Origin of the sequence: Vreelandella nanhaiensis (genome assembly GCF_003990185.1) — a bacterium.
Taxonomy (GTDB): Bacteria; Pseudomonadota; Gammaproteobacteria; order Pseudomonadales; family Halomonadaceae; genus Vreelandella; species Vreelandella nanhaiensis.
Genome location: NZ_RZHF01000015.1, coordinates 171518 through 229188, shown reverse-complemented (window position 1 = coordinate 229188; position 57671 = coordinate 171518). Strand labels below are relative to the sequence as shown.

At 55.9% G+C, this 57671-nt stretch carries 49 protein-coding genes and 1 pseudogene (2 of these 50 running past the window's edge); 24 read left to right on the top strand and 26 right to left on the bottom strand.

Annotation, left to right across the window (positions count from 1 at the left end; translation table 11 throughout):
• The 4 genes from dgcA to etfB all read left to right on the top strand — a co-directional run.
• On the top strand, positions 1-1778 hold the 3' portion of the coding sequence (dgcA, locus tag ELY38_RS11360) for a dimethylglycine demethylation protein DgcA (RefSeq protein ID WP_127062319.1). Its footprint begins 295 nt before the window's first position; the window shows 1778 of its 2073 coding nt (coding positions 296-2073); its start codon lies beyond the left edge, outside the window; its stop codon occupies positions 1776-1778.
• Between the two features lie 82 nt (positions 1779-1860).
• Entirely contained in the window at positions 1861-3882 is a 2022-nt protein-coding gene (locus ELY38_RS11355; protein WP_127062318.1) for a (Fe-S)-binding protein, read from the top strand.
• On the top strand, positions 3879-5156 hold the full coding sequence (etfA, locus tag ELY38_RS11350) for an electron transfer flavoprotein subunit alpha (RefSeq protein ID WP_127062316.1): 1278 nt from the start codon (positions 3879-3881) through the stop codon (positions 5154-5156). The genes ELY38_RS11355 and etfA overlap by 4 nt, the downstream gene beginning before the upstream one ends.
• The gene (gene etfB / locus ELY38_RS11345; RefSeq protein ID WP_127062315.1) at positions 5146-5970 is read left to right on the top strand and encodes an electron transfer flavoprotein subunit beta; all 825 of its coding nucleotides are present in this window, start codon (positions 5146-5148) and stop codon (positions 5968-5970) included. Before etfA ends, etfB begins: the two co-directional genes overlap by 11 nt.
• 298 nt (positions 5971-6268) lie before the next feature.
• Here the strand turns inward: etfB and ELY38_RS11340 are convergent, their stop codons facing one another.
• The 3 genes from ELY38_RS11340 to ELY38_RS11330 all read right to left on the bottom strand — a co-directional run bounded on the left by ELY38_RS11340 (position 6269) and on the right by ELY38_RS11330 (position 10771).
• Positions 6269-7156 (bottom strand): DMT family transporter, encoded by an 888-nt coding sequence (locus tag ELY38_RS11340; RefSeq protein ID WP_127062313.1) that lies wholly within the window; start codon positions 7154-7156, stop codon positions 6269-6271.
• Positions 7157-7288: 132 nt separating this feature from the next.
• Complete coding sequence (locus tag ELY38_RS11335; protein WP_127062311.1) at positions 7289-9031, bottom strand: sodium:solute symporter family protein; 1743 nt, start codon at positions 9029-9031, stop codon at positions 7289-7291.
• A 162-nt stretch (positions 9032-9193) separates the two neighbouring features.
• Positions 9194-10771, bottom strand: coding sequence for a BCCT family transporter (locus tag ELY38_RS11330; RefSeq protein ID WP_127062309.1), 1578 nt, complete (start codon positions 10769-10771; stop codon positions 9194-9196).
• A 200-nt stretch (positions 10772-10971) separates the two neighbouring features.
• Between ELY38_RS11330 and ELY38_RS11325 the strand changes: the two genes are divergently transcribed.
• The gene (locus tag ELY38_RS11325; protein ID WP_127062307.1) at positions 10972-11205 is read left to right on the top strand and encodes a hypothetical protein; all 234 of its coding nucleotides are present in this window, start codon (positions 10972-10974) and stop codon (positions 11203-11205) included.
• A gap of 64 nt (positions 11206-11269) precedes the next feature.
• Here the strand turns inward: ELY38_RS11325 and ELY38_RS11320 are convergent, their stop codons facing one another.
• Positions 11270-12556: an aromatic ring-hydroxylating oxygenase subunit alpha gene (locus tag ELY38_RS11320; protein ID WP_127062306.1), complete on the bottom strand. Its 1287-nt coding sequence runs from the start codon at positions 12554-12556 to the stop codon at positions 11270-11272.
• Positions 12557-12922: 366 nt separating this feature from the next.
• Here ELY38_RS11320 and ELY38_RS11315 point away from each other — a divergent pair, with 366 nt between their 5' ends.
• A complete protein-coding gene (locus ELY38_RS11315; RefSeq protein ID WP_127062304.1) occupies positions 12923-14029 on the top strand; it encodes an FAD-binding oxidoreductase in 1107 nt (368 codons plus the stop codon).
• A 169-nt stretch (positions 14030-14198) separates the two neighbouring features.
• Here ELY38_RS11315 and fdhA read toward each other — a convergent pair whose 3' ends face one another.
• Positions 14199-15386, bottom strand: a complete 1188-nt coding sequence (gene fdhA, locus ELY38_RS11310; RefSeq protein ID WP_127062302.1) for a formaldehyde dehydrogenase, glutathione-independent — start codon at positions 15384-15386, stop codon at positions 14199-14201.
• A 415-nt stretch (positions 15387-15801) separates the two neighbouring features.
• On the opposite strand from fdhA, the gene glyA reads away from it, so the two are divergent.
• The 7 genes from glyA (at position 15802) to ELY38_RS11275 (ending at position 25002) form a co-directional block, all read left to right on the top strand.
• Entirely contained in the window at positions 15802-17133 is a 1332-nt protein-coding gene (gene glyA / locus ELY38_RS11305) for a serine hydroxymethyltransferase (RefSeq protein WP_127062301.1), read from the top strand.
• Between the two features lie 47 nt (positions 17134-17180).
• Complete coding sequence (locus tag ELY38_RS11300; RefSeq protein WP_127062299.1) at positions 17181-18431, top strand: sarcosine oxidase subunit beta family protein; 1251 nt, start codon at positions 17181-17183, stop codon at positions 18429-18431.
• An 11-nt stretch (positions 18432-18442) separates the two neighbouring features.
• Positions 18443-18832, top strand: a complete 390-nt coding sequence (locus ELY38_RS11295; RefSeq protein ID WP_127062297.1) for a sarcosine oxidase subunit delta — start codon at positions 18443-18445, stop codon at positions 18830-18832.
• On the top strand, positions 18829-21870 hold the full coding sequence (locus tag ELY38_RS11290) for a sarcosine oxidase subunit alpha family protein (RefSeq protein WP_127062296.1): 3042 nt from the start codon (positions 18829-18831) through the stop codon (positions 21868-21870). The genes ELY38_RS11295 and ELY38_RS11290 overlap by 4 nt, the downstream gene beginning before the upstream one ends.
• Positions 21863-22513: a sarcosine oxidase subunit gamma gene (locus tag ELY38_RS11285; RefSeq protein WP_127062294.1), complete on the top strand. Its 651-nt coding sequence runs from the start codon at positions 21863-21865 to the stop codon at positions 22511-22513. The genes ELY38_RS11290 and ELY38_RS11285 overlap by 8 nt, the downstream gene beginning before the upstream one ends.
• Positions 22514-22572: 59 nt before the next feature.
• Positions 22573-23439 carry a formyltetrahydrofolate deformylase gene (purU, locus tag ELY38_RS11280; RefSeq protein WP_127062292.1) on the top strand — a complete coding sequence of 289 codons (867 nt, stop codon included), beginning with the start codon at positions 22573-22575 and terminating at the stop codon, positions 23437-23439.
• Positions 23440-23619: 180 nt separating this feature from the next.
• Positions 23620-25002 carry an L-serine ammonia-lyase gene (locus ELY38_RS11275; protein ID WP_127062290.1) on the top strand — a complete coding sequence of 461 codons (1383 nt, stop codon included), beginning with the start codon at positions 23620-23622 and terminating at the stop codon, positions 25000-25002.
• Between the two features lie 70 nt (positions 25003-25072).
• Here ELY38_RS11275 and pobA read toward each other — a convergent pair whose 3' ends face one another.
• Positions 25073-26257 carry a 4-hydroxybenzoate 3-monooxygenase gene (gene pobA / locus ELY38_RS11270; protein ID WP_127062288.1) on the bottom strand — a complete coding sequence of 395 codons (1185 nt, stop codon included), beginning with the start codon at positions 26255-26257 and terminating at the stop codon, positions 25073-25075.
• A 142-nt stretch (positions 26258-26399) separates the two neighbouring features.
• Between pobA and ELY38_RS11265 the strand changes: the two genes are divergently transcribed.
• Entirely contained in the window at positions 26400-27323 is a 924-nt protein-coding gene (locus tag ELY38_RS11265) for a helix-turn-helix domain-containing protein (protein ID WP_127062286.1), read from the top strand.
• Positions 27324-27496: 173 nt separating this feature from the next.
• On the top strand, positions 27497-28084 hold the full coding sequence (locus ELY38_RS11260) for a serine/threonine-protein kinase (RefSeq protein WP_127062284.1): 588 nt from the start codon (positions 27497-27499) through the stop codon (positions 28082-28084).
• A gap of 71 nt (positions 28085-28155) precedes the next feature.
• Here ELY38_RS11260 and ELY38_RS11255 read toward each other — a convergent pair whose 3' ends face one another.
• From ELY38_RS11255 to ELY38_RS11240, 4 genes are all read right to left on the bottom strand, one after another.
• A complete protein-coding gene (locus tag ELY38_RS11255; protein WP_127062282.1) occupies positions 28156-29445 on the bottom strand; it encodes a TRAP transporter large permease in 1290 nt (429 codons plus the stop codon).
• Entirely contained in the window at positions 29435-29962 is a 528-nt protein-coding gene (locus ELY38_RS11250; RefSeq protein WP_127062280.1) for a TRAP transporter small permease, read from the bottom strand. The genes ELY38_RS11255 and ELY38_RS11250 overlap by 11 nt, the downstream gene beginning before the upstream one ends.
• A gap of 3 nt (positions 29963-29965) precedes the next feature.
• The gene (locus ELY38_RS11245; protein ID WP_127062278.1) at positions 29966-30997 is read right to left on the bottom strand and encodes a TRAP transporter substrate-binding protein; all 1032 of its coding nucleotides are present in this window, start codon (positions 30995-30997) and stop codon (positions 29966-29968) included.
• A 182-nt stretch (positions 30998-31179) separates the two neighbouring features.
• Entirely contained in the window at positions 31180-31845 is a 666-nt protein-coding gene (locus tag ELY38_RS11240) for a GntR family transcriptional regulator (RefSeq protein WP_127062276.1), read from the bottom strand.
• A gap of 144 nt (positions 31846-31989) precedes the next feature.
• On the opposite strand from ELY38_RS11240, the gene ELY38_RS11235 reads away from it, so the two are divergent.
• From ELY38_RS11235 to ELY38_RS11225, 3 genes are read left to right on the top strand one after another with little or no spacing between them, the layout of a single operon-like run.
• Entirely contained in the window at positions 31990-33057 is a 1068-nt protein-coding gene (locus tag ELY38_RS11235) for an aromatic ring-hydroxylating dioxygenase subunit alpha (RefSeq protein ID WP_127062275.1), read from the top strand.
• Positions 33054-34022, top strand: coding sequence for a PDR/VanB family oxidoreductase (locus ELY38_RS11230; protein ID WP_127062273.1), 969 nt, complete (start codon positions 33054-33056; stop codon positions 34020-34022). Before ELY38_RS11235 ends, ELY38_RS11230 begins: the two co-directional genes overlap by 4 nt.
• A gap of 49 nt (positions 34023-34071) precedes the next feature.
• On the top strand, positions 34072-35097 hold the full coding sequence (locus ELY38_RS11225; RefSeq protein WP_127062271.1) for a TRAP transporter substrate-binding protein: 1026 nt from the start codon (positions 34072-34074) through the stop codon (positions 35095-35097).
• 96 nt (positions 35098-35193) lie between these two features.
• Here ELY38_RS11225 and pcaG read toward each other — a convergent pair whose 3' ends face one another.
• From pcaG to mdlC, 5 genes are all read right to left on the bottom strand, one after another.
• Positions 35194-35826 (bottom strand): protocatechuate 3,4-dioxygenase subunit alpha, encoded by a 633-nt coding sequence (gene pcaG / locus ELY38_RS11220; protein ID WP_422822331.1) that lies wholly within the window; start codon positions 35824-35826, stop codon positions 35194-35196.
• A gap of 15 nt (positions 35827-35841) precedes the next feature.
• Entirely contained in the window at positions 35842-36564 is a 723-nt protein-coding gene (pcaH, locus tag ELY38_RS11215) for a protocatechuate 3,4-dioxygenase subunit beta (protein WP_127062269.1), read from the bottom strand.
• A 138-nt stretch (positions 36565-36702) separates the two neighbouring features.
• The gene (gene pcaQ, locus ELY38_RS11210) at positions 36703-37641 is read right to left on the bottom strand and encodes a pca operon transcription factor PcaQ (RefSeq protein WP_127062267.1); all 939 of its coding nucleotides are present in this window, start codon (positions 37639-37641) and stop codon (positions 36703-36705) included.
• Positions 37642-37711: 70 nt separating this feature from the next.
• Positions 37712-38728 carry a TRAP transporter substrate-binding protein gene (locus tag ELY38_RS11205; protein ID WP_127062265.1) on the bottom strand — a complete coding sequence of 339 codons (1017 nt, stop codon included), beginning with the start codon at positions 38726-38728 and terminating at the stop codon, positions 37712-37714.
• 62 nt (positions 38729-38790) lie between these two features.
• Positions 38791-40371 (bottom strand): benzoylformate decarboxylase, encoded by a 1581-nt coding sequence (gene mdlC, locus ELY38_RS11200; RefSeq protein WP_127062264.1) that lies wholly within the window; start codon positions 40369-40371, stop codon positions 38791-38793.
• A 100-nt stretch (positions 40372-40471) separates the two neighbouring features.
• Here mdlC and ELY38_RS19415 point away from each other — a divergent pair.
• A pseudogene (locus ELY38_RS19415) lies at positions 40472-40645 on the top strand (helix-turn-helix domain-containing protein); the annotation flags it as partial.
• Positions 40646-40693: 48 nt separating this feature from the next.
• On the top strand, positions 40694-41386 hold the full coding sequence (locus tag ELY38_RS11195; protein WP_246009134.1) for a LysR substrate-binding domain-containing protein: 693 nt from the start codon (positions 40694-40696) through the stop codon (positions 41384-41386).
• A gap of 93 nt (positions 41387-41479) precedes the next feature.
• Here the strand turns inward: ELY38_RS11195 and ELY38_RS11190 are convergent, their stop codons facing one another.
• From ELY38_RS11190 to ELY38_RS11165, 6 genes are all read right to left on the bottom strand, one after another.
• Entirely contained in the window at positions 41480-42931 is a 1452-nt protein-coding gene (locus ELY38_RS11190; RefSeq protein ID WP_127062261.1) for an aldehyde dehydrogenase, read from the bottom strand.
• A gap of 57 nt (positions 42932-42988) precedes the next feature.
• Complete coding sequence (locus ELY38_RS11185) at positions 42989-44158, bottom strand: alpha/beta fold hydrolase (RefSeq protein ID WP_127062259.1); 1170 nt, start codon at positions 44156-44158, stop codon at positions 42989-42991.
• Between the two features lie 10 nt (positions 44159-44168).
• The gene (gene pcaF, locus ELY38_RS11180; protein ID WP_127062257.1) at positions 44169-45371 is read right to left on the bottom strand and encodes a 3-oxoadipyl-CoA thiolase; all 1203 of its coding nucleotides are present in this window, start codon (positions 45369-45371) and stop codon (positions 44169-44171) included.
• A gap of 10 nt (positions 45372-45381) precedes the next feature.
• Positions 45382-46155: a CoA-transferase subunit beta gene (locus tag ELY38_RS11175; protein ID WP_127062255.1), complete on the bottom strand. Its 774-nt coding sequence runs from the start codon at positions 46153-46155 to the stop codon at positions 45382-45384.
• Positions 46155-46973: a CoA transferase subunit A gene (locus tag ELY38_RS11170; RefSeq protein ID WP_127062253.1), complete on the bottom strand. Its 819-nt coding sequence runs from the start codon at positions 46971-46973 to the stop codon at positions 46155-46157. Before ELY38_RS11170 ends, ELY38_RS11175 begins: the two co-directional genes overlap by 1 nt.
• A gap of 200 nt (positions 46974-47173) precedes the next feature.
• Entirely contained in the window at positions 47174-48514 is a 1341-nt protein-coding gene (locus ELY38_RS11165) for a class-II fumarase/aspartase family protein (protein WP_127062251.1), read from the bottom strand.
• A 305-nt stretch (positions 48515-48819) separates the two neighbouring features.
• Here ELY38_RS11165 and ELY38_RS11160 point away from each other — a divergent pair, with 305 nt between their 5' ends.
• Positions 48820-49533: an SDR family NAD(P)-dependent oxidoreductase gene (locus tag ELY38_RS11160; protein WP_127062250.1), complete on the top strand. Its 714-nt coding sequence runs from the start codon at positions 48820-48822 to the stop codon at positions 49531-49533.
• A 22-nt stretch (positions 49534-49555) separates the two neighbouring features.
• Here ELY38_RS11160 and ELY38_RS11155 read toward each other — a convergent pair whose 3' ends face one another.
• The 4 genes from ELY38_RS11155 to ELY38_RS11140 form a co-directional block, all read right to left on the bottom strand.
• Positions 49556-50779, bottom strand: coding sequence for a CaiB/BaiF CoA transferase family protein (locus ELY38_RS11155; protein WP_127062248.1), 1224 nt, complete (start codon positions 50777-50779; stop codon positions 49556-49558).
• A 75-nt stretch (positions 50780-50854) separates the two neighbouring features.
• Positions 50855-52345 carry a tripartite tricarboxylate transporter permease gene (locus tag ELY38_RS11150; RefSeq protein ID WP_127062246.1) on the bottom strand — a complete coding sequence of 497 codons (1491 nt, stop codon included), beginning with the start codon at positions 52343-52345 and terminating at the stop codon, positions 50855-50857.
• A 33-nt stretch (positions 52346-52378) separates the two neighbouring features.
• On the bottom strand, positions 52379-52879 hold the full coding sequence (locus ELY38_RS11145) for a tripartite tricarboxylate transporter TctB family protein (protein WP_127062244.1): 501 nt from the start codon (positions 52877-52879) through the stop codon (positions 52379-52381).
• Positions 52880-52964: 85 nt separating this feature from the next.
• Positions 52965-53951: a Bug family tripartite tricarboxylate transporter substrate binding protein gene (locus ELY38_RS11140; RefSeq protein WP_127062242.1), complete on the bottom strand. Its 987-nt coding sequence runs from the start codon at positions 53949-53951 to the stop codon at positions 52965-52967.
• A 261-nt stretch (positions 53952-54212) separates the two neighbouring features.
• On the opposite strand from ELY38_RS11140, the gene ELY38_RS11135 reads away from it, so the two are divergent.
• Positions 54213-54992, top strand: a complete 780-nt coding sequence (locus tag ELY38_RS11135) for an IclR family transcriptional regulator domain-containing protein (RefSeq protein ID WP_127062240.1) — start codon at positions 54213-54215, stop codon at positions 54990-54992.
• A gap of 54 nt (positions 54993-55046) precedes the next feature.
• On the opposite strand, the gene aroQ is transcribed toward ELY38_RS11135, so the two are convergent.
• On the bottom strand, positions 55047-55496 hold the full coding sequence (gene aroQ, locus ELY38_RS11130) for a type II 3-dehydroquinate dehydratase (RefSeq protein WP_127062571.1): 450 nt from the start codon (positions 55494-55496) through the stop codon (positions 55047-55049).
• 100 nt (positions 55497-55596) lie between these two features.
• On the opposite strand from aroQ, the gene ELY38_RS11125 reads away from it, so the two are divergent.
• Positions 55597-56451 carry a DUF72 domain-containing protein gene (locus ELY38_RS11125; protein ID WP_127062239.1) on the top strand — a complete coding sequence of 285 codons (855 nt, stop codon included), beginning with the start codon at positions 55597-55599 and terminating at the stop codon, positions 56449-56451.
• A gap of 149 nt (positions 56452-56600) precedes the next feature.
• Positions 56601-57671: the 5' portion of a sodium-dependent transporter gene (locus ELY38_RS11120; protein WP_127062237.1), read on the top strand. Its footprint extends 273 nt past the window's final position; 1071 of the gene's 1344 nt are visible here — the first part of the coding sequence; it begins with the start codon at positions 56601-56603; its stop codon lies beyond the right edge, outside the window.

Here is a 57671-nt window from a genome sequence, read left to right as displayed (position 1 = left end):
GCAAAATCATGATTCAGATCACCCATATGGGGCGCCGCTCACGTTGGGATGGCTACGATTGGTCAACGCTGCTGTCACCTTCGGGTATTCGCGAGCCGGTACACCGTTCGACATGTAAGACCATAGAAGTAGAAGAGATCCACCGCATCATCCACGACTTCACCCAAGCAGCACGCCGGGCGAAGGAAGGCGGCCTCGATGGTGTGGAACTCTCCGCTGTGCACCAGCACCTGATCGACCAGTTCTGGAGCCCACGCGTCAACAAGCGTACCGATGAATGGGGCGGTAGCTTTGAAAATCGCATGCGCTTTGGCATGGAAGTGCTCAAGGCGGTACGTGCCGAGGTGGGCGACGATTTTGTGGTCGGCATGCGCATCACCGGAGACGAGTTCCACCCAGACGGTCTGACTCATGAAGACATGAAAAAGATCGCCGCGTACTACGATGCCACCGGCATGGTCGACTACTTCGGTGTGGTAGGTTCGGGCTGCGATACTCACAATACTCTGGCCAATGTCATTCCCAACATGTCCTTTCCGCCAGAGCCCTTCCTGCACCTGGCCTCAGGCATCAAGGAAGTGGTCAACGTTCCGGTCATCCATGCCCAGAATATCAAGGACCCTAACCAGGCCCAGCGGATTCTGGAAGGCGGCTACGTGGATCTAGTCGGCATGACCCGCGCCCACATTGCCGACCCACATATCATTGCCAAGATTAAGATGGGGCAGGTGGATCAGATCAAGCAGTGCGTAGGCGCCAACTACTGCATCGATCGTCAGTACCAGGGTCTTGATGTGCTATGTATCCAGAACGCCGCGACCTCGCGTGAGTACATGGGCCTGCCGCACATTATCGAGAAAAGCGAAGGCCCCAAACGCAAGGTCGTCGTCGTCGGTGGTGGTCCAGCTGGCATGGAAGCAGCCCGCGTGTGCGCCGAGCGCGGCCATGACGTGACGCTGTTTGAAGCGCAGGAGCAGATCGGTGGTCAGATCACCGTGGCATCGAAAGCGCCGCAGCGCGACCAGATTGCCGGCATCACGCGCTGGTATCAGCTGGAGCTGGCGCGCCTGGAGGTTGATCTGCGCCTGGGTACGCGTGCCGACGAGGCGACCATTGCCGATCTGCGTCCAGACGTGGTGATACTGGCCACCGGTGGGCAACCGTTCCTCTCGCAGGTACCGGAGTGGGGCTACGATAGCGATCTTGACAAGAGCCTAGTCGTCAGTACTTGGGACATTCTCAACGGCACCGTGGTGCCGGGCAAGAACGTATTGATTTTTGACACCATCTGCGAGTTTTCCGGCGTATCGGCGGCGGACTATCTGGCCGACAAGGGGTCCAAGGTCGAGATCGTCACCGACGATATCAAACCCGGTGCTGCGGTAGGCGGCACTACCTTCCCGACCTATTACCGCAGCCTGTATGAGAAAGAGGTGATCATGACCTCGGATCTCGCGCTGCATAAAGTGTATCGCGAAGGTGATTCGCTGGTGGCCGTGCTTGAAAACGAATACACAGGCGCCCTGGAAGAGCGTGTGGTCGATCAGGTCGTAGTGGAAAACGGCGTTCGCCCCGATGAAGCGCTCTACTACAGTCTCAAGGAGCGTTCGCGCAACAAGGGGCAGATGGACCTTGAAGCGCTCTACGCGATAAAACCTCAGCCTTGTCTGTCTGAAAGCGGCGACGGCTTCGTGCTGTTCCGTCTGGGTGACTGCACCGCGCCACGCAACACGCATGCGGCCATCTACGATGCGCTGCGGTTGTGCAAAGACTTCTGACACAATAACGCTGTAAGCTGAAATTCATGGGTCGCAAGACCCATGATTCAGTACTTACGGTGTCTCTGAGAGGAGAGACGCCATGCTCGATACCCTTTTGCCGATCCTTCTGTTTTCTGCGCTGGCGCTGGCCGCTATCGGTGCCGTGCGCCGTGTGCGCCTATGGCGCCAGGGACGCCCCTCTTCCGTTCCCGTGATCAAGGGACTGATGCAAGTGCCCCGGCGCTATCTGGTCGACCTGCACCACGTCGTGGAGCGGGACAAACTCATCTCCCATACCCATGTGGCCACCGCTGGCGGCTTTGTGCTGGCCGCGTTACTGGCTATCGTGGTGCACGGTTTCGGGCTGGACAGCGCCATTCTCGCCTGGGTACTGCTGGCCGCGACCACCAGTATGTTCTTGGGTAGCCTAGTGGTGGCCAAGCGGCGTAGCCCACCGCCTTCACGGCTTTCCAAGGGCCCGTGGATGCGCCTGCCCAAAAGCCTGATGGCGTTTTCGCTGGGCATGTTCGTAGTGACGCTGCCCACCGCCGGCATTTTGCCGGAAGGTTTTTTCCAAAGCGGTGCGGGCTGGCTGGCCGCGTTGGCCCTGACGGGCGTTATCATCTGGGGCCTTGGCGAGATGTTCTTCGGTATGACTTGGGGCGGGCCGATGAAGCACGCCTTTGCCGGCGCCTTGCACCTAGCTTTTCACCGCCGCCCCGAGCGCTTTTCTAACCGTACCGGCGGTGAGCACCGCTCCACTGGCCTGAAAGCATTGCCCCTTGAGGATGACACCGCCAAACTTGGCGTGGAAAAACCTGCAGACTTCACCTGGAACCAGCTCTTGGGCTTTGATGCTTGTGTGCAGTGCGGGCGCTGTGAAGCGATGTGCCCGGCCTTTGCCGCTGGCCAGCCGCTGAACCCCAAGAAGCTGATTCAGGATATGGTAGTTGGCATGGCGGGCGGCACCGACGCTCACTACGCAGGCTCCCCCTACCCCGGTAAGCCGGTGGGCGAGCACGCCGGTAGTCCTCACGGGCCAATCGTAAATCGCGCGGGCGGCGCGCTGGTGGATGCCGAAACGCTGTGGTCCTGCACCACCTGCCGGGCCTGCGTGGAAGAGTGCCCGATGATGATTGAGCATGTGGATGCCATCGTCGACATGCGCCGCTTTCTAACGCTAGAGCACGGTAATACGCCCAATAAGGGCGCCGAAGTTCTGGATAATTTGATTGCCACCGACAACCCGGGCGGCTTTGATCCTGACTCGCGCCTGCACTGGGCGGCCGATCTCAACCTGCCACTGATGGCCGACAAGCGCGAAGCCGAGGTGCTGTTATGGCTGGGTGACGGCGTCTTTGACATGCGCAACCAGCGCACCCTGCGCGCCTTTATCAGCGTGTTACGCGCCGCTGGTGTCGACTTTGCTGTGCTCGGCAATGAAGAGCGCGACAGTGGCGACGTGGCCCGCCGCCTGGGGGATGAGGCGACCTTCCAGAGCCTGGCACGACGCAATATCAAAACCTTGAGCCAGTACCGCTTCTCGCGCATCGTCACTTGTGACCCGCACAGCTTCCACGTTCTGAAAAACGAGTACGGGGAGCTGGGCAGCGCCGAGACGCCCGCCGACTACGAGGTTTATCACCACAGCACCTATATCAATCAGTTAGTGATTGACGGCAAGCTTGCGTTCAAGGCTTGGAAAGGCGGTAGTGTCACTTATCACGACCCCTGTTACCTGGGCCGCTATAACGGTGAATACGAAGCTCCACGAGCCGTACTCAAAGCATTGGGTATCGAGGTTCAGGAAATGGCCCGCTCCGGCTATCGCTCGCGCTGCTGCGGCGGTGGCGGCGGCGCGCCGATCACCGATATTCCCGGCAAGCAGCGTATTCCAGATATGCGTATGGAAGACGTACGCGAAACCGGCGCCGATCTAGTCGCTGTGGGCTGCCCACAGTGTACCGCCATGCTGGAAGGCGTGGTGGAGCCCCGCGCCGATATCAAGGATATCGCCGAGCTGGTCGCCGATGCCCTGGTCATCGAAGCGCCTGCTGAGAAGGCGACGCAAAGCAAGCCAGCGCCAGCAGCGCCGCGCACCGTTGAGGAGGTAATGCCATGAGCGAGCTTGTCCGTCGTGACCCTCGTCAAGAGTGGATCATCCGCAACCGCCTGCATCCGCAGCACCTTGAAGCGCTGGCTCAAATGGGCGGTGCGGTAGCAAACGAATGGATGGGGCCTAACGGCGTAATTCGCCGTAACCCCCATGCGGTCGGCTTCATCGGCCCCAACGGCATCCGCCGCATTGACCGAAGCGGCGTCCAGCAGGCAGCACAGGCACCGGGGCGCAGTGTTGAGGCCAAGGATGCGCGCCAGCGCGTTACTATTGAAACCCCGGCCTTTATGGTTGCAGTGGTACCAGACATGGCTGGAGGACGTTTATCCACCCACGATCGTGACCTTCTGGGCCTTGCCCGCCAGTTGGCTGATGCCGATCCGGCTCAGCCTGGCGCCGTACTGGCCATCGTCTTCGGCGAGCACAAGGAGACCGCATTTGGTGAGGCGGGTATCGACCGACTGCTGCATCTGGAAGGCGAGCGTTTTTCAGGCTACCTGCCGGAGCTTCGTGTGGCGACGTTGCAAGGCGTGGAGCGCGACCTGGCACCGCGCTACTGGCTACTTCCCGACTCCACCACTGGCGGCGGCGAGCTTGGCCGGCGGCTGGCCGCCCGGCTTGATGAGCGCCCGGCAGCTCAGGTCTGGCAGGTAGAGGCCGACTCCGAAAGCACAACCGGCTGGCGCTGTACTGCGCGTGGCGCAGCTGGCCGAGATGATGTTACCCGTGCCCTGCCCCGGGTGGTGCTGGCGCTCGCCGAGTGCGCCGATCCGGTCAGCGAGACCCGCCACGCCGCCGAAGCCATTACGCTTTCTCAAGAACTGCCCGAGGTGCTCGGACGCATTCAAGATATGGGCGAAGTGGCAGTTGATCCGGCCAGCGTGTCGCTCGCGGAGGCCGAATTCATACTTTCGGCCGGTAACGGCGTCAAGGACTGGGATGGCTACCATCACGCCGCCGAAGTACTGGGGGCTACCAAGGGCGCCTCACGCGTGGCGGTGGATGATGGCTACATGCCGCGGGACCGCCAGGTAGGCGCGACCGGCACCTGGGTCTCCGCGCGCGTTTACGTAGCGGTGGGAATTTCTGGGGCCATCCAGCATCTTCAAGGCATCCAGAGCTGCGAGAAGGTGGTGGCGGTCAACCTGGATGAGGGCTGCGATATGGTCAAACGTGCCGACCTGGCTGTGATCGGCGATGCCAGCCAGATACTCGCCGCCCTTGTCGCGCGCGTTGAGCAGTACCGCGCCGAACAGCAGGAGAATCGCGATGCCGCATGATGTCAGTAACACAAGTGCCAGTCACTCAAACGCCAGCGGGTTGAACGTTACCGTCTTGGTCTCGGTAGGCCGCCATCCACTGACTGCACGGGCTCGCCGCGCCGACCAGGACGCCCGGGCGGTGGAAATGGCCCTGACCCTGGAAAGCACTTCGGTCAATCTGCTGCATGCAGGCCAGCAAGATAGCGACCATGAAGCAGCCATCCGCGGCTATCTCGGCATGGGTATCGACTCTGTCGGCTTGATCGAACAGAAGCCTCAGGCCGATGTGGTGCCCGCACTGGCAAAAGCACTGCGTGCCAGTGCCTCGCAGCTGGTGCTGACAGGCACCCGCGCCGAAACCGGCGAGGCTTCAGGTGTGATGCCCTACTTGTTGGCCGAGGCGCTTGGCTGGCCGATCATTACAGGTCTGGCCGCGGTCGAGAAGATTGAGCAGGGAACGGCCGTAGTGCTTCAGGCGCTACCCCGTGGCAAGCGCCGACGCCTGCGTATTCGCCTGCCGGCGATTGCCACCGTGGACAGCAGTGCACCCCCGGCACGCCAAAGCGCGTTTGGCCCGGCCAAACGCGGCGTGCTCAATCTTCACCAAGAGCCCAGTGAAATCGACGAAGCGCTGAGCTCTTGGCACATTCAGCCAGCGCGCAAGCGCCCCAAACGGCTCAAGATCGTCAAGTCGTCATCGGCGCGTGACCGCTTCAAGGCAGCTGCCGCCAAGGCCGACGGTGGTGGTGGGCAGACACTTAGCGACGTCACTCCGGAACAGGGCGCCGAGGCGATCTTTAAATTGCTCAAGGAAGAAGGCGTGCTGCGCTAGGCGATAGTTCGCTTCTGGTTATTTCCTTTTCAGCCCGCCCTCCAGGCGGGCTTTTTGTTTGGGCAATCTTTAGCACGAAAGCTCGCTACGGTCTTGGACAACTCGTAGAAAGGGTCTTTCGCCAGGGCCGAAAAAAGCTCCTGCATTTTAGGCATTCCCGTCATTCAGGGCGGTCAGATGGCGAAAGTAGCGCTCAGGGAAGGTGCCACAGCGCCCTTGTGTAGAGTCGTTGCCCGAGACCGCCACCCATCAGGTCTGGCTAGCGACTCTTGGCGACTTTCAACTGTTCACACTGACACTACTTGCCCACAAACCCCGGATACAGCCGTAGGCGCTGTCGCTCCTGGCGCAGGCCTATCCAGGCGTGCAGCACCAGTACCGTAATGACGACTGCTCCGCCTAGTAACGTCGAGACCGTAGGCGTCTCACCCAACAGCCACCATACCCACAGTGTACCCAGCGCGGTTTCGACCAAATAGAACAGCGCCACTTCCGTTGACGGCAGATAGCGGGTGGCACTGTTGATCAGTACGGTGGCCAGCGGCATCTGGATAAGCCCCATAACGGCGAGTACGCCATAACGCGGAACGTCCAGCGAAAACGGCGAGGCCAGGGGTAACGCGATGGCCGCGGAAAGCAAGCCTCCGCCTGCAATCACTACGATACGGTCGATATCTGGAAAACGGCGCAATAACGTCAAATTGCCGCCTATCGCCGCCGCTGCGGCGAGAGCATACAGGTTGCCCACCAGCATGCCGTGAGCACCCTCGCCCATAAAGACCAGACTCATGCCTAGCATGCAGGTAGCAATCGCCACCAGCGTGCGTAAGGCAACGCGTTCTTTGAGAAAAACCCGTGAAAGCAGCGCTGCAAACAGAGGGGCTGTACTGAGAATCACCACCACGTTGGCCACGTTGGCATTCATCACCGCCAACACAAAGAGCGCCGAAATTAGCCCCAGAAGTATTGCCGAGACCAACGAAGAGAATGGGTTGACGCGCAGCGAGGCCAGCCGGTTACCCACGCAACACAGCAGCCCCAGCACGCTGAACATCAGGAATCCGCGCCAGAATACAATGGTCCAACCGTCGGTATTAGCAAGGCGAATCAGCAGGCCGTCGAAGCTGAGAAACACCACGCCCAGTATCACCATAAGCAGACCGCGCTGGTAATGACTTGCCTGCATTGTGTAACTCCTGGTGGGTAAAAGAAGACAACCGCCCACTGAGTAAGCGGGCGGTTGGGGGTTCAACAACAGTTACATGCTATTTAACAGGCAGCGCTGGCGGGCAACATGCACGCCAGCGTTTACCCATTTTCAGCTTTTAGCCATGCGCATTGCAGACACCTTTTGATGGCGAGGACGCACCAACCAGAACCCTACGGCCCCGGCGATAAGCAGCATGCTGCCGCAGCCAACGGCCAGCATGTAGGCGCCCTGAACCGCGCCGGATGAGAGCGCAAAGCGCTCGGCAAACCCGGCAAGCGTCACTGCGTACTGCTGCCACAAAAACACCCCGATGGCCACGCCAGACAGCATAGTGCATAGCGCGATCCAGCGGGTGCCGGACACCCAACCACTGACCGCTTGGGCATCAAACGTATGCAGAAACGCCTGGTACTCTTTCTCGGCCTGGCTCACGCGGGTCACTCGGGAGGCCAGCACGATCGCTAAAAGCGCCATCAAGGTGCTAAGCAACACCGGGTGCAGATATACCGGCAGGCTGAGCCATTCGGCTTGGATCATTAGCGATAGGGCCACATTTCCAACGAACCCCACCGCCAGCCCCCAGCCCGCACCCGCGGCGGTGATCCGTTTGCTCCAGATACTCATCAAGGCAACCGGTCCCCAGGAGGAGGCAAACAGCGTGGCAGCAAACCAGACCACCGACATGACCGCTGGCGGTTGGAATAGCGCCAACAGCAGCGCAATCAAACCAGCGGAAAGCACCGCGATACGGCTTTTACGCATTGCCGATGCATCATCTTTCGAGGCAGCAAGAATATCGTTGGAAAGGCTAAAGCCAATAATCGACAGAAATGTCGAGCAGGAGGAGAGCCCCGCGGCGAACACCCCAGTCAGAATGACCACGCCAAGCCAGGTAGGCAGTATGTTGAGCGCCACCCAGATCATGGAGCGCTCAGGGTCAAGCTGGGGATCGTATAGGTTGATCGCCGCGCCAGTCATCATCATCAGCGCGTAGAAGATAGCGAGCGCCACCGCTGTCAGCATGGCCGAACGCATCACCACGTGCTCGTTTCGTGCCATCAGGTAACGGCTGGACTGCCAGGGACTTGCCGCCAGCACCGCCGCCCAAACCAAACCTAGTGTCAGGCCCCAGGTAAGTGCTTCACCAGGCGAGGAGAAGTTGGCCTCCGGCCCTTCAATTACGCCATGCCATAGCGCAATGCCGGGCTTGTCGGTCTGACTTAAAAGGCCTTCGACTACCCCGCTCCAACCGCCCAGATCCTGAATTACATAGAGCGAGCCGCCCAGCGCTGCCAGCGAGAAAATCACGAACATGATCGTGTCGGTAAGCATTACGCCGGGGGATCCCGAATAGAGAATGAAGCCAGTGTAGGTCACCCACACCAGTACTAGACCGACCCAGTACGGCATTCCGGTCAGCTCAGAGAACATGATTCCTGCCCCCTGCATCACACCCAGCAGATAAGCGCCCAAGCCGATAATTGTGGTAAGCCCGGCAATGGCCTGGACGCGGCGTGAGGCAAAGCGCTTGCCAAAGAACTCCGGTACGGTTCTGGCCCCGCTGCGGCGAAGATAGCGCCCGAACACCAGCGCGCCCAGCAGGCAGCCCGAAGTGCTGACGGCGGCAAAGATAAGCATGACAAACGGGTAGCCCTGATAGGCAAAGCCCGTTTCACCGAGAAAGGCACTGGTGCTCAAATAGCTCGCCACCAGCGTGCCTAGAATAAAAAACGTGGGCGCATTGCGACCGGCTACCAGGTAGTCATCCAGGCCTTTGACGCGCCGTCCAGCCAAATGTCCGATAACAAAATAGCCAACCAGGCTAAGCAGTATTGCGATGGTATAAATCATTGAAATAGCCGTAAGGTTATTAATATTGTTTAGCCATGGTGCAACGCTACGCTATTACGTTCATTGTTATCAGCGGCATGCCCGGCAGTATTTACGACAACCTGTAGGTTAGCCAGGTGGGGCGCCAGCAGTTGGGCGCCCCGAAAACAGCAGAAGGATTGATTACCCCGCAGCTCTGGGTAGTGCGTTGAGCTGGTTCCACTCTTTGTGAAGCCCCTTGTAAAGGCTGAAACACATTAACAGGAGAACCAGCGTAAAGGGTAGCCCTGTGGCCACCGCGCCCGCCTGAAGCGCACTAAGTGCAGTGCTTCCCCCGCCATACAGCAGCACACCAGCAATCACGCCTTCAAGCGCGGCCCAGAACACCCGCTGGCCTTTGGGTGCATCGGTCTTGCCGCCAGCGGTGATGTTGTCGATCACCAGTGAGCCGGAATCCGACGAGGTAATGAAGAACACCAGCACCAGAATAATCGCCAGGGTTGAGGTAATACCGGTTAACGGTAGTTGCTCCAGCATATGGAACATGGCCAGCGACACGTCGCTAATGCCGTTTGCCAACTCACCCACGCCATTAGTGGCCTGGAAGAGCGCCGTACCGCCAAAGGCGCTCATCCATACCAGCGTGACCAGCGTCGGCACCAGCAGCACAGCAATAAGAAATTCGCGCACCGTACGCCCCCGCGATACACGAGCGATAAACATGCCTACAAACGGTGACCAGGAGATCCACCACGCCCAGTAGAAAATGGTCCAGCCGTGATACCAGGTTTCGTCATCACGGCCAACCCAGTTCGACAGCGGTAGAAGGTGGCCCACATAATCCATCGCAGTGGTACCAATACCGGTCAGAATCATCAGCGTCGGCCCTGCTACCACCACGAACAGAAGCAGCAACGCCGCGATGATCATGTTGATATTCGAGAACAGCTTCAAACCACCGTCGATTCCTCGCCATACCGAGACCAGCGCAATCACCGTGACCACTACGATAATCGCCAGCTGCGTACCGATGGTGTTGGGAATATCGAACAGGTAGGCAAGCCCACCAGCCGCTTGAGTAGCGCCAAAGCCAAGCGAGGTGGCCAAGCCGAAAATAGTGGCCAGTACGGCTAGAATATCAATAATATGCCCCGCCCAGCCGCGGGTCCGCTCGCCCAGAATCGGGTAAAAGGCGGAGCGAAATGTCAGCGGTAAGCCCATGTTATAGGAGAAAAAAGCCAGGGAGAGCGCGACTACCCCATAAATTGCCCAAGGGTGAAGACCCCAGTGGAACATGGTCGCCCCCATGGCCGCACTGGCACCTTCCGGCGTATTTGCTGGCACGTTTAAAGGCGTGCCGTACCAGTCGGTATAGTAGGCCACCGGCTCCGCCACGCTCCAGAACATCAGGCCAATACCCATGCCCGCTGCAAACAGCATGGCAAACCAGGAGGTACGTGAGTATTCCGGCTTGGCGTTACTTCCGCCCAGGCGTATCCGCCCTACCGGCAGACAGATCAGCGCAAGGCAGAACACCACAAAGATATTACCCGCGATCATGAACAGCCAGTCGAAATGCTCGATCGACCAGTTCTTGGCGACCCCTAGCTGCGTATTCGCGGCATCGGGGTAGATCAATGCATAAAGAATAAATAGCAGAATAGCGAGCGCGGAGAGTGGGAAGACGGGGTTATGAAAATCCAGCCCCATGACTTGCTTGTTATCCTGACCGGGCGTCAGGATAGGATCATCATGGTCCATAGGTTATCCTCATTGTAGTTGTTTGCTGCATGCGAACCACCGAGGTGGCCGATACGGCCTTTTGATTCTTAGGTGATACGCGCCCGTGCAGTTATTCAAAACCGACACCGACATAGCTATTGCCGCGCCGCTAAACCTATTGAAGGCGGGCTATAGGTAAACTGGCAGGCCAAAAGGCCAACACGGGAGAGGATGGGGCCATGATGATTGTCGAGCTGATTGATGGTGATGATTTTCGGGCGCGACTGACTGCGCTGGGTATTGAAATTCCGGACAATGCCGACCCTGAACTGAGTGCGCAAATCGCCGCTGATGTCCATCAGGAGCAGGCAATTTCCGCGCTGCCGGTACTGGTTCGTGAGCTTATGGAACAAAAAGATATTCTGCTGCCCTCGGTTCGCCACGCCATAGAGCGCTTTCTACCCTTTGAGTAACCATTGGTCGCCCCAAAGCAGCTGACGGCTGGCCCACGCTCGGGCCAGCCATCAATTAGCGTACCTAGCCCTGCGCTAACTGTAACGAGACGCTCTCGCCTCCCAAATTGCAGAGCATCCGCTCGGCGTACCAATCGATAAAATCGATGACCCCAAACTCGTAGGTTGGCGAATAAGGGCCGGGCTGGTAGGCCTTTGAGTTGATACCACGCTGGTTCTCTTCCGCCAGCTGGCGATCCTGATCATTGGTGGCATCCCACACACGGCGCATATTTTCCGGGTCGTAATCCACGCCCTCTACCGCATCCTTGTGTACCAGCCATTTGGTAGTGACCATGGTCTGTTGCGGGCCGAGCGGCAGCACGCGGAATACCACGGAGTGATCGCCCATGAAGTGGTTCCAGGAGTTGGGTAGGTGCAGAATGCGCAGCGACCCCATGTCCGGGCTGGTCAAGCGGCCCATTAGCTTGTTGCAGGCGGGCTTACCGTCCATGGTCATGGATACCACGCCATCCAATAGCGGCGTACGGGTCAGGCGGTTGCGCTTGCCAAACCGCTTGAGCTGCCAGGGCACCTGTTCGCCGTTCCAGTCGGCCTGCTTGCGGGTCACCAAGTCCTTGTACTTGTCCGTCGCACGCGGGTCTTCGGTATCGTCAAATTCGATCAGCGAGTTCAAAAGTTCAGGATGCGAGCCGTTGCAGTGGTAGCACTCTCGGTTATTCTCGATCACCAGCTTCCAGTTGGCCTGCTCGACAATGCTCGACTCCACCGCGACCTTGACGTTATCCATCTGGTACGGTTCAAGGTAGTGCTCAAGGGTGACTAGAAAATCGTCAATGGCAGGTGGATTATCGCTCAGGTTGATGAAGACAAAGCCACCAGCGGTGCGCACGCTCACTGGCTTCAAGCCAAACTGGTTAAGATCGAAGTCGGCGCCCATGTCGCTTCCGGCAAACAGCAACCGGCCATCAAGTTCGTAGGTCCACTGGTGGTAGGGACATACCAGCTTGGCGACCTTGCCCTTATCCTTGGTGCACAGCCGTGAGCCTCGGTGACGGCATACGTTATAGAAAGCATGAATCTGGCCTTCACCGCCCCGCACGATAACGATGGGATTGTCACCGACCTCCAGCGTCATGAAATTGCCCTTCGCCGGAATTTCGCAGGCCATACCCGCAAATAGCCATTCTTTTTCAAAGACCTCCTGCATATCAAGCGCAAACAGGCGGGCATCATTGTAGAAAGGCTGAGGCAGAGAAAAGCCGCGTTCTCTGGACTGCAGCATATCAACCGTCGCTTCACGCATGGAGGCCAACGGGTCGTTGTATAGGTAATCCATTGTCTTATTCATACCAGATATCCTTTTAAGCACCGCCTCCCTTACCCAGGGCGGCGACAGGGTCGTTAACCAAACGTGATTGTCTTATTGTTAATTTGCGTAACCTGGCGATTATGTGAAGCGCAGCGTTTGCTACTTGTTGATGGATTGTGGTGCAGGGCTTTTGCCTTCAATTGTCTGGCCACGACACTATGTGGCGTGGCGGCGACGAGAACGCGGATTTTTGGTGGATAGAAGGTGGCGCAAGGTAAGTGCGTGTCGCTAACAGGCAAGCTGGTCGTAAAGCGCATACCCAGAATGCAGGTTAATGGTGCTGGACCGTGCATACAGGACGGGCCGGTGAAGGCAACGCGAAAGCACGGTCATATTGAGACGACAATGACAATGAACTTCTTTAATCCCGTCACGACCCAGACCTGGACCAACGGTCGCCACCATGTGCGCTGCGTCAAGATCATTCAGGAAACTTGGGACGTTCGCACCTTCTGCTTCATGGCAGAGCAGCCTGTTTTATTCTTTTTTAAGCCAGGTCAGTTTGTGACCCTGGAGCTTGAGATCGATGGCCAGCAGGTGATGCGCTCTTACACGATCTCAAGTTCGCCTTCAATTCCCTATAGCTTCTCGATCACGGTCAAGCAGGTGCCAGGTGGCCAAGTTTCCAACTGGCTGCATGCCAATCTTAAGGTAGGCGATGAGCTAGTAGTTCATGGGCCGGTGGGTAACTTCAACTCCATCGACTTCCCCGCTGACAAGGTGCTGCTTTTGTCCGGTGGCGTGGGTATTACGCCACTGATGTCGATGACGCGCTGGTTCTTTGATACCAATGCCAACGTGGATGTAGAGTTTATTCACAGCGCTCGCGCACCACGCGATGTCATTTTTCACCGCGAATTGGTGCACATGTTCTCGCGTATCCCCGAGTTCAAGCTGCATATCGTGTGTGAGAAGAAAGACGATATCGGCGAGGCGTGGGCAGGCTACCGGGGCTTCCTGACTCAGCCCATGCTCGAACTTATGGCACCGGACTTCCTGGAACGTGAAATATTCTGCTGTGGCCCGACGCCTTATATGAACGCCATCAAGGCGATTTTGCGCGCTAACAACTTTAACATGGAGCACTACCATGAAGAGTCGTTTGGCGCGACGCCGGTCGAGGTTCAAGAAGACGTCATGGAGCTTGCCGAGCAGGCAGAAGTGGAAGCCGAGCAAGCAGAGCCTGAAGATCTGCTCAACATCGAATTCGCCCAATCGAACAAAAGCGTTCGCATTCAGCCAGGCGAAACCGTCCACGCTGCAGCATCCAAGCTTGGCCTGCATATCCCCAAGGCTTGCGGCATGGGCATCTGTGGCACCTGCCGAGTGGAGCTTAAATCCGGCGAGGTGGAGATGGAGCACAACGGCGGTATCACCGAGGAGGATATCGAAGAGGGTTACATCCTCTCCTGCTGCAGCCGTCCGAAAGGCAATCTGGTAGTGGATTTCTGACGCAGTAAACCTCTACTCCTTACAAACAAGCCTACCGAAAGACGGATACTGACCTGCCTCGGTATCCGTCTTTTTATACCGTAAATTCAGAAAAGCGGACACAAAAAACACCCATGGCCCGCGGCCATGAGTGTTGTCAGCGTTTGTTACCCGCTCATTTCAGCGTTGATCAGGCAGCGCCCAGTAATCCATGGGGGTCAAGGACAAACTTGCTCGCCACACCCGCATCGAACTGCTCGTAACCCTTCGGCGCGTCTTCCAGTGAGATAACCTGGGCGTTGACGATCTCGGCGATGTTCAAGCGTCCGTGCAGAATGGCCTGCATCAGTTGGCGGTTGTACTGTACCACCGGCGTCTGGCCAGTATGGAAAGAGAGTCCCTTAGCCCAGCCCTGGCCAAAGCGCAGGCTCAGGCTACCGGTTTGCGCGGCTTTCTCAGCCGCGCCCGGGTCTTCAGTCACGTAAAGCCCCGGAATGCCGATGGAACCACCCTCACGAGTGACTTCCATCATCTGGTTCAGCACCACCGCTGGCTGCTCTTTGCCTCCGTGTCCGATAGCCTCAAAACCGACCGCATCAATGGCGCTGTCGACGCTGGGCTCGCCAACTACCGCAGCGATCATTTCACCCAGGCGGTCATGCGTGCTCAAGTCAATCGGCACAAAGCCCATCTTGCGGGCGTGCTCCAGGCGGTCCTTGTTGAAGTCGCCGATCATCACCACAGCCGCACCCAGCAGGCGCGCCGAGGCTGCCGCCGCTAGCCCCACTGGGCCAGCACCCGCCACGTACACGGTGGAACCTGCGCCAACGCCAGCCTTCAGCGCACCGTGGAAGCCGGTCGGGAGGATATCGCTTAACATGGTCAGATCGCGAATCTGACTCATCGCCTGGTCGCGATCAGGGAACTTAAGCAGGTTGAAGTCGGCGTAAGGCACCATGACGTAATGCGCCTGACCGCCGACCCAGCCACCCATATCGACATAGCCGTAAGCACCGCCCGCGCGGTCATCATTGACGTGTAGGCAAAGACCGGTATGGCCTTCCTTGCAGGTACGACAGCGGCCACAGGCCACGTTGAAAGGCACGGACACGATGTCGCCAATGCTCAGGAACTCGACGCCCTTGCCCTTCTCGATCACTTCACCGGTAATCTCGTGGCCCAGTACCATGCCGGTGGGGGCCGTAGTGCGTCCGCGCACCATGTGCTGGTCGGAGCCGCAGATATTCGTGGACACCACTTTCAAGATGACGCCGTGATCAATGGGTTTGCCATTGGGCGTTTCCATTTTCGGGTAGGCAATATCCTGAACCTCGACCTTACCTTCGCCGATATAAACAACACCACGATTGTTAGACATGCGGAATCCTCTCTTCTGGGCGCTGGCGCAGTTTCAAAGAGCTTCTCAAGGACGGTCTCAAGGACTGCGCTGGCATCATTATTTTTGAATCGAGCTGGCGTATTTGAAGCGCCTGCGAGAAACGCTTCCTGACAAGCAGGCCAACTTAAAACATCAACCTGTTGCCGCAGCATGACGCACCCGGTTCACCTGCAATTACTTGTAAACGACGCCGAACAGTAAATGGGCGACGCCTTATAAGGCATCAGAAAAAATTAAGGTCAATGTCGCAAATACGCCGAGCGGTGACGTGGGCAAGCATCTTGGGGGGCAAGCCCAACGATACTATCGCGGCAGGATAGCGTTGATCGATGATGCGATCACCGACGCTAAAAGACTTCCTGTATCGAACAAAGCGACTAGCATGGAGACGCAAATGGCTCATAACAATTTTTCTCCCGAAGCCCGCTTGGCTAACTACGACACAGCACTTGCCTCGGCAATTGCTGAAGAAACAGCGCGTCAAGAAGCCCATATCGAACTGATTGCTTCTGAGAATTACACCAGCAAGCTGGTCATGGAAGCCCAGGGCACCCAACTGACCAACAAGTACGCCGAAGGCTACCCTGGCAAACGCTACTACGGTGGCTGCGAGTTCGTCGATAAGGTGGAAGCGCTGGCTATCGAGCGGGCCTGCAGCCTGTTTGGTGCCAACTATGCCAACGTACAGCCCCACTCCGGTGCCCAGGCTAACGCGGCGGTGTTCATGGCGCTGGTAAGCCCCGGTGACACAGTACTGGGGATGAGCCTGGCCCATGGCGGCCACCTGACCCATGGCGCCGCGCCGAACTTCTCGGGCAAGCACTACAACGCTATCCAGTACGGGCTGGTCGAAAGCACCGGTGAAATCGATTACGACGAAGTCGAGCGGCTGGCGCGCGAGCATAAGCCGAAAATGATCATCGCTGGCTTTTCAGCCTATTCACGTGTGGTCGACTGGCGCCGTTTCCGGACCATTGCCGATGAAGTGGGTGCCTACCTGATGGTTGATATGGCCCACGTGGCGGGCCTTGTGGCCGCCGGACTCTACCCGAGCCCGCTGCCCCACGCCCACGTGGTGACCACTACGACCCACAAGACACTGCGCGGCCCGCGCGGCGGCCTGATCCTGTCGGCCGATGGCGACGAGACGCTGTACAAGAAGCTTAATGGCGCGGTATTCCCCGGCCAGCAGGGCGGCCCTCTGATGCACGTGATCGCAGCCAAGGCGGTGGCGTTCAAGGAAGCGATGAATCAGGAGTTCGTTAACTATCAGCGTCAGGTCATTACCAACGCACAAACCATGGCCCGCGTCTTCGTTGAGCGTGGTTTTGACGTGGTTTCCGGCGGCACCGACGATCACCTGTTCCTAGTGTCGCTGATCAAGCAAGGCATTACCGGTAAAGATGCCGATGCAGCACTTGGGCGTGCACATATCACGGTCAACAAAAATACCGTGCCTAATGACCCGCAGAGCCCATTCGTGACCTCAGGACTACGCATCGGTACACCGGCAGTCACCACCCGCGGCATGGGTGAGTCCGACTGCGAACACTTAGCCGGCTGGATCTGCGACATTCTCGATGTACTGGCCGATCAGCAGGACACCTCTGACGTGGAGAACCGGGTGCGCGAGAACGTCGCTGATCTGTGCGCCCACTACCCGGTATATGGCCAAGCCCAGACACGACACGCGCCAGTCGCCGACAGCGCCACTTCGGTCGCCTGACGATAAGCCGCAGCGGGCTCCAACGGAGTCGATTTAGGAGAAACTTCATGCAACGTTATTCCGGCTTCGGACTGGTCAAACACGCGTTCGGTCACCACGAGAACTGGGAGCGCCAGTGGCGCAACCCTGTGCCTAAAAAACGCTACGACGTCATCATTGTCGGCGGTGGCGGTCACGGCCTTGCCACGGCCTACTACCTGGCGAAAGAGTTCGGCGTCAAGAATGTCGCCGTGGTCGAAAAAGGCTGGCTGGGCGGGGGTAATACCGCACGTAATACGACCATCGTGCGCTCCAACTATCTATGGGACGAAGCGGGGCGGCTTTATAACCACTCGTTGGATCTATGGAAGGGCCTTTCCCAGGATTTGAACTACAACGTCATGTTTTCCCAGCGCGGCGTGCTCAACCTGGGCCACACCCTGCAAGACATGCGTGATATTCAGCGCCGCGTTCACGCTAACCGCTTGAACGGTATCGACAGTGAGGTTGTCACCCCACAGCAGATCAAGGAGATCGAGCCAGCGCTAGATATCTCCAGCCGCGCCCGCTATCCGATCATGGGCGCTTCTTGGCAGAAGAGTGCCGGCGTTGCACGCCACGATGCGGTGGCCTGGGGCTTTGCCCGGGGCGCGGACGCGCTGGGTGTCGATCTTCTGCAGAACACCGAAGTCACCGGCTTCAAGATTCGCGACGGCAAGGTGCTGGGCGTTCACACCAACCGCGGCGATATCGAAGCGCATACCGTGGGCTGTGTGGCGGCAGGCAACTCCGGGGTGCTTGCCAATATGGCGGGTATCAAGCTGCCGCTGGAATCACACCCGCTGCAGGCGTTAGTGTCCGAGCCACTCAAGCCAATTCTTAACACCGTCACCATGTCCAACCACGTTCACGGCTATATCAGCCAGTCCGACAAGGGTGACTTGGTCATCGGTGCCGGTATTGACGGCTACTTGGGCTACGGCCAGCGCGGCAGCTACCCAACCATCGAGCACACACTTCAAGCCATCGTCGAGATGTTCCCGATGTTCTCCCGGGTGCGCATGAACCGTCAGTGGGGCGGCATTGTGGATACCTGTCCGGACGCCTGCCCGATCCTGTCCAAAACCGCTATCAAGGGTCTGTATTTCAACTGCGGCTGGGGCACCGGCGGCTTCAAAGCTACCCCAGGCTCCGGGCATGTGTTTGCTGCAAGCCTGGCCAAGGGTGAAATGCATCCCATCGCTGCGCCTTTTTCCATCGACCGTTTCCATACCGGCGCGCTGATCGATGAACACGGCGCCGCTGGCGTGGCGCACTGAGGAGAGCCATCATGTTTTATATCTTCTGCCCCTACTGCAAGGAGCACCGCGAGGAAGAGGAGTTTCACGCTCGCGGTCAGGCTCACCTGATGCGCCCCGCCGATCCGGATAACACGACCGACGAGGAGTGGGGCGACTACCTATTCTTCCGCAATAACCCGCGCGGCATTCACCATGAAATGTGGGTGCATTCGGTAGGTTGTCGCAAGTTTTTCAACATCACCCGCAACACGGTGACCTACGAAATTCTGGAAACCTACCCCATGGGTGAGCAGCCGACCATTACGGCCGATATTCCAAGCGTGCGCCATGAGCAGGGCGTGCAGGCAGCCGACGGTGGTTGGCAGACCGTAGGCGCCCGACCCGAAAGCAAGGCACTGAACGAGGAGACCTCGTCATGACCCAGAACAATCGTATCGCGGCAGGCGGGCGGGTCGATCGCTCGCAAGTGCTTGAGTTTACCTTCAATGGCCAACGCTATCAGGGCTTGAAAGGCGATACCCTGGCCTCGGCGCTACTCGCCAACGGCGTAAACATCGTCAACCGCAGCTTCAAGTATTCACGCGCTCGCGGCATTGTCGCAGCAGGCGCAGAAGAGCCCAATGCCGTCGTGCAGCTAGGTGCCCGGGACGACACTCAGGTACCCAATGTACGCGCCACGCAGCAGGGCCTATATAACGGCCTAGTGGCGCGTAGCACCAACGGCTGGCCCAACGTACAGCGCGACGTGATGAGCTGGGTCGGGCGGCTGGGCGGTGGTTTCATGCCGCCAGGGTTCTACTACAAGACTTTCATGGCTCCCGCCTCGATGTGGATGACCTATGAAAAGTACATCCGCATGGGCGCGGGACTTGGCCGCGCGCCGACCGAATCCGATCCGGATATCTACGATCACATGCATCATCACTGCGATGTCATGGTGATTGGCGCAGGCCCGGCAGGACTTGCCGCTGCGCTTAGCGCTGCGCGTGCCGGCGCCCGAGTTATTCTCTGCGACGAGCAAGAAGAGATGGGCGGCTCACTGCTGGATAGCCGTGAGACGTTGGATGGTGTTTCGGCGTCGCGCTGGGTTGAGCAGACGGTCAAAGAGCTTGGCGCAATGGATAACGTTACGCTGCTGCCACGCACCACCGCCAACGGCTATCACGATCACAATTTTGTCACCCTGCACGAGCGGCGTACTGAGCATCTGGCCGACACCGCCCGTGAAGCAGGTTTTCCTGGCGAATCGCGAGCCCGACTGCACCGCGTACGTGCCCGCCAAGTCATCCTGTCGAGCGGTACCCACGAGCGCCCGCTGGTGTATGCCAACAACGATTTGCCCGGGAACATGCTCGCTGGCGCCATTTCTACCTATATTCGCCGCTACGCGGTAGTACCCGGTAATAGCTTGGTGCTCTCCACCAGTAACGACCACGCCTACCGTACGGCACTTGACTGGAAAGAGGCGGGACGCAAGGTGGTCGCCATTGTCGATGCCCGAGCCAACCCGGACAGTGATTTGGTGCGCCAAGCGCGCGACAACGGTATTCGCGTGATTACCGGCAGCGCCGTTATCGAGGCACGCGGCGGCCAGCGCGTTACCGGCGCCCGCGTTTGCGCGATTGATCTTGATCGCTTCGTGGTAACCGGAAAAATCGAAGAGCTTGAGTGCGATACCATCGCAAGCTCCGGCGGCTACAGCCCGGTGATTCACCTCTCGTCGCATACCGGCACCCGGCCGGTATGGAACGAAGAGCTGCTAGGCTTTGTTCCCGGCAAGGTAAAAGGTATGCACGCGGCAGGCGGCGTGGCCGGCCACTACGCTCTGAGCGAGACGCTGGCCGATGGCGCTCGTGCTGGCCGTCAGGCAGCGTTGGAGAGCGGCTTTAATGATGCTCAGGAAATCGTACTGCCCGCCACTCGAGCGCGGCGCGATGCCCCGGCCTGTGCGCTTTATCAGGTACCTCATGAAAAGAGCGCCCTGCGTGCGCCCAAGCAGTTTGTCGACCTGCAAAACGATGTGACCGCTGCGGGTATTGAAGTGGCCACCCGCGAAGGATTTGAATCCATCGAGCACGTCAAGCGCTACACGGCGCTGGGCTTTGGAACCGACCAAGGGAAGCTGGGCAATATCAACGGTATGGCGATTGCCGCACGCTGCCTGGATCGCTCAATTCCCGAAGTAGGTACCACCGTATTCCGGCCCAACTACACGCCGGTTACCTTTGGCGCTATCGTTGGCCGTCATTGCGGCGAGCTTTTCGATCCAGAGCGCTACACCGCGCTGCACGAATGGCATGTCGAGAATGGTGCCGAATTCGAAGATGTCGGCCAGTGGAAACGCCCCTGGTACTTCCCGCGCATGGTCAACGGTAAAAAGGAAACCATGCATGAGGCGGTTGCCCGTGAGTGCCTGGCGGTGCGTGAAGGTGTGGGAATTCTCGACGCCTCGACGCTGGGCAAGATTGATATTCAGGGCCCGGACGCCCGCGAGTTTCTGGGTCGCGTCTATACCAACAAGTGGGCCAAGCTTGACGTAGGTCGTGTGCGCTACGGTTTGATGTGCAAAGACGACGGCATGCTCATGGATGACGGCACGACCAGTTGTCTGGGCGAGAACCACTTCCTGATGACCACCACCACCGGCGGTGCGGCAGGTGTGCTTGAGTGGCTGGAATTGTGGCACCAGACCGAATGGCCGGAGCTGCAGGTCTACTTCAACTCGGTGACCGACCACTGGGCGACCATGACCGTGACCGGTCCGGATGCTCGCAAGCTGCTTTCCGAGCTCACCGACCTGGATCTTGATAAAGAGCAGTTCAAGTTCATGGACTGGCGCGATGCCACGGTTGCCGACGTACCTGCACGCATCTTCCGCATCTCGTTCACCGGCGAGCTTGCATTTGAGATCAACGTGCAAGCCAACTACGCCATGCACGTCTGGAAGAAACTGTTCGAACACGGCGAGAAGTACAACCTGACACCCTACGGCACCGAGACCATGCACGTGCTGCGTGCGGAAAAAGGCCTGATTATCGTCGGCCAGGATACCGACGGTTCCGTGACACCGGAAGACCTCGGCATGCAGTGGGCAATCGGCTACGACAAGCCCTTCCCCTGGATCGGCAAACGGGCCCTGTCACGCCCGGATACCCGCCGCCAGGACCGCAAGCAGTTTGTCGGCTTAAAGCCCAAGGACCCTTCCGTGGTGCTGGAGGAAGGCGCGCAGATAGTGTTCGACGGCAAGCAGTCAATTCCCATGGACATGAAAGGCCACGTCACATCGAGTTACTACAGCGCATCGCTCAAGCACGGTTTCGCCCTTGCAGTGGTGATGGGTGGCCATGAGCGAATGGGCCAAACCGTGTATATCCCCATGACGGATGGCACGGTGCATGAAGCTGAAATCGTAAGCCCTGTGTTTATCGATCCGAAAGGAGCGCGCCAGCATGTCTAACTTGAGCGTATCTAACGTGCGAGAGTTCAACACCCAGCCCGAAGGTAATCCGCTGGTCGAATCTCCCCTGGCGTGGAGCTACCGGCATCATCCGGCACCCAGAGGCAACGGCCAGCACGCAGGCGTTGTCCTGCGTGAAAAAGCACTGCTGGGCCATCTGGTGCTACGCGGCGGGGCTATCGCGCTCGATGAAGCAGTTCGACAAACCCTCGGCATTAGCCTGCCCTCTAAGCCCAATGCGCTTGCATTTGATGACAACGGCGAACGCTCTATTCAGTGGATCTCGCCCGACGAATGGCTGGTGATTGTGCCGGGCGGCGAAGAGTTTGCTTTGGAAAGCGCGCTGCGCAAGGCGCTTGGCGATGCCCATGCAAGCATCGTCAACGCAAGCGGCGGCCAGACAGTGCTAACGCTTAGCGGCGATAACGCCCGTGAGGTGCTGATGAAATCGACCTCCTACGATGTCCACCCCAGCGCTTTCCCGGTCGGCAAGGGCGTGACTACCGTATTTGCCAAGGCAACCGTGATTTTACGCCGCCCTTCTGAAACGCACTGGGAGCTGGTCGTGCGCCGCAGCTTTGCCGACTACTGCTACCGCTGGTTGCTCGACGCATCAGCGGAATATGGCATCGATACACAATAACAAGCCGGTTGGCCGGCCATGCGCCGGCCGACCCTGACTGCCGATGAAAGAGAAGCGCCATGAGCCGAATGACGGATACCTGGATACTTGCCGCCCAATGCCCCAGCATTTTGGGCACGGTCGATGTCGTGACCCGCTTTTTAAAGGAGCAGCACTGTTATATCACCGAACTTAACTCCTTCGATGATCGACTAGGCGAGCGCTTCTTTATTCGTGCGGAGTTTCGTCCCGAGCTTGATGCTTTCAATGAGCAATCATTTCAGGAAGGTTTTGAACGCCGCGCTGCCGAGTTCGGCATGACGTTTGAACTGACCCCTCCGGCCAAGCGAACGGGTGCGGTCATTCTGGTATCCAAGGCGGATCACTGCTTAAACGATCTGCTCTATCGCTACCGTACCGGGCAGCTGCCGCTAGATATCAAGGCCATTATCTCTAATCATCCAGACCTTGAGTCCCTGGCGAGCTGGCACGACCTACCTTACTACCATCTGCCTATCACGCCCGAGACTAAGGCCGAGCAGGAGTCCCAGGTACTCGATATCATTGAGGACACCGGAGCGGAGCTGGTCATTCTGGCGCGCTACATGCAGGTACTGTCGCCGCGGATGTGCGAGCTTCTGGACGGACGAGCCATCAATATTCACCACTCGCTGCTGCCGGGCTTCAAAGGCGCCAAACCTTACCATCAGGCCTATGAGAAAGGCGTCAAGTTGGTAGGTGCTACGGCCCATTACATCAATAACGACCTGGATGAAGGGCCGATTATTGCCCAGGGAGTAGAGCCGGTTGACCATGCGCACTACCCCGAGGATTTGGTCGCCAAGGGGCGTGATATAGAGTGCTTAACGCTGGCCAGGGCCATTGGTTACCACCTTGAACGACGGGTTTTCCTGTACAACGGGCGCACGGTCGTGTTCGGCAATTGATAACGTAATGTCCTAGAAACGGCGTTCTTCAATAAACAGTAAAACAATTATTAAGTCTGTTCACCGGTCAGGGCTATGTGACGAAAGTGCGGCATTAATCCGCGTTTATCCTGTCCCAGCTATATAGCTTGTAGGCAAAGTCGTTGAGCAGGTGTTTTATTTCTCATACAGAGGTCTTCCATGCCTATCAGTGTCTTCGATCTTTTCAAGATTGGCGTCGGTCCATCCAGCTCACACACGGTTGGCCCCATGATGGCGGCCTTCAAGTTTGCGGCGGTTCTGCGCGATAGCCAGATCCTCAACCAGGTGAACCGCCTGGAAGTGCATCTGTATGGCTCGCTTTCCGCCACAGGCGTTGGCCATGGAACGGATCATGCCATTGTCATGGGCTTGCTGGGCGAGCGCCCCGACACCATCAATCCCTCAATTATCAATCCCACGATTGCGGCGTTGAAAGAGACCTGCTGCCTGTCATTGGGCCGCCAGAAAGATGTCGCATTTGATTGGCAACGGGATATGATTTTTCATGAAGAGAGCCTACCCCACCATCCTAACGCCATGAAACTGTGCGCTTTTGCCGAGGATGGCAGCCTGCTGATTGAAAACACATATTACTCGGTAGGCGGTGGCTTTGTGGTCGACCAAAACCAGGTGGATGCCAAGCTTGAAGATATGGATACCGCTGAGATTCCCTTCGACTTCAACTCCGCCGAAGAACTTTTGGCGCTATGCAAGCGCGAAAACATGAGCATCAGTCGCCTGATGCTGGAAAACGAGAAGACATGGCGTTCAGAAGAAGAGATCCGCAACGAGCTTTGGCGCATCTGGGAGGTCATGTGCGAGTGTATCGATAACGGGCTGACCCATGAAGGCGTTCTGCCCGGCGGGCTTAATGTCAAACGCCGGGCAAGACAGCTTCATCAGCGCCTGCTGGCCGCCGAGCAGAACGACTGTCTGATCGCCACGACCTTCTCCGCCATGGAGTGGGTCAATATCTTTGCGCTGGCGGTGAACGAGGAGAATGCCGCGGGTGGGCGCATGGTCACGGCTCCGACCAACGGTGCAGCAGGTATTATTCCGGCCGTGCTGCACTACTACATGAAGTTTCAGGCTGGCGCCTCTGAGCGTAACGTGGTGGATTTCCTGCTGGCCGCAGGTGCCATCGGTATTCTGTGCAAGAAAAACGCCTCCATATCCGGCGCCGAGGTGGGCTGCCAGGGCGAGGTGGGCTCGGCATGCGCCATGGCAGCCGCCGGCCTGGCTGAAGTCATGGGCGCCACCCCCGAGCAGGTAGAAAATGCCGCCGAAATCGGCTTGGAGCACAACCTGGGACTCACCTGCGACCCGGTGGGCGGTCTGGTTCAGGTGCCCTGCATCGAGCGCAACGCGATTGCCACCATCAAGGCGATCAATGCTGCCCAAATGGCCTTGCGCGGTGATGGCACCCACTTTATCTCCCTGGATAAAGTTATCCGCACCATGCGCGATACCGGAAAGGACATGCTGGATAAGTACAAGGAGACTTCAAAGGGTGGGTTGGCCGTTAATGCCATTGAGTGCTAGCAACGTCTTTGTTCGATAAAAAAGCCCAGGCATGCCTGGGCTAGAAGGTAGATCTAAAAGTAGCCAACGGTTATTCCAGCGGCTCGTAGGGCAAGCCGACATAGTTCTCCGCGATGGTCGTGAGTCCCGCCTCTGAGCTCGTCACGTAGTCCAGTTCAGCCAGCTGCAAGCGGCTATTGAAATCATCCTGGTCTGAAAAAGTGTGCAGCATGGACGTCATCCACCAGGAAAAACGCTCCGCCTTCCAGATGCGCTTCAGGCAGGTTTGTGAATAACGCTCAATCAAATCCGTACGGCCTTCCTGGTAGACCTTCACCATTAACCGATAGAGCGTATTTACATCACTGGCCGCCAGATTAAGGCCCTTGGCCCCCGTAGGCGGTACAATATGCGCCGCATCGCCGACCAGAAACAGCCGGCCGTACTGCATAGGCTCAACGACAAAGCTACGTAGCGGTGCAATGCTCTTCTCGATTGACGGCCCGGTCACCAGCTTGTTGGCTACTTCTTTTGGCAAGCGGCGCTTTAACTCCTCCCAAAAGCGCTCGTCTGACCAATTTTCCACTTTCTCATCCAGCGGAACCTGCAGGTAGTAACGACTGCGGGTAGCGGAGCGCATGCTGCACAGGCTGAAACCTCGATCATGACGGGCGTAAATCAGCTCATCAGAAACCGGCGGCGTGTCCGATAACACGCCTAGCCAGCCAAACGGATACACCTTCTCGAATTCCTTGATGCGCTCTTTGGGAATCGATTGACGCGACACACCATGATAGCCATCGCAGCCGGCAATATAGTCGCAATCCAGGCGCACGGTTTCGCCGTCTTTCTCGAATGTAATATAAGGGCAATCGCTGTCCAGGGCGTGAGGCTGAACGTTTCCAGCTTCGTAAATGGTCGTGGCGCCTACGGCCTCACGCGCAGCCATTAAATCTCGCGTTACTTCCGTTTGGCCGTAAACCATGACCTTGCTGCCGCCGGTCAGCTCATCCAGCGCGACACGTACACGGCGGTTATCAAACGCCAGCTCAAAACCATCGTGAGGCAGGCCCTCCGCATCCATACGCTGAGCGACGCCTGCTTCACGCAGCAGATCTACCATGCCCTGCTCAAGCACTCCGGCGCGGATACGGCTCAGCACGTACTCCCCCGAGCGGCGTTCTACAATCACGTTATCAATGCCTTGATGATGCAGTAGCTGGCCTAGCAGTAGCCCAGAAGGGCCTGCGCCTATAATTGCAACCTGAGTTTTCATGGGCCACCTTTTCATTATCTATCGTTTATTCTTGTATTTTTCAATGAAACGACAGGCATAATAAGGCAGTATACGGATTACTTTTTGGACTTTTAGCGTATCTTTCCTCAACCTTAGTCGCATACTGAAAGTTAAGGTAGCCATGTCATCAACCGCCGTCGTTCCCGTCTTCAAGCTCTACGGTGAGACGCAGCATTGGCCCACTCCAGATCTTCTGCACTGCGAGTCAATTCCAGAGCGCAGCCACCTGCATGACTGGCGTATTCGCCCACACCGGCATGCCGACCTTGTGCATATTCTCTTTATTAGCCAAGGAAGCGTTGAGCTAGAGCTGGAAGGCACCAGCCATCAGCTACAGGGCATGGCAGCCATCATTGTGCCCGCCATGACGATTCATGGTTTTCTCTTCTCTTCAGACATACAAGGCCACATTATTACCTTGGCAAAACCGTTAGCGGATCATCTGCATAGCGCCTTGAATGACGGAAAAGTATTAAAGAAAGCCGATTTTTATCGCCTGGCTTCTACCCATAGCACAACGCGCATTGCCAAGTTGGTCGCCCAGATCGATCAGGAGTATCGCTATCCTGCACTGGGCCGAAACCAGCTGCTTGAAGCGTTAACCCAGGTACTGACGATAGAGCTGGAGCGCCTGGTGGTGCCTGCTCAGGCCAGCGTTAAGCGTCTGGGGCCTCAGCGGCGTGAGAAAGGGCGCCAGCACCTTGAGCAATTCCAAACGCTGATCGAGCAGCGCTACCGGGAGCAGCCCAGTATCGAAGACTTCGCCAGACAGCTTGATATCAGCAGCGCCCACCTTAATTTACTGTGTCGGAAAATGGTGGGCCTTAGCGCCCTGCAAATGCTTCATGAGAGAATTCTTCTGGAAGCCAAACGCCAGCTTACCTATACCAACATGACAATTGCTCAAATTGCCGATAGCCTTGGGTTTTCTGAGCCGGCCTACTTCACGCGCTTTTTCAAGCGCAATACCGCCATGGCGCCGCGCGAGTTTCGTCAGCGCCAAACAGGGCATGTCAATGAAGCAACACTTCAGGCCGGCGGCTAGCCCGTTATCGCTTTAGTGTTAAATAACGCAAGCGTTGAATTTTAATACCAAGGTTTAAAATGTATAAAAAGCTGCAACGCTTTCTCTTTCCTGAACGACCTTACTGGTACTTGATCCGCCGAACTCAAAATGAGCCTCAATTGAGCTTGCACGGCTTGGAGTCAATGCCACCTATGGATAGCCAAAGCAACAGCCACTTCTACGTTCAAGCGCAGTCAGGCACGCTGTTTAAGTTGGTGCGGGACAAATACTCCCCTAAAGAGCATTTCTGGCGCTGGTTGGGGCGCGACATTATTTCCAAGCGCTTAGCAGGCACCTACGATGCACGCAAGGAATTCGCTAGCCGCCGTATCCTTGAGCAGCTAGGCCAACACACGGTAGATGTACGCTGTTACGGTGTGGCGCTTAATTTCCTGAACCCTCTGGGTTCGCTGTATGCCATGAAGCATATAGAAAACTGTGTGACTGGCAGCGTCTATTTTGAAACGCTGGATGAGGCTGGCCGTTATTCGTTTATCGAGACATTGAGCTTGCAGGTCATTCAGCTCGCCAAGGCGGGCTATTATCACCGCGACCTGCATCTGGATAATCTGTTAATGGACGATCAACAGCGCCTTATCTGGATCGATACCCATATTAAGGCACTGCCTTCATCCTCAAAAAAACGTGCAGCGCTGCTGGAAAACATGCTGGCCAATAGCCGAATCGAGAGCGCTACCTATTGTTCGCAGCTGCGTGAAAGACTTGAATCCTATTTTTAAGGGCCTTTATTCAAATGGCGGCTAATGCATAAGGCGCATTAGCCGTACCGAACCGCCAAGAGATCAATTCTCTACAGCAAGAAGAACGTGCTGAGCACAGGAAACGCTATCAGCAACGCCAAACGAATAAAATCGGCTACGATAAAGGGTGCCACACCTTTAAATATCTCGCCTAGCCCAACGTGTGGTGCCATTGCCTTGATGACAAACACGTTCATGCCTACAGGCGGCGTAATCAACCCAAGCTCGACCGTTAATACCGTAATAATCCCGAACCATACGGGATCAATGCCCAGCGCCTGAATAATCGGGAAGACCACCGGCACAGTAATGACCAGCATCGCGATCGAGTCCATGAACATGCCAAGGACAAAATAGAGTAGCAGGATGCATAGTACGATGACGATAGGCGTCATCTCCGTTCCATACAAAAAGTCGCTAATCGAAAAAGAAATACGCGATACAGAAATAAAGTAGCCAAGCGTTTCAGCGCCTACCAGCATGAAAAAGACGACAGCAGAAAGCGCCAACGTCTCCTGAACGCTTCGCCACAAGCCTACCCAGCGCATACCTTTGAAGAGCGCATAGAGCAGCGTAGCGAAAGCCCCGACACTTGCCCCTTCTGTAGGTGTGAAAAGACCAAAGTAGATGCCTAGTATCATCACCAGGAAAACGGCGAAGAAGGGAATTAGTCCCGATATTGAGCCCAACTTGGCTCGCCACGAAGTAGGCTCACCTGCCACCGCCAGCGAGGGGCGCAACCGCATGACAACGGTTACCGTCAGCGCGTACATGACAAGCCCCATCAACCCCGGAATCAACCCCGCCATGAACATGTCGCCCACCGATTGCTCGGTGAGTATGGCGTAGATCAGCAGGGCAATACTGGGAGGGATCATGATGCCTAGCGTGCCGCCAGCGGCCAGCGCACCGGTGGCCAGGCCACGGTTGTAACCATAGCGCTCCATTTCGGGAAGCGCCACACGCGTCATGGTGCTGGCCGTCGCCAGCGAGGAACCTGAAATCGCCGAAAAGACGCCGCACGAGCCTACTGCCGCAATAGCCAGACCACCTTTCCATCCACCACAGATGGTGCGCGTGGCATCAAAAAGCTTACCCGCCATGCCCGAGTGCGCCGCCAGTACCCCCATCAAGATGAACATGGGTACAGCGCTGAAACTGTAATTGGAAAGCACCTCTATAGGCACCGTTTTTAGCTGGGCAATCGCTGCACTCCAACTGATCACCCAGGCAAAGCCACCCACACCAATCAATAGCATGGTCAGGGCAACAGGTACGCGCAGTACCATTAGCACCAACAGCAGACCGAGGCCTATGGCCCCTATCATTTCACTCCCCATTGGAAACCTCTCCTTCGACGCCAAACAGCGCTCCCAAAAGGGCGTGCAGCGCGCTTCTCACGCCTAACAGCAAGCTAAGTACTGCTGCGGCGTAGTAGATTGGGCCCATCGGTAGGCGCAAATCCTGGGTGACCTCGCCATGGCGCGAAGCAGCCGCCGCTGAATCCAGAAGTCCTGTAAACAGCACCAGCCCTAACGCTGCAAAACCAATTAGATAAACACCGTGAAGCCGGTTTTTTATCCACTGAGGAAGGCTATGGGACAGTGCCTCCACAACAACCTGGCTCTTTTCCACGTTGGCCGCCATAGCGGCCAGCAATGAACAGAGCATCAAGTAGCTCACCAGCTCCACGCTTCCACTCACGCGTAGCGCTATGGCGCCTTCCGTTAAACGATAAAGATAACGCGTGCTCACATCCGCAATGGTTACTAATAAAAGCGCCACCAATGCCACACCCGCGACCCAGCGGCATAGTAAGGCCAGCCAATGGCTGGCCCTCTCTAGGTAGGTCTGCATCAATTACTCCTGCGAACCGGCGCAAGAGGCGCTGGCTGCTAACGCCGCCTCATAGACCTCACGTGCCTGGCTCAAACCACGCCCTTCCAGCTCGCTGAGGTAGATTTCGATACCTGCTTCCAGCGGGCCCTGCCAGTCAGGGTTCTCAAGCGGGTTTTCGATTTCACGAATGGTATGGCCCGCGTCAACGGCTTCCTGTTTACCTTCTACATCAAGACGGTCAAACACGGCACCGGCTTTTTCTGCCCACTTCATGCCGGAGTTGTTGTCGATCACCGCTTGTTGCTCGGGAGATAAACGCTCATAAGTACGCTGGTTCATGGTGGCAACAAACACTAGCGTATAAAACGGCACTTCTGTGTGGTAGCTCACCAGCTCGTTGATACGAAAGCCCTTTAGGCCCTCCCAGGGAAAGCTCAAACCATCAATAACGCCACGCTGCATGGCGGTATAAATATCCGGCGCTGGCATACCTACGGGGCTTGCGCCCATGTTCTCCAACATTTGGCCGGCAACCGCCGTGGGACGACGGATACGTAGCCCTTCTAGATCAGCAGGTGTTTGAACATCGGTACCAATAGTGTGAATACCGCCCGGTCCGGTAGTGAACATGAACAACGGACGCGTATCTTCGTATTCGCTATCCAGATGACCATCGTCGTAAAGAGTTTGCAGCACACAAGCGCCCTGGGTGGCTGAACTTGCCACACCGGGGAGTTCAACAATCTGCGAAAGAGGGAAGCGGCCAGCCGTGTAGCCCTGCGCTGTTGCACCGATATCAGCGATGCCATTGGCGGCTGCTTCGTAAATGGAGTCGGGCTTGGCTAGCGTGCCCGAAGGGAACATCTGAACGGCTAGATCGCCACCGGATTCTTCAGCAATCGTATCGGCCCATACTTGTAGGATATCTTCGTTGACACCTGATGCTCCTGGCCAGAAGTGAGCCATACGTAAGGTCGTCGAAGCCTGAGCCGCACTCATCGATAGACCTGCAATGGCGGCTGCCAGCACACACTGAGTTAATTTTGTTTTCATGGGGAAGACTCCGAGCCTTAAGCATGCGTTTGTTCGCATAACGAATATTAGTTCGTTTTACTGAGCCAACCTTAATCCACTCGCCGCCATAGAGCCAATCGACCTTGGTCTACATCAACCTTCTTTATAACTTTCCAACCCGTATTTAATTTTGGCTTTATACGATATAAAGAGCACCGGTATCAAAGAAGTTCCGAGTAGCGGATCCCAATTAGCGCATGCTCGCGCATTAACATCTCGACACGTGCCCCTTCACCATTTACAAGCGATTGAAAAATAAGCTCATGATGGAGTTGGGCAAGCTGAAGCTTGCGGTACTCATGCGAGAGCTTACCTTTATCAATTACGATGGAAGCAGCCGCCGCAAAAGGCAGATGGTTATTGCGTGAAATGGCATCGGCGATAACGCCGCTACCGGCCGAGCACACAATTAGCTCGTGAAAATGCCAGTTAAGCTCTATCCAGCTTTGAATATCCTCTTCAACCAAATATCCCTTATCAAGCACTTCCCTACCTTTATGGATCCAAAATTCAAATTCCTCACGCTGCTGGCTAGACACGCCGTGTTCCGCCAAACGCCGTGCGGCGAGGCCCTCAAGCACTCCACGCACCTCCACAGCACAGTGCACATCCGCATCGGTAAATTCACGTACCATAAAGCCACGCTTGCCCGCACGCTTAAGCAGCCCTTCTTGTTCAAGCGTACGGAATGCCAAGCGCACCGGGGTTCTTGATATCCCCAACTGCTCTGCAACGGCCTCTTCACCTAACCGCTCCCCTTGGGGATAGTGACCATCCTCAATCAACTTGCGCAGTTGGCTGGCTACGTTTTGATTGCTGCTGCTCATTTGTCTTCTCTCATTTTCATAACATTGGGGTGTTTAATTAATACCCTACACCAAAGTCTAGGTTGACGATAAAAACCCCTATAGCCTTTACTTTGGATCCAAAAGAAAGAAAAACCAATAACAAATTTCAATAAGGAGTGCCCCGTGACTCAGCAAGCCCCCTACCCGCTAAACACATGGTACGTTGCCTGTACTCCCGATGAACTCGCCGATAAACCACTAGGAAGAACCATTTGCAACAAGCAACTCGTTTTCTTCCGCGGTGATGAAGGCCGCGTCGCTGCCATGGAAGACTTCTGCCCCCACCGTGGGGCGCCGCTCTCCTTAGGTTTTGTGCGCGATGGCAAGCTGGTATGCGGCTACCATGGCCTTGAGATGAACTGCAGCGGCAAGTGCGACAGCATGCCTGGTCAACGTGTTCGAGGCTTCCCCAGCGTGCAATCGTACCCTGTTGAGGAACGCCATGGTTTTATCTGGCTCTGGCCTGGCGATCCCGATAAAGCGGACGCTAACCTCATTCCAGAGCTTGAGTGGGCGAACAACCCCGATTGGGCGTATGGCGGCGGGCTCTACCATATCCAGTGTGAGTATCGACTCATGATCGATAATCTCATGGATTTAACCCATGAGACGTACGTTCATGCCTCCAGTATCGGACAGCCGGAAATCGAGGAGGCAGCACCCGATACGAAGGTAAACGGCGATGAAGTCATTACCAGCCGCCAAATGGAGAATATTCCAGCGCCGCCTTTCTGGCAGACAGCGCTACGCGGCAACGGCTTGGCCGATGACGTGCCGGTGGATCGCTGGCAGGTTTGCCGCTTCACCCCACCTAGCCATGTATTGATCGAAGTCGGCGTCGCACATGCTGGCAACGGCGGCGCTGATGCGCCAGCGGACAAGAAAGCCTCAAGCGTGGTGGTGGATTTTATTACTCCTGAATCAGATACCTCCATCTGGTATTTCTGGGGGATGGCGCGCAATTTCAAACCCGAGGATCAGGAGCTGACCGAGAAAATCCGCGAGGGTCAAGGCAAGATTTTTGCCGAAGACCTGGACATGCTCGAGGCGCAGCAGCGCAACCTTTTACGCTACCCGGATCGCCAGCTGTTAAAGCTCAATATCGACGGTGGTGGTGTGCAGGCGCGCCGAATCATTGACCGCATTCTCACCGAGGAGCGCGAGACATCTGAGGCAGGAGCTAATGCATGACCCATACATCGCCTTCTCTCATTGTCGAGGTCATCGCGCGTTACGATGAAGCCTTGGATATTGTGGTCTTCGAGCTAGCTGACCCGCATGGCCGGGAATTACCGGCCTTTAGCGCGGGTGCGCATATTGATGTGCGCGTTAAAGACGGCGTTATCCGTCAATATTCACTCTGCAACCACTCAGACGAGCGTGACCGCTACTTGATTGGGGTACTGCGCGACCCCGCTTCACGCGGCGGCTCTAGCGCCATGCACGATGAGATACAGATTGGCGATCTTGTGCAGATCAGCGCGCCTAAAAATCACTTTCCGCTCAAGCCCGCCCAGCGCATTGTACTGCTGGCAGGCGGCATTGGTATTACACCACTGCTCTGCATGGCCGAACGCTTAGCGCACACTGATGGCGCCTTCGAGCTCCATTACTGCACGCGTTCCAGGGAGAGGACCGCTTTTTATCAACGCCTTGTTGAGGCCGACTTTGCCGCGCAGGTTCACTTCCACTTCGATGATGGCGAGCCAAGCCAGCATCTGAATCTCGATACCCTGCTTGGTCAGCCAGATGCTGATACCCGCGTCTATGTCTGCGGGCCTAAAGGCTTCATTGATGCAGTCATGACTACCTGCAAAGCGAATGGCTGGCCTAACGACCAGGTGCACACCGAGTATTTCAGCGGGGCCGAAATCGACAGTTCACAAGACGGCAGTTTCGAAGTGCGTATCGCCAGCAGTGGCGAAAGCTTTACCGTGCCCGCCGATAAAACAGTTCATCAAGTTCTCTCAGAGAATGGCATTGAGGTGATGGTTTCCTGTGAACAAGGGGTATGCGGTACGTGTTTAACGCGTGTGTTGGAGGGCGAGCCGGATCACCGAGATCTTTACCTAGAGGATCACGAGCACGCCGCCAATGACCAGTTCACGCCTTGCTGTTCACGCTCTAAAAGCAAAGTACTTGTGCTGGATCTATGATACGCCAACAACGGTAATAGCCTATTTGATAGTCCAAAGGATAACTACAATGAAAAAATCCCAGACAACCGTGACCCAAGCCGCGCTGCTCAGCGCGCTCGTTTTGTTGCCAGCTGTCTCCCAAGCCCAGACAACGCTGCGCTTAGCGCATGTATGGCCCGGCGGTTCAATGATCGATAGTGCGCTTTTCCAGGCATGGTCGAAGAGCGTAAACGAAGCCTCCGACGGCCAACTTAACGTCGAAGTGTTTCCCAGCCAAACGCTGGCCAAGTCGGCACAGACATACGAAAGCACGACGCGCGGCATCACTGATGTCGGTGCGTCCGCCCAGGGTTACACGGCCGGCCGATTTCCGTTAACCCAGATCGTTGAGCTACCCGGTGTCTCATCAAGCGCTCGCGAGGGGGCGTGTATTCTGCAGTCGCTTTTTGAGCAGGGCCACCTGGAGCAAGAGTATGCCGACACCCATCCGCTATTCTTCTTCACCACGGGCCCGGGTTATCTGCATACCAAAGACAAGTTGATCGAAACACCTGACGACTTGGCCGGTTTACGCCTGCGCAGGCCCACACCCTTGGTGGGCGATATGATGGAGCGGCTCGACGCACAGGCCGTCGGCATGCCCGCCCCGGATGTATTTACGTCAATGCAGCGTGGCGTCGTGGATGGCCTGAGCTTCAACTGGGAAGGGATGAAAACGTTCCGTCTCAACGAGCTGGCGCATTACCATACCGAAGTGCCTCTCTACGATTTGTCGCTGTTCGCGGTCATGAACCAGCGTAACTACGAGAACCTCTCCGCAGAGCTTCAGCAGGTGATCGATGAACATAGTGGTATGGAGTGGTCGATGCGCGCCGCCGAGGTCTACGACACGCTGATCGCGCAAGGCCGACAAGAGGCTGAAGAGGCAGGGCATGAGTTCATCGTTATCGAAGACGCACTTAACGACCCCGATTGGGGCCCGGTATTGCAGGAAACCATCGATAACTACCTAAACGAGGTAGGGGGTAATGCCAGAGAGATCTACGATGCGGCGATGGGTTTGAAAGAAGAGTGCGCGGTTACCAACGCCTAGCAAGGTGGCCCTTTGCGCTTGATCGCCGCTAACCAAAAAGCGCCGGACTCAAAACCGGCGCTTTTTACTTACTGCTTTTCATCCATTGGGTGAGCGTCAGAAATCGAAAAAGATCGTCTCCCCTGGCCCTTGCAAGCGAATATCAAAGCGATAGCGGATGACGCCGCCGGCCTCTTCACGCTTGGCGATCAACGTCTGGCGACGATTGTCTGACTCAACCCGCGAAAGCACCGGACACTCGCGGTTGGCCTCAACCTCATCGTCAAAATAGAGACGCGTTTGCAGGTGGATATTCACGCCACGGGCAAATATCGCCAGGTTGATGTGCGGCGCCATCAGCTTGCCGTTAGGGTGCACAACGGCACCTGGCTTGATGGTCTTTAGTGACCACTCACTGCCGTGATCAAAGGTGGTGGCGGTCCGCCCGAAACTATTAAATGGCTTACGTAGATCGTAATCGGACTGGTAATTCCCTTCCGCATCGGCCTGCCACGCTTCCAGGAAGGCATCGCGCACCAGATCACCATTACCATCAATAACGGTGCCCACAACCTCGATATGCTCTCCTGAAGCATCAGGCTTGACCATTTCGCTCCAGATCTCTTCGTCGCGCTCGGGGTTACCGGCCGCGGCCAGCGCCAAACCAATATGCACGTAAGGTCCGGCGGTTTGCGAGGCGGTTTCACGCAACATCAATTCGCTCATCGGCTGGGTGTTAGGCTGTTTCATCATCAATCCCCTGCCTTATTGGTTTTCAAAATAGGTTTGCAGCTCGCCGCGCACCACAATGTCAAAACGGTAAGCCAAGCAATCCATCGGCTTGCTGTTAGCCATATCCAGGCGGCCGACCATCGTCTCCACGGCTTCGGGGTCTTTCAGCGTGTGCACGATGGGGCATAGCGGAATCAGTGGGTCCCCCTCAAAGTACATTTGCGTGATCAGCCGAGAAGAGATAGACGGCCCCATGACCGAGACATGAATATGCGCCGGCCGCCAGCTATTTACATCATTCGGCCAGGGGTAGGGGCCTGGCTTGATGGTCCGAAAACGGTAAAAACCCTGATCGTCGGTCAAGCAGCGGCCCACGCCACCAAAGTGAGGGTCCAGCGGTGCCAAGTAAGCATCTTTCTTATGGCGATAGCGCCCACCCGCATTGGCCTGCCACATCTCTACCAGCGTATGGGGTACCGGCTTGCCAAACTGGTCCATCACGCGGCCAAACAAGATGATCCGTTCACCCTGAGGCAGCCCTTCGCCTTGCGTGAAGTTCATCAGCAGGTCGTTATCATAGGACCCCATCCGCAGATGGCTGAAATCAGGCCCTGTCAGCTCAGAAGCAGTGGGCTGCTGCATGCTCATCAACGCCTGCTGGGGCGAACGCGCAATAGAAGTTTTATAGCCAGGGGCATAGGCGGGCGGATGCCAGTTACGGTCACGGGTCACAAAGCGATTATGATTAGATTGCATGGCGAAATGCTCTTTATGGCGAGGTAAGCATTGGGCGGCGCTTGCCCCCTTTGCGCTTTCACTCATCAAGTGTGACGCGTTGCTTCATTCATGCCAATTGAAGAGTCGTTCTCGCTCATAACCTATAGGTTATTGCCTTTAAGACCTTGGTATAATGCGCTCTGCCGCCACTTGGCGTAGCGTTTCGCAAAAAGCGTCGCGGGTCAGCGATTTCGTCATACTCACGTTCGTGCAAATGCCGACAGATCCTCCCTGCGCCTCAAACGGCAATGCGAGCTCTTTGAGCAGACCTCTCTCCAGCTCTTCGATCACCGCTTCCCGCGGGGCTATCCAGAGCGCGTCGCTCTCCAGCGTGTAGCGATAGCTGACCGGCAGCGAGAGCGTCTCCAGCAACAGCGGCGGTAGCGTAATGGCATGGCGTACACAAAAGCTGTCCACCTGTTGGCGCAGCGTGGTTTGCGGGGGTGGCACTGCCCAGGGATAGGCGATGAGCTGGCTCGCGGCTACCGGCGTTACCTGGGCAAGCGGATGACCGCTGCGTGCCACGATAACCAGCGGTTCATAATAAAGATGTTCAAAATAGAGATCGCCAATTTCCCGCGCCTCGGTCATCCGCCCTACCACCATATCAAGCTCGCCTAGGCGCAAGCGTGAAAGTAGATAGGCACTGGCGCCGGTTACTACCGAGACGCTGGTATCGTGCTGGCCAGCCGCTGACGCACTGTGCCAGCGCTGTATCGCCACAGGCAACAGACGGCTCTCGACGGTGGATAGCGCTCCTATGCGCAGCCAGCGTCCACCATGATGCGCATCACCGATAGCACTGACACCTTCGTCCAGCGCCCGCATGGCTGGGCCTGCATGGCGCAGCAGCGTCAAGCCCGCCTGGGTGAGCGACACCCCTTGCGAAGTGCGCTCGAAAAGTGGCGTTTGCAAAATCTCCTCAAGCTCGCGTATCGCTTTGGAGATCCCCGGTTGTGTAATCGCCAGCGCCTCAGCGGCGCGGGCAAAGCTGCGCCGCTTGGCGACTTCGAGAAAGGCCATCAAGTGGCGTAGTTTGATACGGGCGTTGAGCATGGCTTTCTATTATCAGCAAAACAGAAGACGCTACCTTCGCCGATTCGCGCTCACAAGGAAATCGTTTAATTTACTCCGCACACTCTTCTCGCAAGCTTAACGCGTGTTCGTAGATATCCCGTGCATTATTCAAGCCTCGCTCCTCCAGGCGCGCCAAGTAACGCTCGGTGCCCTCTTCAAGTGGGCCTGACCATTCGGGATCATTTAAAGGATTTTCTACTGTGTGAATGGTATCACCTTGCTCCAGCGCCTCTTCACGGCCTACCGCATCCAGACGGTGATAGACCCCACCGGCAATCTGCGACCACTCCATGCCGCTGTGCCGGTCGATCACCTCGCGCATTTCGTCAGACAGGCCTTCGTAGGCGCCGCGATTCATCACCGCCATCACCGCCCCTGAGTAGTAGGGCACTTCCAGATGGTAATTGACCAACTCGTTGATACCAAAAACCCGCATCGCCTCCCAGGGAAAGCTCAAGCCATCCATGACGCCGCGCTGAAGCGACGTATAGATATCGGGCGCCGGCATGCCCAACGGGTCGGCGCCCAGACTCGAAAGCATCTCTCCTGCAACATCGCTCGGGCGACGGATACGCAGCCCACTTAAATCTGCTGGCGACTGAATATCAGCGTTACGTGTATGTAGGTAAGCTGGCCCTGTTGTAAATAAAAAGAGCACTTTGACGTCCTCATACTCGCTCGCGATCAGCTCATCATCGTACATCTTTTGCAGAATACAGGAGCCTTGAGGAGCACTACTGGAGACGCCTGGTAGCTGCACTATTTCAGATAGCGGAAAGCGCCCTGAGGTATAGCCTTGAAGCGACGCAGCGATATCAGAAATACCGTCAACCACGCCTTGATATGCGTGATCCGGCTTGCTGAGCGTCCCGGAAGGGAATATCTGTACTTCAAGCTCACCATTGGAGGCTTCCTCGACGCTACTTGCCCACGCTTCAAAAATTTCCTGATGCACTGCGGAAGCCGACGGCCAGAAATGGGACATTCTTAGCGTTTCGGCGTGTGCGCTAAAAGATACGGTGGCGACAGACGCTAGAAGCAGGCTTTGGGAGATGGCGCGTTTCATAAGTTCGTCCTCTTATTATCTTTGTTGAATAGGGTGTTACGACATAAGCGATGTTTTAAGGCCTAGGTTTGGAGTGTCGGAACCTCTATCAATAAAGGCTCGTTCATGCTTAGACCTTTGGATAGAGCATCCGCCAGACGCTCCTGGGAATCGGCAAAGAGCGCTTGCACGCCGTAGCCTTGCGCCACGGCGCAGAAATCAATGGCTGGCACATCAAGCCCCGGCGCATCCTCCACCTGCATATGTCGGGCAAAGCCTCTTAGCGCACCGTAAGTACCGTTTTTAAGGATGATAAAAACCACCGGAATACGGTATTGAGCAGCGCTCCATAACGCCGTGATGGCGTAGTTCGCTGACCCATCACCGATGACGCCGATCACCTGACGCTCCGGCTTGGCAAGCTGCACGCCAAGCGCCGCTGGTAGGCCAAAGCCAAGCCCTCCGGCTGCCGGAAAGAAGTAGCTTCCCGGATAACGCATTTCAACGCGCTCCCAGAAAATTTCCACCGTTGAGGTGGATTCTTTGACATAAATGGCGTCTTCGGGCGCCATCTTGTTTAAAAGCTCAAACACGTTGGCAGGTGCCAGCTGGCCATCGGCGTCTTGCACGCGCTGAGGCGCCGGTAGAGGTTCCGGCATTTTCCGGTCGCTCTCTTCGATCTGAGCCAGTAGCGCGGTTAGTATCGCGTGGACATCGCCCACGTACGCCTCTCCCATGGGGGCCCTAGCCGCCTCATCTGCGTCACTTGTAATGTGCAGCAAGCTTGCGCCCTCAGGCAGGTACCGCCCTGGCGCGTATTTGTGATAACGGAATACGGGCGCGCCTACCACCACAATGAGGTCTTGACCTTCCAGCTGCTCGGTAATACCGGCAATGGCGGCAGGCAGTACGCCACGAAAACAGGGATGGCGGGTCGGGAAAGGACAGCGTGATGCCGAAGGAGCGACCCATACCGGCATTTTTAGCCGCTCAGCCAATGCCACAGCCAGCTCGTTCGCCTGCTGGGCATCCACATCTGGTCCTAATACCAGCACTGGACGAGCGGCTGACTGAAGACGCTTAACCAGTTGCTCAATTTGCGCAGCGCTTGGAACGCCGGCATGTACCACGTCACGCTCAAGCAGAAGCGCTGCATCTTCACCAGCATCGCGTTCCCAGTCATCGTGCGGAATGGAGACATAGACCGGCCCGCGTGGCGGTAAGCTGGCGCTATGGATCGCCTGGCTCAATGCCCGCGGCGTATCTTCGGCACAGGCAGGCTCATAGCTCCACTTGACGAGCGGTTTGGGAAGCTGCGGTGCATCAACGTTGGCAAGCATTGACTCGACGCCGATCATCGAGCGTGCCTGCTGTCCGGCGGTAATCACGAGGGGGGAATGGGAATACCAAGCGTTGGTCAGCGCCCCCATGGCATTTCCCGTACCTGCCGCGGCATGCAGGTTCACAAAAGCGGGCTTTCCGCTGGAGAGTGCATAGCCGTCCGCCATACCTGCCACCACGCCTTCATGAAGCCCGAGAACGTACTGAAAGTCGTTCGGCATACCTTTAAGAAAGGGCAATTCATTGGATCCAGGATTACCAAAGATAGTGGTGATTCCCTGTCGGCGTAAAAGCGAGTAGGTCGTGGCGTGTACGCTTGGCATGGTCAGTTCCTTATTGGATTTCTTCTTTCCACGCTAGCTGCCGTTACTATAATTGATCAAATCAATAATATTTCTATTTAGAATAAATGAGATCTATATCGTGGCCCACACTGACCTTAATCTTATCCGTACCTTCCTGATACTGTTTGAAACGGGCAGCGTTACTCAAACAGCCGAGCAACTATATGTTACCCAGCCATCGGTCAGCTACGCTTTAAATCGGTTAAGAGAGCTGTTCAATGACCGGCTTTTTGTGCGCACTTCACGGGGCATGGAGCCTACTACCGTGGCGCACCAGCTATACCCTTCACTAAAAGAGGCCTTGCGCCAGGTTAACGACACGATAGAGAGTAGCCGCCATTTTACGCCCGCCCATTGCAAGCTGCGTTTCCGCTTGGCGCTAACCGATCTAGGTGAAATGGCGTTGCTGCCGGCTATTTTAAATCTTTTTTATGCGCAGGCACCCCAGGCTGAGCTGGAGGTGGTGCCACTGGAAATTGCAAAAGCCCAGGAATGGTTGATGGCGGGCAAGGTTAATGCCGTTATTTGTAGCCGTCCGTTAAACGGCGCAAATATTCAAAAGCACGTGCTGTTGAATGACCGCTATGTCTGTTTACTCAATGAGCATTACCTTGCTGCTGATGACTTAGCTGATAAGGGCTTAAGTATTGAACAGTTTACCCGTGGACGACATGTATCCATCTCCTCCTCGTCGGGGCACGATCTTGTTGAAGAAGTGATGGAGCTGCGGGGTATTCAGCGAAAAGTGAGCTTGTCACTGGCGCATTTTTCCGTCTTGCCACAAATCCTGCATGGCAGCGATCTTATCGCCATATTGCCTCTTCAAATTGCGGCCAGCTTTGAAGATCACTTGCTTAAAATACACGAACTACCCTTTGAAGTTCCAAGTTTCAGTGTGGCCCTTCACTGGCATGCGCAAACCAGCAGCGCGCCATCGCAACGCTGGTTTTGCGACACCATTATCAAAGCTGTGACGTCAGCCCAAACGATATAGCTACCCAAAGAGCGACGTCAGCTCACTTTTATTATTTTTTGTATTGAATAAAAACGGCGCTCTGGAGCGCCATTTTTGTCCTCCGTTATCGCGCTAGATAGGATAGTGACGCGGGCCGGTTTGCAGCGTCATCCAGCGCAGTTCCGTGAACTCCTCGATGACCGCCTTACCACCGAAGCGTCCGTAACCGCTACTTTTTACGCCACCAAACGGCATTTGCGGCTCGTCGTGTACCGTTGGCGCATTGATATGACAGATGCCAGTTTCAATTCGCCCAGCAACCCGCAGCCCGCGTGCGCTATCGCGGGTAAACACGGCGCCTGAAAGGCCGTACTCGCTATCATTGGCAACGCGAATGGCCTCCTCTTCACCCTTGACGCGAATCATGGCGACCACAGGACCAAAGGACTCTTCCGAATAAAGCCGCATTGCCTTTGTGACGTTATCCACCAGCGTTGGCTGCATCACGACACCTTCAGCCTTTCCTCCAGAGCCTAAGCGGGCGCCATTGCTGAGGGCGTCATCGATCAGTTCGTTGAGCTTATGACCAGATTCCTGGTTGATGAGCGTCCCCAGTACATTGCCTTCTGCACGAGGATCTCCCGCTGTCAGTGTCTTCGCTTTGGCCGCCAACTTCTCGGCAAACTCATCGGCAACGGCTTCATCTACGATCAAGCGCTCGGTCGACATGCAGATTTGCCCCTGATTGAAGAAGGCGCCGAAAGCGGCCGCTTCAACCGCTGCGTCAATATCGGCATCGTCAAGCACCAGAAAAGGTGCCTTACCGCCAAGCTCTAGCAGTACGGGTTTAAGGTGCTTGGCGGCTTTCTCCGCAATAATTCGCCCAACCGTTGTAGAGCCGGTAAAATTGATACGACGAACCGCCGGATGCTCTATTAATGCGCCAACCACACTTGATGCTTGCTCGGGCTGATTATGGATAACGTTAACAACGCCGTTACCCAGGCCCGCATCGTGCAGCACCTGCCCAATCAGCGCGTGCGTATTCGGGCACATTTCTGATGCTTTCAGTATAACGCTGTTACCACACGCCAATGGCCCGGCAATGGCCCGCGTACCCAGTATGATAGGTGCGTTCCACGGGGCGATACCGACCACCACGCCGCACGGTACGCGAATGCCCATGGCCAGGCTATCAGGCACGTTGGAGGGGATAATATCGCCCTGTATTTGTGTGGTTAAGGCAGCCGATTCACGCAACAAGTTCGCCGCCACCATGACATTAAAGCCTGCCCAACCCGGGGTAGCGCCCGTTTCATCCACCATGGCATCGATGAACGCCTGCTGGCGTGACTCCATCAGCTCAGCGGCCTTGGTCAACTTCGCCCGGCGCTCGCCTGGGCCCGTCCGAGACCAGGACTTGAAAGCGCCGTGAGCCGCTTCGATAGCCCGATTGACATCTTCAAGCGAGGCCGCCGCCACTTGAGAGACCGTTTCGCCACTCAGCGGATTGCAGCGCTTGAAGGTGGCGCTATCTGAAGCAAGACACTGCTGGCCGTCGATTAATAATTGAACTGACGTCATGGCATGGCTCCGATTAATGTATGAATTGTTATTAGTGTTCAGCCGACAACTAATCGATCATTCACCCCAGCCCAGCTCTTTGGCCAAGGCAAAGGCATGGTTGGCCGCCGGTACACCGCCGTAAATTGCCACATGCATGAGTACCTGGCGAAGCTCGGCTTCGGTCAGACCTATACGCTTGGCGGTTTTCAAGTGCAGCGTCAACTCTTCACGCCCCAGAGCAGCGAGAATTCCCGTGGTGATCATGCTGCGCTCACGGCGGGTCAGGTCGTCATTGCTCCACAGTTCGCCCCAAGCCAAGCGCGTGATCATCTGCTGGAAAGGGGTATCCAGACTGTTTGCATTAGCGGTTGAGCGCGCCACATGCTCCTCGCCCAGCACCTGCTTACGGGTTTGCAGGCCGGTGGCATACGCCACGCCTTGGTTCGCCACATCGCCCAGGTCCGCCGCCATGACACTCAGAAGCTTCTGCGCAAAGCGTGCTGGCGCCTCGACCGATGGCACGTGCCCCACGCCATCAAAAATCTCCAGCGGCGCGCCATCAAGTTCTTCCGCCAGCGCCTCAAGCGTCGCGGTCGGTGTCGCAAGGTCTTCACTGCCGCCGAATAGTTGCACCTTGACTGGCTTGCCGGACAGCTGCCCGGTAAACGTCTCGCGGCCCAACATCTCGCATAGCTGGGCGTAGGATTCGTCATCACCTCGCCCCATCTGGGTGCACCAGCCCGCCTTAAGCGCGGGATTTGCCTCGAACGTCGCCTGGGCAAACCAGCGCGGTACGATCTCCTGGGCCATGGCCGCGAGGCCTTCCTGACGCACACGGCCAGCGCGGGTGTTCCATAAATCAGGCGTGCCGATGATCGCGCCGGTATTGGTAAGCGTCGCGGAGAGCAAACGGTCACTGTGCTCGGCTATCAACTGTTGGCCGATCACGCCACCAATGGAAGTGCCGACAAAATGAAAGCGCTCGTCACCCGCAAGCTCTGCCAGTGCCAAGGCCTCGCCGGCCAGATCCGCAGGCGTGACCTGTGAGCTGCTCACCGCCTGACTGGCCCCGTGGCCGGGAAGATCCCAAGTCAACACCCGGTAGCGGGGAAGCAGCGCAGGGATAACATCGTCCCACACGGCCTGGCTCATGCCCAAGGGATGCGCCAGCACGACCAGTGGATTACCTTGAGTACCCAACAGCCGGTAGGCCACGCTGCGTCCATTGATGGTATGAAAAGCCATACTACCTCCGTTAAGCGCGCTCGATCAGTGTGGCAATACCTTGGCCTACGCCCACGCACATGGTGCACAGCGCGTAGCGTTTGCCGCTGTTTTGCAGCTCATGAGCAGCGGTAAGCAGCAGGCGTGCGCCGGACATGCCCAGCGGATGCCCAAGGGCAATTCCACCGCCGTTGGGGTTTACCCGTGGGTCGTCGTCTTCAAGGCCTAGGTCACGCATGCAGGCCAGTGCCTGGGCGGCAAAGGCTTCGTTAAACTCAAAGACATCAATTTCATCAAGCGAAATGCCAGTGCGCTTGAGCAGTTTCTGGACTGCCGGTACCGGGCCATAGCCCATGATGCGCGGTTCAACGCCAGCCGTTGCCATACCGATAATCTTGGCCATGGGCGTTAGGCCGTGCTGTTTAACCGCTGACTCGCTGGCCACCAGCATGGCTGCCGCGCCATCGTTGACGCCGGAGGCGTTGCCAGCGGTTACGCTGCCGCCTTCACGGAAGGGCGTAGGCAAAGCAGCAAGCTTCTCCATCGTGGTTTCCCGCAAGTGCTCATCCTGATCAAAAATCAGTGGCTCCTGCTTGCGGCGAGGTATTTCGATAGGGGTGATTTCCTGAGCAAACCGGCCGGCTTGCTGTGCGGCGGCCGCTTTCTGCTGGGAGCGCAACGCGAAGGCATCCTGATCTTCTCGGGAAATATTGAACTGTTCGGCGACGTTTTCCGCCGTTTCCGGCATGGAGTCGATCCCGAACGCCTTCTTCATCAGCGGGTTCACAAAGCGCCAGCCGATAGTGGTATCTTCGATTTTCTGACCGCGAGAGAAGGCGCTATCGGCTTTGCCCATCACATAGGGCGCCCGGGACATGGATTCCACGCCGCCGGCCAGCGCCAGCTCCATTTCACCAGCCTTAATTGCCCGAAATGCGGTGCCTACCGCGTCCATACCCGAGCCGCACAGGCGGTTCATGGTCGTGCCGGGTACCGAGGTGGGAATGCCCGCCAGGAGCGACGACATGCGTGCTACGTTGCGGTTATCTTCACCGGCCTGGTTGGCGCAGCCCATAAATACTTCTTCAATGGCGGCAGGATCGAGATCCGGCGCATCAGCTAGCACTGCCTTGAAGATCGTGGCGGCGAAATCATCGGGGCGCACGCTTGCCAGCGTGCCGCCAAACCGACCGATAGCGGTGCGTCGCGGGTGGCATAAATAAACGTTTGTCATGACCAACTCCTTATTCGCCCGCATGGGCGCGTTCGGTACGGGCTTTCAACTCGCGCAAGATCTCAAGCTCTTTTTCGCTGGGCTCAGGGGTACTCTCAAGCTGGGCGGCAAAACGCACTTCCCAGCCGGTCGCCTCCATTACGTCCTCCCGGCTAACGCCCGGATGAAGCGATACCACAACAAGCTCTTTGGTGTCGGGGTCGGGCTTCATCACGCACAGATCGGTAATCACGCGGGTCGGGCCTTTGCCGATATTGGGTACGTTATCGCGCCCTTTGCCATCACGGCCAAAGCCCAGAGTGGTGACGAAATCAACATCTTTCACAAACGCCCGCTTCGAGTGCTTCAGGGTGATAAATACTTCACCCGCGTTAGTGGCAATTTCCGGTGCGCCGCCGCCGCCCGGCAGGCGTACTTTAGGTGCTTTGTAGTCACCAATCAGCGTCGTGTTAAGGTTAGCAAAGCGATCGATTTGCGCGGTACCCAAAAATCCCACGTTCACTTTGCCGCCCTGCAGCCAGTAGCGAAACATCTCGGGCACTGCCACAGTCGTCAGCGCTGATTCGCACAGCTCGCCGTCGCCGATGGAGAGCGGCAGAATATCGGGCTTGGTTTGCAGCGTGCCGGATTCGTAAATCAGCACCACGTCAGGCGCATGTGTTAGCCGCGCTAGGTTAGCGGCCTCTGAGGGCAGCCCGATGCCTACAAAACAGGTAGTGCCATTTTCCAGCGCCCGCGCAGCGGTCACCGACATCATTTCAGAAGAGGTATATTCCAGGCTCATCAGGCGTTCTCCTCTGCGCGGTAGACGTTGTCATCAAGCCACTTGGTGAAAGTGTCACGATCGCGAGCGATGGCGTCCCACTCTTTGTAGAAACGGTTGCTGCGGCCGTAATAGCCGTGGGTGTAAGAGGGCAGCGCGCCTTTTTCAGCCACCGCCACAGCACTGATGGCCCAGCTAGGAATCACACAGGCGTTAGGATGCGCTTTCAGATCGTCAACGATCTCTTCCACCGTGACGATGCTGTGCTTGGCCGCAAGCACGGCCTCTTTCTGTACGCCAACAATCCCTTCCACCAGCACATTACCCTGGCGATCCGCACGCTGGGCGTGAACGATGGAAACATCAGGACGCACCGACGGCACCGCTGCCAGACGCTCACCGGTAAACGGGCACTCAATGAACTTGATCTGATCGTTCACGCTGGGCAGCTCACTACCCACATAACCACGCAGCACTGCCAGTGGCAGGCCAGCCGCGCCCGCTTCAAATGCACAGGCCATGGCCGCATGGCTGTGCTCAAGAATCTCAATCTTATGCGGCCAGCCTTTCTCCACGGCATCACGCAGGCGATGCAGCGACCCGACACCTGGATTGCCACCCCAGGAGAAGATCACTTTTTTAGCGCAGCCTGCGCCAATCAGCTGGTCGTAGATGATATCGGGAGTCATGCGGATCAGCGTCAGATCACGCTTTTTCTGACGGATCACTTCGTGACCGGCGGCAAATGGAATCAGATGGGTAAAGCCTTCCATGGCCACGGTAGCGCCGTCTTGAACGTAGCGCGCTACCGCGTCATGTAAGCTGAGAAACTCGGCCATGTGGGTGCCTCTTAGCGGGTCGTTGGCATGCTTGTTAGTGAACTATCAACAAATTGTTCGTAAAGCGAACATAGATCCTCTATACGAACAAGTTACTGCCGAACGTAGATGAGGTCAAACCCACCCACGCTTGCCTTGCATCTCCGCCAGGGCATTTTCTTATTTCACAAAATTAATTAAGCATTTGTTTCTTATAAAAATTATTTCGATTCTAACCATTTTCTGGCGCGTTTTATCTGAGCCTTGCTGCTACCAAGGTATAAAGTCGGATCGCAAGCTTTACGCAGTGAATCGTAATCAATGGTTCCGTTTGTCTCAGGGTGCTCGGCCAGTACATCAATCAATACATCTGAATAATCCCGGGACTCGCAGCGTGAGGTTTCCGCCGCCGCAGCACTTACCGCCTTGGCGTTATCTGTGCCTAGCGCAGGGGTCAGCAGGCGCGCCACCGGCTCAGCCATGATGCCGCCCCCGGTAGCCGCCAAGTTGCGCCACATGTTATCGGGATACACTTCAAGCCCTTCAAGCAGTACGGCCACCTGCTCCAGCGCACCCTCCACCAGTAGTACGCTTTCCATTAACGGCGCCCATTCGGCATGCCATTCCCCCAGCCCGCGTTCCAGAGGCTGGGCGGCCGCGTTTAACAATACACTGGCATGCCCATGCACTTGCCTTGCCGCGCCTCGTATCAGCGCGCTGCGCACTGGGTTGCGCTTATGAGGCATCGAAGAGGATTCTCCCATCCCCGGTGCCGAGGGCTCGGCCACCTCGCCTACCTCGGTCTGGGTAAGCAGCGATACATCCAGTGCCAGTTTCTCGGCAGCGCTGGCTACAGCATCCAGCGCCGTACCCAGCGCGTGGATGGGATAGCGGTCGGTATGCCATGGCAATACCGGTGCTGCCAGGCCTAGCTTTTCAGCCAAGGCGTCCATCCACTCAAGCCCCAGCGAATCCCACCCCGAATGCACACCCACCGCGCCACCAAATTGAACAGGGAGCTCAATATCACCCAAGCGCCGACGCGCCTGTTCCAGGCCTACGGCCCAGTGAGAAACCTTGACGCCAAAGGTAATCGGCAACGCCTGCTGCATTAGGGTGCGCCCGACCATGGGCGTATTGCTGTGTGTGTCCATGAGATCTATCGCCGCCGAGCGGCAGCGCAGCAGCAGGCTATCCAAAGCGGCCAGGCGCGGTTTAAGTAACAGCATCAACGCAGAATCAACGACATCCTGGCTCGTCGCCCCCTGATGCCAGTAACGCTTGAGGCCATCTGCGAGCAGCGCACGGCTCTGTTTGACGAACGGAATGGCGACGTTGCCTCCGCTGGCGATGCCCTCGGCCATCTCAGCGATATCAAAAGAGACATCTTCCAGCTGAGCGCGCATCTGCTGACTTGTGCCGGCAGGCAGTGCACCACTGGCTTGCTGAACGTCAGCCAAGGCCAGTTCAAAGGCCAGCATGGCACGCACCATGGCGTCTTCATTACAGGCAGCCAAGGCGGTTTGGCTCATAAACGGGTGCTTTAAAAATGCTGAGGGCATGGGCGCAAGGCCTCCTAGTGACGTGATTCAGAGCCTGAAAATAGTGTAAAAAAGCTTGATTCAGAGCAAAATCGTACTTATGTTCGTTATTCGAACCATAGGATAAACAGATGGATACTGACTTACCAAATCTACGTGCGCTCTCTTATCAACCGTATCGCTTCTGAAAAAATCAAACCCCATGTAATCCCGCCGCGTACCCATTATATGAGCAGTTGGTTAACTCGCCTGCTCGCCCAACGCCATGACGTTGCCGCTTGGAAAAGCGGCTTCATAAATATAAATCTCATCGAGAGGAGAAATTCATGTCAACGCCGTATGCAGTGATAACTGGAGGCGCTCGCAATATCGGGCAGGCCATCTCTCAACGCCTTCAGCAGGATGGCTATCGGGTTATCGTCCTTGATATCGTTGAGCCCACGATAGATTCGTTTAAAGAAGATGCTTATCAAGTTGATCTATCAGACATAGAAGCGTTAAAAGCAGTATTGGACTCAATAAATGAAAAGTATGCGGTAAGCTGCCTAGTCAACAACGTAGGTATTGTGGCCCCGGCCCTTCTTGATGAAACTCGCATTGAAGATTTTGATCGCTTGATGCACCTGAACGTACGTTCAGCATTAATATGCACCCAGGCTTTATTGCCGAGCCTGCGTGCCAGCAAGCATGGGCGTATCGTATTTAATGCCAGCCGGGTAGTACTGGGCAAAGAGGCCCGAACACTCTATAGCGCTACCAAAGGGGCGGTACAGGCCATGGCAAGAACCTGGGCGCTGGAGCTTGCCCAGGATGGGATTACAGTCAACTGCGTGGCGCCCGGCCCTATTGCGACATCCGCCTTTTGGGATAATAACCCGCCAGACTCTGAACGGGCCAAACGCATTATTGATAACATCCCTCTGCAGCGTATGGGCGAACCCGAAGACGTGGCCAATGCGGTTAGTTTCTTCTGCGACTCACGCAGCAGCTTCGTTACCGGGCAGACACTTTTTGTGTGTGGCGGCGTTACCGTAGGTTAAGAACGGCTCAATCAATAATCGATTAAATCGCTTGATGAAGGCGTAACGTTTCAATTTCTTCAGGCGTTTTATTGAGCACCCTGGTCAATACATCAAACGTATCTTCCCCCAAGAGCGGCGGCGCTTTGCGGTACTCCAGGCTTGTTTTTGAATATTTGATCGGGTTGGCGACTCCCGGAACCTTGCCGTATGAAGACGCCTGCTCGATCTGCATCCCCCGAGCCTGCACCTGGGGGTCTTCAAATACCTGGTCGATACTTTGAATGGGACCACAAGGCACGGCAAGATCAGCCAGCAGCGCTATCCATTCATGGCGGGTCCGTTCGCGGGTAATCTCAACCATGATAGGAATAAGCGTCAGGCGATGTTTTACCCGCTTCGGGTTGGTTTTAAACCGGGCGTCAGCTGCCAATTCAGGACGGCCTACAGCTTGGCAAAAACGCTGGAACTGACCATCGTTACCAATAGCGATAATTACCTTTTCGCCGTCAGCGGTCGGAAAAGGCTGGTAAGGCACGAGGTTAGGATGATAGTCACCGGTACGTTGAGGAATGTTGCCGCTGCAGAAATAGTTGAGCGCCTGGTTGGCCAGCCAACTGACCTGTACATCAAGCAGCGCCATATCGATGTATTGCCCTTCCCCGGTCTGGTGGCGATGATGTAGCGCCCCCAGGATAGCAATGACCGCGTTCATTCCCGTGGTCAAATCAGATACCGCCATACCCACTCGCTGGGGCCCTGCACCAGGCTCTCCATCAGGCACCCCTGTAATACTCATCAACCCCGCTTGGGCCTGAACGAGATAATCATAGCCCGCCATATGAGCCATCGGGCCTGTCTGGCCAAAGCCAGTGATGGAGCAATAAATCAGCGCAGGATTGATTGCTTCCAAGCTTGGGTAATCTAGCCCCTTGTTAGCTAGCCCGCCGCTTTTGAAGTTTTCTACCAATATATCGCTGTCGGCCGCCAGCTCACGAATAAGCGCCTGCCCTTCCGGCACGCTGATATCCACCGTGATCGAGTGTTTACCACGATTCGCAGACAGGTAATAAGCGGACTGCCCCGAGGATTTCCCGGCACTGTCACATAACCAGGGGGGCCCCCAATGACGCGTATCGTCGCCAAGTACCGGGCGCTCCACTTTGATAACTTCAGCACCCATATCTGCCAATATTTGCGTACACCATGGCCCAGCCATTACCCGGCTTAAGTCGAGCACACGCAATCCTTTTAAGGGCCCTGGCATAAACCACTCCTATTTATTATTAATCCGCGATATCAACGCAGCGCATCTATCTCGATAAAAGCCTGAGCTTTTTAATTAGCTTGTCGGCTTTAGCTTTGCATTTCGATCTTTGAAAAAGCGGAATATCGCAAAGGCAATTGACCCAAATGTAATGGCAATAAAGAACCAGGTAATCGGGCCACGGACAAAAATCGACATATCGCCGTTACTGATCAAAAGCGAGCGCCTCAGGTTGTCTTCAAACATGGGCCCCAAAATAAAACCGATCAGAAATGGAGCGGCCGGAATGCCTGTACGGTTAAATAGATAACCCACTACACCAAATGCCAGCATAAGCCATATATCAAATGTCATATTGTTTACAGCGTAAGCACCGTAAACACAGAACATTAATACGATAGGAAAAAGAATTGATTTGGGAATATCGGCTATTAATGAAAAATACTTAATAGCTGCATTACCTACCACAAGCAGGATTAAAGAGCTGAGCATAATCCCCAGGAAAAGAGCGTATATTAGCGAAAGGTTTTCCTGGAACATGATAGGGCCTGGGGTTAGGCCATGAACCATAAAGGCGCCCAGGATAATAGCCGTAATCACATCGCCAGGAATGCCCAGCGAGAGCAGCGGTATCAACGTGGCACCTGCCACCCCATTATTGCCCGCCTCGGCGGCCGCGACACCTTCAACTTCCCCCTTACCAAAATTATCCTTATTAGGAGAGCGCCTGCGTGCATCGCTATAGGAGATAAAGGCCGCAGCTGTTGCCCCCGTACCCGGAATGGCGCCAATAATCACGCCGATCAGACTGCCACGAACAATACTTTTCATGCACCGCTTGAGCTCGGCCAGGGTCATGCCGACACCGCTGGCTTTTGCCTTTATGTGAGGTAGCGCCTTCTTTCTGTAAAATTCAATTATTTCTGGTATCGCAAACAGACCGATCAGCAACGGGATAAAGGAGATCGAATCCATCAGGTTATAGTTGCCAAAGGTAAGGCGCTGCGATCCAAACACCGAATCGAGCCCTACCAATGACAACAGTATCCCCATCAGCGCAGCAAGCAGGCCCTTCACCATGGAACCACTGGCGAGAGAAATGATGATGGTAAGAGAGAAACAGATCAGCCAGAAAAACTCAGGCGCGCCAAAGTTGAGCGCTATCTTGGCAAGATAAGCAGCAAAGAATATCAAGGCGATATTGGAAATAAAGTCCGCGATAACAGAAGAGAACAGTGCGGTCTTGAGCGCCTTTTTAGCATTTCCCTGCTGCGCCATGGGGTAGCCGTCCAACAGCGTACATGCCGATGCAGGAGAGCCCGGGGTACGAATCAAAATGGCCGTAATCGAACCACCGTACATTCCCCCTTTATAGATTCCTACCAACAAGAGAATAGCGGCCACAGGCTGCATCGAGAACGTGAAGGGCAAGGCAAGTGCCACCGCCATGGTAGCCGTCAGACCGGGTATCGACCCAACCGTGACACCAATAACGACACCTAATGCGATAGCTATAAAGTTATCAATACTTAAAAACAGTTGTAAAACTTCAGAAAGATTTTCCATATATCACCCAGGCTGCGCGCCGCCAAGAAATTGTTAATAAGGCATCAGCGGAAGTGGAACATTCATCACATTGACAAACAGCAACGTCACGCCTACAGGAAAAGCCACGGCAAAGCTATAAACCCACCAGGTTCTGACAGGGTGCGCCAGAAAAAGAAGTACCGTTGCCAAAATGCCGGTCAAGATGGCGCCTAATGTTTCAAAAAACAGCACGTAAACCAAAAAGGCAATTACCATGATGACAAATCGACGAAAGGAGCCCTTAATAAATTTTCTTTCGTCGTTCTCACTTTTATTAGCTACCAGCAACCCTTGAAGGATCAGTAATACTGAAAAAGCCAGCATCAGCCAGCTAACGATGTTGGGCAGCCATCTAGGCGACATCATCGGGTTTTGCAGTATCGCCGGCTCACCGATGTAATTGGGAACGAGATAGAGTACCAACATCAGTGAGAGCAAGAGGAGTACGATGCCGGTAATAACATCCAAAGTGTCTTTGATTTGTTTCACGTTGCTTAAGCCGGAAAATAACATGGCAGCCTCTCCACGAGGACAAGCTAAAGAAAGCAAAGAAGGCGAAGGTTAGTTTCAACCTTCGCCTTCTTATTACAGGTAGTGGTTACTGGCTGATACCTGCCTGTTGAGCAACCTCTTCCCAACGGGCCAGATCATCAATAACGAACTGTTTAAATGCCTCACCTTCCACCTGGCCTGCTTGAGCACCTAGCTGTTCAGCGAAATCTTGGAATTCCTGGCGTTCCATGACTTCATCCAGTGCTTCCTGCATGGCCTCATAGCCTTCCTCAGGGAAAGATTTGTGCGCAATCAAGCCAAACCAGGCGGTGGTAGTAAACTGATCCAGGTTGTACTCGCCGATTTCAGAAAGGGTGGGTACCTCCGGCAGGTAAGGCGAGCGTTCTGCAGAAGTGACGGCCAATGCGCGCAGGTCGCCCGACTTGATATGCGAGTACACGGTTGGCATGTTCTCAAACGAGACGTCGACATCGCCGCCCAGTAGAGCGGGCAAGGCAGCGCCGCTACCTGCAAAAGGAACAGCCGTCATCTGTGAACCGGTCAACGTCTTGAACAACTCACCCGACATGTGAATCGAGCTGCCCACACCACTATGGCTGAACGCCATATTCTCGTCTTGTGCGGCTTCAATGAATTCCACGACCGTGTTATAGGGGCTGCTTGCAGGTACCACCATAACATTGGGAATATCGATGATGTTTTGGATAAAGACAAAGTCTTCAACCGGGTCATAGGCAAGATCTGGGTAAATCGCCGCACCGATGGTATGGCCTGGTGATGCCATCAAAAGCGTATGATCGGCATCACGCCCACCGCGAGCAAGTCGACCAGTACCTACTGTCGAGCCAGCGCCAGGACGGTTCTCGACGATCACATTAGCGTCCAGGGCATCTTGGAGCAAATCGGCAACGCGACGAGAAAGCACATCAGTAGTGCCACCCGGTGCATAAGGCACGACCAGACGCACATCGCCGGTCGGCCAGTCTGCGGCGTTGGCAGTTGAAAGGGAAGCAGCAAGTAACAAGGTGCTGCTGCAGGCAGCAATACATGTGGCGCTGACAATTTTTTTCATTAGCGTTAATCTCCTAGGATTACTTAATTATTGTTCGCGATACGTACATGTATTCGCACTACATGCAGGGAGACTACTTCGTTCTTACCCGTATACAAAACACAACTTTAGTAGCATCAAGCTTGAATTCACCCAAAAATCATATTGAAGCAACTATTTTAAAAAAGCTAAAAGCTCATCTATGTTCGCATGACGAACATTATTACGCTAAGGTATCAGCATTGGTTAAAACAATGCATTGTATTAGTGAATAGGAAATTTATGCAGGAAGACATTCTAAATCCCGAGAGCCGGGATTTTGTCACAGCGCTGGCCAGTGGCTTAGAGGTAATTCGCTCCTTTGATGACGAGCATCCTCGCATGACACTGAGCGAAGTAGCGACACGGACAGGGATGAACAGAGCTAAAGCCAGACGCATTCTGCTAACGCTTCATGCCTTGGGTTATGTACGCAAGCAGCACCGCTATTTTGAACTGGCGCCGCGCGTACTTCATCTTGGCTATGCTTTTTTATCTGCCAATAATTACCGAGGCGTGATACAGCAATATCTGGAAGATATTACCAGCGAAATCGGCGAATCTTCCTCCTTGGGCGTGCTGGATGGCGAAGACGTCATCTATGTAGCGCGTTCAGCGGCAAAGCACCGCTTGATGGCGATTACGCTTTCCGTAGGGACTCGACTGCCCGCCGCTCATACATCTTTGGGCCGTATACTGCTCGCCCAGCTCCCCAATGCGGAGTTAGAAGACTATTTATCCAGGGTTGAGCTGATACGACATACCGACAAGACGATTGTCGATATAGATGAGTTAAGGGATCAGGTTATCGTGGCGAGACAACAGGGTTACGCGGTGGCTGATCAGGAGCTCGATCCAGGTCTACGCTCTTTGGCGGTCCCTGCATACGATGCCAAACATCAGCTAATAGGCGCTATCAATGTCAGCACTAACGCAGCCAGAGTAGATATTGATACGTTACTGGGTGTTTATCTGCCGATTATGCAAAAGAAGGCCGCCCAGATACGCCTACATGTCAACTAAACTTAAAAAGTAAGCTAGCTCCATAGCCGGTTTATCCGCTATGAAGCTAGCCGCTCAAGCGTTTTTCGCTGTGGCAATAATAGCGTCTAAAGCAGCCTGATAACCTTGACTTCCTAGACCGGCAATAACGCCGTCTGCGCGTGACGATATATAGGAGTGATGACGAAAAGCTTCCCGCTTGTGGATATTGGAAAGGTGGACCTCAATAACCTTTCCATCAAATGTATTCAGCGCATCCAGCAGGGCTACCGACGTATGTGAGTAGGCTGCAGGATTTATGATAATAGCCAGCGTACCATCCAATCTTGCTGCATGAACGGCATCGATGAGCTCTCCTTCGTGATTGCTCTGCAGCGCTACCAGCTCCCAGCCGGCCATCAACGCCTGGGTACGCAATTGATTGATGATGTCATCCAGCGTTTCTTTACCGTAAATCTCCGGTTGGCGAGTACCCAGCAAGTTGAGGTTAGGGCCATTGAGTACAAGTACACGCGGCGTAGTCATCATGCAGTTTCCTTTTTTACCTATCCGTTATTCGTCACGTTGAAACAATTGAGCCATGCTACATTAGTACCCTTTATAAATGCAGCAGACTAATGGCCCCATGACACTTCCCCTCTACCTTGGCCTACCCATGTGGTCAAACCAGGCTTGGCTGGGCACGCTTTATCCCCGCCATGCCAAGAGCGATCTGCTCGCTGAATATGCCAGCGTATTTTCCAGCGTAGAGGGTAATACGACGTTTTATAGCGGTGCACCAAAGGCGGAGACGGTTGCCGCCTGGGCTCGCCAGGCGCCTGCTCATTTTCGCTTCTGTTTTAAACTGCCAGCAAGCGTTACCCATGATCAGCGGCTTACCAACCTGGATGACGTATGGGCCTTTCTAGCAGCGCTTGAGCCTCTACATGATCGCCTGGGCCCTACCATGGTTCAGCTACCGCGTGATTTTGGCCCCGATGAGCTGCCTCAATTAGAGGCGTTACTGGCGAATTGGCCCGCGCACTTACCGTGTGCGGTAGAGGTTCGTCACCCTGCTTTTTTCCACAAGGGAGCGGCAGAAAAAGCGCTCAACCAATTGTTGATAACTTATTATGCCAATCGCGTAATGCTAGATGTACGCCCGGTCTTTTCAACACCTGCGGGTGGCCATCCGGGCCTTGCCCACGCGCAGCAGGAAAAGCCGAAACTCCCGCTGCACGTGCTTTCCACAGGAAACTTTCCGGTGATACGCTTTATTGGACATATTGAAAAACCGATTAATATCCACTACTTCGGCCCATGGAAAGCTCGGCTGGATCTGTGGATAAGTCAGGGGAAAACCCCTTTCTTATTTGTGCATACTGCTGATAATCGCGAGTCACCTGACATGGCGCGCCAGCTCTACAGCGCCCTTGGCGAACTTGCCTGCCTGCCACCGCTTGCCTCCTTTCCTGGAGAGACGCAAAACCAGCTGTTCTAGCCTAATGTTAATGGAACCTAACTGGCACGGGCCCTCCTGATCGGATAAATTGCGCATACTTTCGATAAGCCTGGGGTATGTGCTTATCGAACCTGCGTAAATGGGGCGCATAGCGACTTATTACAATTTAACTAACTTGTAGGTGATGTATGGCAAAGCTTGCACATGCACAATGGTCATCGAAGATGGGCTTTGTGCTGGCTGCTGCGGGATCGGCAGTAGGCTTGGGAAATATCTGGCGCTTCTCGTATATGACAGGCGAAAGCGGTGGGGCCGCTTTCGTTCTTGTCTACTTGGCGTGCGTAACGCTGGTTGGCCTGCCAATTCTGGTGGCGGAATGGATGATTGGCCGCCGGGGCCAGAAAAACCCGATTAACACTATGGCAGAACTGGCAGCCAGCCACGGGCGCTCCCGCGCCTGGGCGTCTATCGGTATCAGCGGCGTTCTGGCCGCGTTTCTGATTCTTTCTTTTTACAGCGTGATTGGCGGCTGGTCGCTGAACTATACGCTGGGCTCGGTAATTGGCACGTTTAGCGGCCAAGACGCTGATGCGGTCGGTGCTCTTTTCAGCGATCTGCTGGGCAACCCCACAACGCTACTCATCTGGCATACCGCGTTCATGGTGCTGGTCGTTGGTATCGTGGCGCGTGGCGTGACCAAGGGGCTTGAAGCCGCTTCACGTATCCTGATGCCTGCACTGGTGGTGCTTCTGTTGATTCTGGTTGGCTACGGCGTGGCAAGCGGCTACTTCGGTGAAGCGCTGACGTTCATGTTCAGCCCTGACTGGGGCGCACTGGATGGTGGTGTTGTACTTGCGGCCATGGGCCAGGCCTTCTTTACCCTTTCATTGGGTATGGGCATCATGATGGCGTATGGCTCTTACCTGGGTGAAGACGTCAACCTGATCAGTACAGCACGCACCGTTATCATTCTGGATACAGCAATTGCGTTGCTGGCGGGCCTTGCTATCTTCCCGATCGTATTTGCCAATGGGCTAAGTGCAAGTGAAGGCCCAGGCCTGATTTTCATTACCCTGCCCCTTGCCTTCGGCAATATGGCGGGCGGTACGATTCTTGGCCTGATGTTCTTCCTGCTGCTGACGTTTGCAGCACTCACGTCCGCTATTTCGCTGCTGGAACCAGTTGTTGAAACGCTGGAAGAGCGTACGTCCTTAAGCCGGATTGGTGCAACGCTGGTAAGCGCGATCGCTGTATGGGTG

What these genes read in the sequence shown, in the direction of transcription:
- fdhA (WP_127062302.1), bottom strand. Translation starts at nt 15,386, where the DNA reads ATGTCTAACAATCGTGGTGTTGTTTATATCGGCGAAGGTAAGGTCGAG.
- ELY38_RS11175 (WP_127062255.1), bottom strand. Translation starts at nt 46,155, where the DNA reads ATGAGCCTGGAATATACCTCTTCTGAAATGATGTCGGTGACCGCTGCG.
- ELY38_RS11230 (WP_127062273.1), top strand. Translation starts at nt 33,054, where the DNA reads ATGACCCATACATCGCCTTCTCTCATTGTCGAGGTCATCGCGCGTTAC.
- ELY38_RS11325 (WP_127062307.1), top strand. Translation starts at nt 10,972, where the DNA reads ATGATGATTGTCGAGCTGATTGATGGTGATGATTTTCGGGCGCGACTG.
- ELY38_RS11265 (WP_127062286.1), top strand. Translation starts at nt 26,400, where the DNA reads ATGTCATCAACCGCCGTCGTTCCCGTCTTCAAGCTCTACGGTGAGACG.
- ELY38_RS11240 (WP_127062276.1), bottom strand. Translation starts at nt 31,845, where the DNA reads ATGAGCAGCAGCAATCAAAACGTAGCCAGCCAACTGCGCAAGTTGATT.
- ELY38_RS11290 (WP_127062296.1), top strand. Translation starts at nt 18,829, where the DNA reads ATGACCCAGAACAATCGTATCGCGGCAGGCGGGCGGGTCGATCGCTCG.
- ELY38_RS11190 (WP_127062261.1), bottom strand. Translation starts at nt 42,931, where the DNA reads ATGACGTCAGTTCAATTATTAATCGACGGCCAGCAGTGTCTTGCTTCA.
- ELY38_RS11150 (WP_127062246.1), bottom strand. Translation starts at nt 52,345, where the DNA reads ATGGAAAATCTTTCTGAAGTTTTACAACTGTTTTTAAGTATTGATAAC.
- aroQ (WP_127062571.1), bottom strand. Translation starts at nt 55,496, where the DNA reads ATGACTACGCCGCGTGTACTTGTACTCAATGGCCCTAACCTCAACTTG.
- pcaG (WP_422822331.1), bottom strand. Translation starts at nt 35,826, where the DNA reads ATGAAACAGCCTAACACCCAGCCGATGAGCGAATTGATGTTGCGTGAA.
- purU (WP_127062292.1), top strand. Translation starts at nt 22,573, where the DNA reads ATGAGCCGAATGACGGATACCTGGATACTTGCCGCCCAATGCCCCAGC.
- pcaQ (WP_127062267.1), bottom strand. Translation starts at nt 37,641, where the DNA reads ATGCTCAACGCCCGTATCAAACTACGCCACTTGATGGCCTTTCTCGAA.
- ELY38_RS11320 (WP_127062306.1), bottom strand. Translation starts at nt 12,556, where the DNA reads ATGAATAAGACAATGGATTACCTATACAACGACCCGTTGGCCTCCATG.
- glyA (WP_127062301.1), top strand. Translation starts at nt 15,802, where the DNA reads ATGGCTCATAACAATTTTTCTCCCGAAGCCCGCTTGGCTAACTACGAC.
- ELY38_RS11225 (WP_127062271.1), top strand. Translation starts at nt 34,072, where the DNA reads ATGAAAAAATCCCAGACAACCGTGACCCAAGCCGCGCTGCTCAGCGCG.
- ELY38_RS11245 (WP_127062278.1), bottom strand. Translation starts at nt 30,997, where the DNA reads ATGAAAACAAAATTAACTCAGTGTGTGCTGGCAGCCGCCATTGCAGGT.
- ELY38_RS11205 (WP_127062265.1), bottom strand. Translation starts at nt 38,728, where the DNA reads ATGAAACGCGCCATCTCCCAAAGCCTGCTTCTAGCGTCTGTCGCCACC.
- ELY38_RS11165 (WP_127062251.1), bottom strand. Translation starts at nt 48,514, where the DNA reads ATGCCCTCAGCATTTTTAAAGCACCCGTTTATGAGCCAAACCGCCTTG.
- etfB (WP_127062315.1), top strand. Translation starts at nt 5,146, where the DNA reads ATGCCGCATGATGTCAGTAACACAAGTGCCAGTCACTCAAACGCCAGC.
- ELY38_RS11255 (WP_127062282.1), bottom strand. Translation starts at nt 29,445, where the DNA reads ATGGGGAGTGAAATGATAGGGGCCATAGGCCTCGGTCTGCTGTTGGTG.
- ELY38_RS11340 (WP_127062313.1), bottom strand. Translation starts at nt 7,156, where the DNA reads ATGCAGGCAAGTCATTACCAGCGCGGTCTGCTTATGGTGATACTGGGC.
- ELY38_RS11170 (WP_127062253.1), bottom strand. Translation starts at nt 46,973, where the DNA reads ATGGCCGAGTTTCTCAGCTTACATGACGCGGTAGCGCGCTACGTTCAA.
- ELY38_RS11300 (WP_127062299.1), top strand. Translation starts at nt 17,181, where the DNA reads ATGCAACGTTATTCCGGCTTCGGACTGGTCAAACACGCGTTCGGTCAC.
- ELY38_RS11285 (WP_127062294.1), top strand. Translation starts at nt 21,863, where the DNA reads ATGTCTAACTTGAGCGTATCTAACGTGCGAGAGTTCAACACCCAGCCC.
- pcaF (WP_127062257.1), bottom strand. Translation starts at nt 45,371, where the DNA reads ATGACAAACGTTTATTTATGCCACCCGCGACGCACCGCTATCGGTCGG.
- pobA (WP_127062288.1), bottom strand. Translation starts at nt 26,257, where the DNA reads ATGAAAACTCAGGTTGCAATTATAGGCGCAGGCCCTTCTGGGCTACTG.
- ELY38_RS11275 (WP_127062290.1), top strand. Translation starts at nt 23,620, where the DNA reads ATGCCTATCAGTGTCTTCGATCTTTTCAAGATTGGCGTCGGTCCATCC.
- ELY38_RS11125 (WP_127062239.1), top strand. Translation starts at nt 55,597, where the DNA reads ATGACACTTCCCCTCTACCTTGGCCTACCCATGTGGTCAAACCAGGCT.
- ELY38_RS11140 (WP_127062242.1), bottom strand. Translation starts at nt 53,951, where the DNA reads ATGAAAAAAATTGTCAGCGCCACATGTATTGCTGCCTGCAGCAGCACC.
- pcaH (WP_127062269.1), bottom strand. Translation starts at nt 36,564, where the DNA reads ATGCAATCTAATCATAATCGCTTTGTGACCCGTGACCGTAACTGGCAT.
- ELY38_RS11335 (WP_127062311.1), bottom strand. Translation starts at nt 9,031, where the DNA reads ATGATTTATACCATCGCAATACTGCTTAGCCTGGTTGGCTATTTTGTT.
- ELY38_RS11315 (WP_127062304.1), top strand. Translation starts at nt 12,923, where the DNA reads ATGACAATGAACTTCTTTAATCCCGTCACGACCCAGACCTGGACCAAC.
- mdlC (WP_127062264.1), bottom strand. Translation starts at nt 40,371, where the DNA reads ATGCCAAGCGTACACGCCACGACCTACTCGCTTTTACGCCGACAGGGA.
- ELY38_RS11330 (WP_127062309.1), bottom strand. Translation starts at nt 10,771, where the DNA reads ATGGACCATGATGATCCTATCCTGACGCCCGGTCAGGATAACAAGCAA.
- ELY38_RS11250 (WP_127062280.1), bottom strand. Translation starts at nt 29,962, where the DNA reads ATGCAGACCTACCTAGAGAGGGCCAGCCATTGGCTGGCCTTACTATGC.
- ELY38_RS11185 (WP_127062259.1), bottom strand. Translation starts at nt 44,158, where the DNA reads ATGGCTTTTCATACCATCAATGGACGCAGCGTGGCCTACCGGCTGTTG.
- ELY38_RS11355 (WP_127062318.1), top strand. Translation starts at nt 1,861, where the DNA reads ATGCTCGATACCCTTTTGCCGATCCTTCTGTTTTCTGCGCTGGCGCTG.
- etfA (WP_127062316.1), top strand. Translation starts at nt 3,879, where the DNA reads ATGAGCGAGCTTGTCCGTCGTGACCCTCGTCAAGAGTGGATCATCCGC.
- ELY38_RS11260 (WP_127062284.1), top strand. Translation starts at nt 27,497, where the DNA reads ATGGATAGCCAAAGCAACAGCCACTTCTACGTTCAAGCGCAGTCAGGC.
- ELY38_RS11295 (WP_127062297.1), top strand. Translation starts at nt 18,443, where the DNA reads ATGTTTTATATCTTCTGCCCCTACTGCAAGGAGCACCGCGAGGAAGAG.
- ELY38_RS11135 (WP_127062240.1), top strand. Translation starts at nt 54,213, where the DNA reads ATGCAGGAAGACATTCTAAATCCCGAGAGCCGGGATTTTGTCACAGCG.
- ELY38_RS11145 (WP_127062244.1), bottom strand. Translation starts at nt 52,879, where the DNA reads ATGTTATTTTCCGGCTTAAGCAACGTGAAACAAATCAAAGACACTTTG.
- ELY38_RS11160 (WP_127062250.1), top strand. Translation starts at nt 48,820, where the DNA reads ATGTCAACGCCGTATGCAGTGATAACTGGAGGCGCTCGCAATATCGGG.
- ELY38_RS11155 (WP_127062248.1), bottom strand. Translation starts at nt 50,779, where the DNA reads ATGCCAGGGCCCTTAAAAGGATTGCGTGTGCTCGACTTAAGCCGGGTA.